Annotated in this window: 54 protein-coding genes and 1 pseudogene (2 of these 55 running past the window's edge); 25 read left to right on the top strand and 30 right to left on the bottom strand. The window is 70.4% G+C overall.

Annotated features, from left to right (window positions below; translation table 11 throughout):
• On the top strand, nt 1–772 hold the 3' portion of the coding sequence (locus OG589_RS43210) for a tyrosine-type recombinase/integrase (RefSeq protein WP_405144725.1). 371 nt of this gene lie to the left of the window's left edge; only the last 772 of its 1,143 coding nucleotides appear in the window; the start codon falls outside the window, past its left edge; the stop codon is at nt 770–772.
• A gap of 74 nt (nt 773–846) precedes the next feature.
• Here the strand turns inward: OG589_RS43210 and OG589_RS43205 are convergent, their stop codons facing one another.
• The 3 genes from OG589_RS43205 to OG589_RS43195 all read right to left on the bottom strand — a co-directional run bounded on the left by OG589_RS43205 (nt 847) and on the right by OG589_RS43195 (nt 3,559).
• Nucleotides 847–2,064 (bottom strand): NADP-dependent isocitrate dehydrogenase, encoded by a 1,218-nt coding sequence (locus OG589_RS43205; protein ID WP_405144723.1) that lies wholly within the window; start codon nt 2,062–2,064, stop codon nt 847–849.
• 102 nt (nt 2,065–2,166) lie between these two features.
• The gene (locus OG589_RS43200) at nt 2,167–2,451 is read right to left on the bottom strand and encodes a DUF3017 domain-containing protein (protein ID WP_405144721.1); all 285 of its coding nucleotides are present in this window, start codon (nt 2,449–2,451) and stop codon (nt 2,167–2,169) included.
• On the bottom strand, nt 2,438–3,559 hold the full coding sequence (locus tag OG589_RS43195) for a citrate/2-methylcitrate synthase (RefSeq protein ID WP_405144720.1): 1,122 nt from the start codon (nt 3,557–3,559) through the stop codon (nt 2,438–2,440). Before OG589_RS43195 ends, OG589_RS43200 begins: the two co-directional genes overlap by 14 nt.
• A 182-nt stretch (nt 3,560–3,741) precedes the next feature.
• Between OG589_RS43195 and OG589_RS43190 the strand changes: the two genes are divergently transcribed.
• Together OG589_RS43190 and OG589_RS43185 are read left to right on the top strand one after the other, a co-directional pair.
• Nucleotides 3,742–4,389, top strand: a complete 648-nt coding sequence (locus tag OG589_RS43190) for an FHA domain-containing protein (protein WP_358549119.1) — start codon at nt 3,742–3,744, stop codon at nt 4,387–4,389.
• A gap of 155 nt (nt 4,390–4,544) precedes the next feature.
• Nucleotides 4,545–5,150, top strand: coding sequence for a Uma2 family endonuclease (locus OG589_RS43185; protein WP_405144718.1), 606 nt, complete (start codon nt 4,545–4,547; stop codon nt 5,148–5,150).
• A 69-nt stretch (nt 5,151–5,219) separates the two neighbouring features.
• Here the strand turns inward: OG589_RS43185 and OG589_RS43180 are convergent, their stop codons facing one another.
• Nucleotides 5,220–5,630 (bottom strand): sensor histidine kinase, encoded by a 411-nt coding sequence (locus OG589_RS43180; RefSeq protein ID WP_405144717.1) that lies wholly within the window; start codon nt 5,628–5,630, stop codon nt 5,220–5,222.
• Nucleotides 5,631–6,001: 371 nt separating this feature from the next.
• On the opposite strand from OG589_RS43180, the gene OG589_RS43175 reads away from it, so the two are divergent.
• Nucleotides 6,002–8,818, top strand: a complete 2,817-nt coding sequence (locus OG589_RS43175; protein WP_405144716.1) for an ATP-binding protein — start codon at nt 6,002–6,004, stop codon at nt 8,816–8,818.
• Between the two features lie 99 nt (nt 8,819–8,917).
• Here the strand turns inward: OG589_RS43175 and OG589_RS43170 are convergent, their stop codons facing one another.
• The 6 genes from OG589_RS43170 to OG589_RS43145 form a co-directional block, all read right to left on the bottom strand.
• Nucleotides 8,918–11,146 (bottom strand): M4 family metallopeptidase, encoded by a 2,229-nt coding sequence (locus OG589_RS43170; protein WP_405144714.1) that lies wholly within the window; start codon nt 11,144–11,146, stop codon nt 8,918–8,920.
• Between the two features lie 385 nt (nt 11,147–11,531).
• Nucleotides 11,532–11,693, bottom strand: a complete 162-nt coding sequence (locus OG589_RS43165) for a hypothetical protein (protein ID WP_405144713.1) — start codon at nt 11,691–11,693, stop codon at nt 11,532–11,534.
• 5 nt (nt 11,694–11,698) lie between these two features.
• Entirely contained in the window at nt 11,699–11,878 is a 180-nt protein-coding gene (locus OG589_RS43160; protein ID WP_405144712.1) for a hypothetical protein, read from the bottom strand.
• Between the two features lie 94 nt (nt 11,879–11,972).
• Nucleotides 11,973–13,019, bottom strand: a complete 1,047-nt coding sequence (locus OG589_RS43155; RefSeq protein ID WP_405144711.1) for an ABC transporter substrate-binding protein — start codon at nt 13,017–13,019, stop codon at nt 11,973–11,975.
• Nucleotides 13,020–13,036: 17 nt separating this feature from the next.
• Nucleotides 13,037–13,909: an ABC transporter permease gene (locus OG589_RS43150; RefSeq protein ID WP_405144709.1), complete on the bottom strand. Its 873-nt coding sequence runs from the start codon at nt 13,907–13,909 to the stop codon at nt 13,037–13,039.
• A complete protein-coding gene (locus tag OG589_RS43145; RefSeq protein ID WP_405144707.1) occupies nt 13,899–14,744 on the bottom strand; it encodes an ABC transporter ATP-binding protein in 846 nt (281 codons plus the stop codon). Before OG589_RS43145 ends, OG589_RS43150 begins: the two co-directional genes overlap by 11 nt.
• Nucleotides 14,745–15,045: 301 nt before the next feature.
• Here OG589_RS43145 and OG589_RS43140 point away from each other — a divergent pair, with 301 nt between their 5' ends.
• Together OG589_RS43140 and OG589_RS43135 are read left to right on the top strand one after the other, a co-directional pair.
• Nucleotides 15,046–16,650 carry an ATP-binding protein gene (locus tag OG589_RS43140; RefSeq protein WP_405144705.1) on the top strand — a complete coding sequence of 535 codons (1,605 nt, stop codon included), beginning with the start codon at nt 15,046–15,048 and terminating at the stop codon, nt 16,648–16,650.
• The gene (locus OG589_RS43135; RefSeq protein WP_405144704.1) at nt 16,647–17,330 is read left to right on the top strand and encodes a response regulator; all 684 of its coding nucleotides are present in this window, start codon (nt 16,647–16,649) and stop codon (nt 17,328–17,330) included. The genes OG589_RS43140 and OG589_RS43135 overlap by 4 nt, the downstream gene beginning before the upstream one ends.
• Here OG589_RS43135 and OG589_RS43130 read toward each other — a convergent pair.
• The 6 genes from OG589_RS43130 to purN form a co-directional block, all read right to left on the bottom strand.
• Nucleotides 17,327–18,178, bottom strand: a complete 852-nt coding sequence (locus tag OG589_RS43130; protein ID WP_405144703.1) for a bifunctional methylenetetrahydrofolate dehydrogenase/methenyltetrahydrofolate cyclohydrolase — start codon at nt 18,176–18,178, stop codon at nt 17,327–17,329. The genes OG589_RS43135 and OG589_RS43130 overlap by 4 nt on opposite strands.
• Before the next feature lie 66 nt (nt 18,179–18,244).
• Nucleotides 18,245–18,973, bottom strand: coding sequence for a DUF899 domain-containing protein (locus OG589_RS43125; protein ID WP_405144702.1), 729 nt, complete (start codon nt 18,971–18,973; stop codon nt 18,245–18,247).
• A gap of 187 nt (nt 18,974–19,160) precedes the next feature.
• Nucleotides 19,161–20,360, bottom strand: coding sequence for a CU044_5270 family protein (locus OG589_RS43120; protein WP_405144700.1), 1,200 nt, complete (start codon nt 20,358–20,360; stop codon nt 19,161–19,163).
• Nucleotides 20,357–20,884 (bottom strand): RNA polymerase sigma factor, encoded by a 528-nt coding sequence (locus tag OG589_RS43115; RefSeq protein WP_405144699.1) that lies wholly within the window; start codon nt 20,882–20,884, stop codon nt 20,357–20,359. The genes OG589_RS43120 and OG589_RS43115 overlap by 4 nt, the downstream gene beginning before the upstream one ends.
• Nucleotides 20,885–21,037: 153 nt before the next feature.
• Nucleotides 21,038–22,588, bottom strand: coding sequence for a bifunctional phosphoribosylaminoimidazolecarboxamide formyltransferase/IMP cyclohydrolase (gene purH, locus OG589_RS43110; RefSeq protein WP_405144698.1), 1,551 nt, complete (start codon nt 22,586–22,588; stop codon nt 21,038–21,040).
• Nucleotides 22,585–23,298 (bottom strand): phosphoribosylglycinamide formyltransferase, encoded by a 714-nt coding sequence (gene purN / locus OG589_RS43105; protein ID WP_405152237.1) that lies wholly within the window; start codon nt 23,296–23,298, stop codon nt 22,585–22,587. Before purN ends, purH begins: the two co-directional genes overlap by 4 nt.
• An 82-nt stretch (nt 23,299–23,380) precedes the next feature.
• Between purN and OG589_RS43100 the strand changes: the two genes are divergently transcribed.
• Nucleotides 23,381–23,788 (top strand): hypothetical protein, encoded by a 408-nt coding sequence (locus tag OG589_RS43100; RefSeq protein ID WP_405144697.1) that lies wholly within the window; start codon nt 23,381–23,383, stop codon nt 23,786–23,788.
• 149 nt (nt 23,789–23,937) lie between these two features.
• Nucleotides 23,938–24,234: a UBP-type zinc finger domain-containing protein gene (locus OG589_RS43095; RefSeq protein ID WP_405144696.1), complete on the top strand. Its 297-nt coding sequence runs from the start codon at nt 23,938–23,940 to the stop codon at nt 24,232–24,234.
• 33 nt (nt 24,235–24,267) lie between these two features.
• Here the strand turns inward: OG589_RS43095 and OG589_RS43090 are convergent, their stop codons facing one another.
• From OG589_RS43090 to OG589_RS43070, 5 genes are all read right to left on the bottom strand, one after another.
• Complete coding sequence (locus OG589_RS43090; protein ID WP_405144695.1) at nt 24,268–25,992, bottom strand: DUF6350 family protein; 1,725 nt, start codon at nt 25,990–25,992, stop codon at nt 24,268–24,270.
• 165 nt (nt 25,993–26,157) lie between these two features.
• Nucleotides 26,158–27,045, bottom strand: coding sequence for a succinate--CoA ligase subunit alpha (gene sucD / locus OG589_RS43085; RefSeq protein ID WP_405144694.1), 888 nt, complete (start codon nt 27,043–27,045; stop codon nt 26,158–26,160).
• Entirely contained in the window at nt 27,045–28,223 is a 1,179-nt protein-coding gene (gene sucC, locus OG589_RS43080; RefSeq protein WP_405144693.1) for an ADP-forming succinate--CoA ligase subunit beta, read from the bottom strand. The genes sucD and sucC overlap by 1 nt, the downstream gene beginning before the upstream one ends.
• 291 nt (nt 28,224–28,514) lie before the next feature.
• On the bottom strand, nt 28,515–28,781 hold the full coding sequence (locus OG589_RS43075) for a zinc ribbon domain-containing protein (protein WP_405144691.1): 267 nt from the start codon (nt 28,779–28,781) through the stop codon (nt 28,515–28,517).
• Nucleotides 28,778–29,212 carry a MarR family winged helix-turn-helix transcriptional regulator gene (locus OG589_RS43070; protein WP_405144690.1) on the bottom strand — a complete coding sequence of 145 codons (435 nt, stop codon included), beginning with the start codon at nt 29,210–29,212 and terminating at the stop codon, nt 28,778–28,780. The genes OG589_RS43075 and OG589_RS43070 overlap by 4 nt, the downstream gene beginning before the upstream one ends.
• A 162-nt stretch (nt 29,213–29,374) precedes the next feature.
• Here OG589_RS43070 and OG589_RS43065 point away from each other — a divergent pair, with 162 nt between their 5' ends.
• From OG589_RS43065 to OG589_RS43055, 3 genes are read left to right on the top strand one after another with little or no spacing between them, the layout of a single operon-like run.
• A complete protein-coding gene (locus OG589_RS43065) occupies nt 29,375–30,256 on the top strand; it encodes a hypothetical protein (protein ID WP_405144689.1) in 882 nt (293 codons plus the stop codon).
• Nucleotides 30,257–30,295: 39 nt separating this feature from the next.
• Nucleotides 30,296–31,183: a hypothetical protein gene (locus OG589_RS43060; RefSeq protein WP_405144687.1), complete on the top strand. Its 888-nt coding sequence runs from the start codon at nt 30,296–30,298 to the stop codon at nt 31,181–31,183.
• A gap of 22 nt (nt 31,184–31,205) precedes the next feature.
• Nucleotides 31,206–32,093: a hypothetical protein gene (locus tag OG589_RS43055; protein ID WP_405144685.1), complete on the top strand. Its 888-nt coding sequence runs from the start codon at nt 31,206–31,208 to the stop codon at nt 32,091–32,093.
• A 63-nt stretch (nt 32,094–32,156) separates the two neighbouring features.
• On the opposite strand, the gene pcrA is transcribed toward OG589_RS43055, so the two are convergent.
• The gene (pcrA, locus tag OG589_RS43050; protein ID WP_405152236.1) at nt 32,157–34,397 is read right to left on the bottom strand and encodes a DNA helicase PcrA; all 2,241 of its coding nucleotides are present in this window, start codon (nt 34,395–34,397) and stop codon (nt 32,157–32,159) included.
• Nucleotides 34,398–34,563: 166 nt separating this feature from the next.
• Here pcrA and OG589_RS43045 point away from each other — a divergent pair, with 166 nt between their 5' ends.
• A complete protein-coding gene (locus tag OG589_RS43045; protein ID WP_405152235.1) occupies nt 34,564–35,292 on the top strand; it encodes a PIG-L deacetylase family protein in 729 nt (242 codons plus the stop codon).
• On the opposite strand, the gene OG589_RS43040 is transcribed toward OG589_RS43045, so the two are convergent.
• From OG589_RS43040 to OG589_RS43020, 5 genes are all read right to left on the bottom strand, one after another.
• The gene (locus tag OG589_RS43040) at nt 35,256–36,062 is read right to left on the bottom strand and encodes a CPBP family intramembrane glutamic endopeptidase (RefSeq protein ID WP_405144683.1); all 807 of its coding nucleotides are present in this window, start codon (nt 36,060–36,062) and stop codon (nt 35,256–35,258) included. The two genes, OG589_RS43045 and OG589_RS43040, sit on opposite strands and share 37 nt — an antisense overlap.
• Nucleotides 36,059–36,325 (bottom strand): WhiB family transcriptional regulator, encoded by a 267-nt coding sequence (locus OG589_RS43035; RefSeq protein ID WP_405144682.1) that lies wholly within the window; start codon nt 36,323–36,325, stop codon nt 36,059–36,061. The genes OG589_RS43040 and OG589_RS43035 overlap by 4 nt, the downstream gene beginning before the upstream one ends.
• 110 nt (nt 36,326–36,435) lie before the next feature.
• A complete protein-coding gene (locus tag OG589_RS43030; protein ID WP_405144681.1) occupies nt 36,436–37,122 on the bottom strand; it encodes a neutral zinc metallopeptidase in 687 nt (228 codons plus the stop codon).
• Nucleotides 37,123–37,168: 46 nt separating this feature from the next.
• Nucleotides 37,169–37,801, bottom strand: coding sequence for a response regulator (locus OG589_RS43025; protein WP_405144680.1), 633 nt, complete (start codon nt 37,799–37,801; stop codon nt 37,169–37,171).
• A gap of 37 nt (nt 37,802–37,838) precedes the next feature.
• Nucleotides 37,839–39,026 (bottom strand): PspC domain-containing protein, encoded by a 1,188-nt coding sequence (locus OG589_RS43020; RefSeq protein WP_405144678.1) that lies wholly within the window; start codon nt 39,024–39,026, stop codon nt 37,839–37,841.
• Nucleotides 39,027–39,213: 187 nt separating this feature from the next.
• On the opposite strand from OG589_RS43020, the gene OG589_RS43015 reads away from it, so the two are divergent.
• The 10 genes from OG589_RS43015 to OG589_RS42970 all read left to right on the top strand — a co-directional run bounded on the left by OG589_RS43015 (nt 39,214) and on the right by OG589_RS42970 (nt 49,386).
• Complete coding sequence (locus tag OG589_RS43015; RefSeq protein WP_405144676.1) at nt 39,214–40,722, top strand: PspC domain-containing protein; 1,509 nt, start codon at nt 39,214–39,216, stop codon at nt 40,720–40,722.
• A complete protein-coding gene (locus OG589_RS43010; protein WP_405144674.1) occupies nt 40,712–40,888 on the top strand; it encodes a hypothetical protein in 177 nt (58 codons plus the stop codon). Before OG589_RS43015 ends, OG589_RS43010 begins: the two co-directional genes overlap by 11 nt.
• Before the next feature lie 41 nt (nt 40,889–40,929).
• Nucleotides 40,930–41,526 carry a CGNR zinc finger domain-containing protein gene (locus OG589_RS43005; protein WP_405144673.1) on the top strand — a complete coding sequence of 199 codons (597 nt, stop codon included), beginning with the start codon at nt 40,930–40,932 and terminating at the stop codon, nt 41,524–41,526.
• Between the two features lie 110 nt (nt 41,527–41,636).
• Entirely contained in the window at nt 41,637–42,080 is a 444-nt protein-coding gene (locus OG589_RS43000; RefSeq protein ID WP_405144671.1) for a VOC family protein, read from the top strand.
• On the top strand, nt 42,080–42,973 hold the full coding sequence (locus tag OG589_RS42995; RefSeq protein WP_405144669.1) for a pyridoxamine 5'-phosphate oxidase family protein: 894 nt from the start codon (nt 42,080–42,082) through the stop codon (nt 42,971–42,973). The genes OG589_RS43000 and OG589_RS42995 overlap by 1 nt, the downstream gene beginning before the upstream one ends.
• Nucleotides 42,970–43,422, top strand: a complete 453-nt coding sequence (locus OG589_RS42990) for a nuclear transport factor 2 family protein (protein ID WP_405144668.1) — start codon at nt 42,970–42,972, stop codon at nt 43,420–43,422. The genes OG589_RS42995 and OG589_RS42990 overlap by 4 nt, the downstream gene beginning before the upstream one ends.
• 208 nt (nt 43,423–43,630) lie before the next feature.
• Nucleotides 43,631–44,122 carry a (2Fe-2S)-binding protein gene (locus tag OG589_RS42985; RefSeq protein ID WP_405144667.1) on the top strand — a complete coding sequence of 164 codons (492 nt, stop codon included), beginning with the start codon at nt 43,631–43,633 and terminating at the stop codon, nt 44,120–44,122.
• Nucleotides 44,123–44,172: 50 nt separating this feature from the next.
• Entirely contained in the window at nt 44,173–46,524 is a 2,352-nt protein-coding gene (locus tag OG589_RS42980; RefSeq protein WP_405152234.1) for a xanthine dehydrogenase family protein molybdopterin-binding subunit, read from the top strand.
• 34 nt (nt 46,525–46,558) lie between these two features.
• Nucleotides 46,559–47,542, top strand: a complete 984-nt coding sequence (locus OG589_RS42975; RefSeq protein WP_405144666.1) for an FAD binding domain-containing protein — start codon at nt 46,559–46,561, stop codon at nt 47,540–47,542.
• An 89-nt stretch (nt 47,543–47,631) separates the two neighbouring features.
• On the top strand, nt 47,632–49,386 hold the full coding sequence (locus tag OG589_RS42970) for a glycoside hydrolase family 15 protein (RefSeq protein ID WP_405144664.1): 1,755 nt from the start codon (nt 47,632–47,634) through the stop codon (nt 49,384–49,386).
• Nucleotides 49,387–49,494: 108 nt separating this feature from the next.
• Here OG589_RS42970 and OG589_RS42965 read toward each other — a convergent pair.
• Nucleotides 49,495–50,220, bottom strand: a pseudogene (locus OG589_RS42965) (amidohydrolase family protein); the annotation flags it as partial.
• Nucleotides 50,221–50,571: 351 nt separating this feature from the next.
• Between OG589_RS42965 and OG589_RS42960 the strand changes: the two are divergent.
• The 3 genes from OG589_RS42960 (at nt 50,572) to OG589_RS42950 (ending at nt 55,391) form a co-directional block, all read left to right on the top strand.
• Nucleotides 50,572–51,462 carry an SRPBCC domain-containing protein gene (locus tag OG589_RS42960; protein WP_405144662.1) on the top strand — a complete coding sequence of 297 codons (891 nt, stop codon included), beginning with the start codon at nt 50,572–50,574 and terminating at the stop codon, nt 51,460–51,462.
• Between the two features lie 171 nt (nt 51,463–51,633).
• On the top strand, nt 51,634–54,318 hold the full coding sequence (locus OG589_RS42955; RefSeq protein WP_405144661.1) for a CDP-glycerol glycerophosphotransferase family protein: 2,685 nt from the start codon (nt 51,634–51,636) through the stop codon (nt 54,316–54,318).
• Nucleotides 54,315–55,391, top strand: a complete 1,077-nt coding sequence (locus tag OG589_RS42950) for a glycosyltransferase (protein ID WP_405144659.1) — start codon at nt 54,315–54,317, stop codon at nt 55,389–55,391. The genes OG589_RS42955 and OG589_RS42950 overlap by 4 nt, the downstream gene beginning before the upstream one ends.
• A gap of 17 nt (nt 55,392–55,408) precedes the next feature.
• On the opposite strand, the gene OG589_RS42945 is transcribed toward OG589_RS42950, so the two are convergent.
• Both OG589_RS42945 and OG589_RS42940 read right to left on the bottom strand, forming a co-directional pair.
• Entirely contained in the window at nt 55,409–56,452 is a 1,044-nt protein-coding gene (locus OG589_RS42945; RefSeq protein ID WP_405144658.1) for a sulfotransferase family protein, read from the bottom strand.
• Nucleotides 56,453–56,454: 2 nt separating this feature from the next.
• Nucleotides 56,455–56,536, bottom strand: the 3' end of a protein-coding gene (locus OG589_RS42940; protein ID WP_405144657.1) for a CDP-alcohol phosphatidyltransferase family protein. It continues 1,181 nt past the right edge of the window; the window shows 82 of its 1,263 coding nt (coding positions 1,182–1,263); its start codon lies off the right edge, out of view; the stop codon is at nt 56,455–56,457.

The raw sequence follows: 56,536 nt of genomic DNA, 5'->3' as shown, positions 1-56,536 counted from the left end.
TGCCGTATTGAGCGCAGCCGTGGACGATGGCCACCTCGCACGCAACCCGTGCTCCGCGCGCTCAGTGAAAGCGCCGGCTGTCGAGACGAAACGCATCGCGCCCTGGGCCGCTGAGCGAGTCTTCGCGGTCCGGGCCGCCCTGCCCGAGCGGTTTCAGGCCATGGTGGATCTCGGCGCCGGTTGTGGGCTGCGTCAGGGTGAGATCTTCGCTGTGGACGCGGATGAACTCGACTTCGAGTCAGACACGCTGCATGTCGTGCAGCAGCTCAAGTACAGCGAGTACAGGCTTGTCTTTGCCCCTCCCAAGGGCGGCAAGCTTCGGGACGTTCCTCTCTCGGGGCCCGTCGCCGACGTGATCCAGGCGCGCATGAAGCGCTTCCCACCGGTAGAGATCACTCTTCCATGGGGGACACCGAAAGGACCGTTGGTCACCAGACGACTGATCTTCACGCAGGAAAGCGGCGAGGTGGTACGGCGTCCGAGCTTCAACAACGTCCATTGGAAGACCGCGCTTGTAGCGGCAGGCGTCATCCGGGAGCGCAGACGTGGTGAGCCTCACGCCGCCGCTCGGGAGCACGGCATGCATGCTTTGCGCCACTTTTACGCGTCGGTGCTCCTGGATGCCGGCGAGAACATCAAGGCCCTGAGCGAGTACCTCGGGCACCACGATCCGGGTTTCACCCTGCGCACCTACACCCACCTCATGCCGAGCAGCCAGGAGCGGACTCGGAAGGCCATCGCCGCTGTTTTCGGGTCCGGCTCAACGGCTTGACGGCCCACAGACGGCCCAGAGAGGCGAACTGGCCTCTACCTGACGGCAAAGCCGCAGGTAGAGGCCAGATTCAACTAGACGCCCATCTTCTTCTTGAGGTTCTCGTCCAGGGCCGCCAGGAAGTCCTGGGTGGTCAGCCACTTGGCGTCGCCGCCGACGATCAGGGCGAGGTCCTTGGTCATCTGGCCGCCCTCGACGGTCTCGATGCAGACCTTCTCCAGCGTCTCGGCGAACGCGGTCACCTCGGGCTGGTTGTCGAGCTTGCCGCGGTGGGCGAGGCCCCGGGTCCACGCGAAGATCGAGGCGATCGGGTTGGTGGAGGTCGGGTTGCCCTTCTGGTGCTCGCGGTAGTGGCGCGTGACCGTGCCGTGCGCGGCCTCCGCCTCGACCGTGCGGCCGTCGGGGGACATGAGCACCGAGGTCATCAGGCCGAGCGAGCCGAAGCCCTGAGCGACCGTGTCGGACTGCACGTCGCCGTCGTAGTTCTTGCACGCCCAGACGTAGCCGCCCTCCCACTTCATGGCCGCGGCGACCATGTCGTCGATGAGACGGTGCTCATAGGTGATGCCGGCGGCCTCGAAGTCGGCCTTGAACTCGCTCTCGAAGATCTCGGCGAAGAGGTCCTTGAACCGGCCGTCGTAGGCCTTCAGGATGGTGTTCTTGGTCGACAGGTAGACCGGGTACTTGCGGGCGAGGCCGTAGCGCATGGAGGCGCGCGCGAAGTCGCGGATCGACTCGTCGACGTTGTACATCGCCATGGCGACGCCGCTGCCGGGGAAGTCGTACACGTCGATCTCGATGGGCTCCGAGCCGTCCTTCGGGGTGAAGGTCAGGGTCAGCGTGCCCTCGCCCGGCACCTTGATGTCGGTGGCGCGGTACTGGTCGCCGAAGGCGTGACGGCCGATCACGATGGGCTTGGTCCATCCCGGGACCAGCCTCGGCACGTTCGACATGATGATCGGCTCACGGAAGACGACGCCACCGAGGATGTTGCGGATCGTCCCGTTCGGGGACCGCCACATCTTCTTGAGGCCGAACTCCTCCACCCGGGCCTCGTCGGGGGTGATGGTGGCGCACTTCACACCGACGCCGTGCTCCTTGATGGCGTTGGCGGCGTCGATCGTCACCTGGTCGTCGGTCGCGTCACGGTGCTCGATCCCCAAGTCGTAGTACCTGAGGTCGACGTCGAGGTAGGGCAGGATCAGCTGGTCCTTGATGAACTTCCAGATGATCCGGGTCATCTCGTCGCCGTCGAGTTCGACGACGGGACCCGCTACCTTGATCTTGGGCATGCTTGGGGTTCCCCTTCTTGCAACTTCTTACGACTAGGCTGACCAAACGGTCGTTTTGCGAACGCAATGGCGGGCTGAGGCTACCGGACCGGGCATGGGGGGTTACTGCCTACCCATGAGCCATTGCACGGCGACGCTGAGGGCGACCACGGCCATGACGCCACCGAGCACTCCGTACGTGACGGCGTCGGAGCGCCTGTCACGCACGGCGAGCATGCTCTCGCGGTCGCCGTGCACCAGCAGTCGCAGCACGGCGCCGAAGAGCACCGAGCAGGCGACGATCAATGAGCCCGCCCACGCGGGCAGGCCCATCGCGATCGCGCCGAGGCCGACGGCCGCACCCGCCAGGATCAGCAGGTACGGCCCCCATGCCCTACCGTTCGTCAATCGGTGTCCACTTCTGGTCGCGCTCCCCGATGTACTCGCTGTCCGGGCGGATCAGCCGGTTGTCGGCGTGCTGCTCGATCACGTGGGCGGTCCAGCCGGACATCCTGCTGACGGAGAAGACCGGGGTGAACAGGTCCGTCGGAATGCCGAGGTAGTGGTAGACCGTCGCGGCGTAGAAGTCGACGTTCGGGTACAGCCCCTTCTCCGCGAAGACGACCTCCTCCATCTCCTTTGACATCCGATAGTAGGTGTCGTCCCCGCTTGCCTCGGCCAACTCGCGCGACATCTTGCGCAGGTGAGTCGCGCGCGGGTCCTCGGTCTTGTAGACCCGGTGGCCGAAGCCCATGATCTTCTCGCCGCTCGCGAGCTTGTCGCGTACGGCCTGCGCCACGCCGTCCGCGGGGATGCTCTCCAGGGTGCGCATGACCTGCTCGTTCGCGCCGCCGTGCAGCGGGCCCTTCAGGGTGCCGATCGCGGCCACGATCGCCGAGTGCATGTCCGACAGCGTCGCCGCGCACACGCGGGCGGCGAAGGTCGAGGCGTTCATCGTGTGGTCGGCGTGGAGCACGAGGCACTCGTCGAAGAAGTCGACCTCGGTGCGCTCGGGCATCCGGCCCGTGATCTGCATCAGGAAGTTCGCCGCGACGCTGAGGGACGGGTCGGGGTCGCGCGGGGTGCCGCCGGTGCGCGCGGCGTGGTAGCGCGCGACCAGGATCGGCTGCTGGGCCGTCAGTCGCGCGGCCTTGCGCCGGTTGGCGCCGGACTCGTTGGAGTCCTTGTCCGCGTCCTCGGCGCCGGCCAGGGAGACCAGGCTCCTGAGCGCCTCCATGGGCGCCTGTTTCTCCGCGATCTCGGCGATGTTGGCTTCGACGAGGGCGCCGAGGGCGCGGCCTCGGACCAGTTCCGCTCCGTAGTCGGCCAGCTGCTGACGCGTGGGGAGCGTGCCATGCTGAAGCAGGTGCGCGGTCTCTTCGAAGCTCGTGCGGCCGGCTAGATCGTGGATGTCGTAGCCGCGGTAGAAGAGGCGACCGGCTTTGCCGTCGATGTCGCTCAGCGCTGTAGACGCGGCGACGACATCGGCGAGGCCTTTGGTGGGGTTGTCCGCCATGTGTTATTTCCTCCGCTTATCTTCGTCCGAAGTCTACCTGTGAGCAGGTAAAACCGGCCGAGGAGGTCCAGACCAATTTCTGCAGTGATTCTCGTTATGGCAAAGGCGATTCCCCAACCCCTCGTTTGGGTAAGCCGGAGCTGTAGCGGAAGTAACGGCGGGCTACCTGGGGAGGAACTGCCGTGGAGGGGCCGTTCATACGCGTCGAGGACACCGGTGAGGTGGTCCCGTTGCGCCCCGAGATCACGACGATCGGCCGAGGCCGAGGCGTCGACGTAAGGCTGGCTGATCCAAGCGTGTCACGACTGCACGCCGAGTTCATCCGCCGTGGACCCTACCTGTATGTCGTTGACCTGGGCCTGTCCCGCAACGGCACACGGGTGAACGGCAGGCCGATCGCCCGGAGGGTGCTTGACGACGGCGACGTCGTCTCCTTCGGAGCGGCTCGCTGTCGGGTCGGCGGGGTGCCAAGGGAGGATTTCGCCCCGGAAGTCGAGTTGCGCCGCGCGGCGGCGCCGGAGCTGACCAGGCGAGAGGTCGACGTGCTGACCTCCCTGTGCCGCCCGGCGCTGTCCGACGAGGCGTTCGTGGCGCCCGCGACGGCGCGCGAGATAGCCGACGACCTGGTCGTGACGGAGGCGGCCGTCAAGCAGCACCTGTTGCGGCTCTACCAGAAGTTCCGCATTCCGGAGGGCATCAACCGGCGCACAAGGCTGGCCAACGAGGTCGTCGCCCTCGGCCTGGTCCGCCCCACACCGGTGGTCCCCCCGCAGCGCACCTCGGGGCCGGGCGAGTCCCCGCCCCAGGCGGCCAACCGCCGCGCCTCGTAGTCCCTTGCAGGCCGGCACGTCTGGGCCACGCGAGATCGCGTGGCCCAGACTCTTTGTGGCCACAACACCCTCAGGCGGTGGTGCCGGGGCGTTCCGTTCCAGGAGTAGGGGGCAAACTCACTGGAGAGACCGGGTGCAATTGCTAGCGTGAAGCCATGACAGTCGAGGTCCGGAGCCAAAAGATGACAGACCCGCAGCTTCCCGGCTGGATGGTCCCGCCACCGGAGGGTTTCACCGCCGAGGACCTCGATCACCTTCCGGATTTGCCTGCACACACAGAGTTGATAGATGGAAGCTTGGTCTTCGTGAGCCCCCAGAAAGACTTCCACTCTGTGATCATCGATCTGCTCGTCAACGCTCTGCGCCGGTTCACTCCGCGAGAGTTCCGAGTGCGCAGGGAGATGAGCGTCGTACTCGGCCCTCGACAGCGTCCCGAGCCTGATGTGGCGATCCTCCGAGCCGAAGCCCTCGTCGGGCCTGACGCCACCGCGTACCAGGCGAAAGACGTACTCCTCATAGTCGAGGTCGTCAGCCCCGATTCCGAGACACGTGATCGGGAGCGGAAGCCGCAGCTCTACGCCGCCGCGAAGATCGAGCACTTCTGGAGGGTCGAGCAGAACGGCGGTAAGGCGACCGTGTACGTCTACGAGCTCGACCCGGCCACCAAGGCCTACGCCCTCATGGGGATTCACCACGACAAGTTGCAGCTCAAGGTCCCGTTCGAGGTCGACATCGACCTGACGGAGATCGAGAGCCTCTGAGGCCGCGCATCGGTGGGTTCTGATCACCGGGGCCGGAACGCGGCATCGCGGTCCGCGGGCGTAGCCGGTCTAGCTCGGGATGACTCCGGTGATCGTGGTGCCGCCCCGGAGCGTGCTGTTGATGGTCAGCGTGCCGCCCACCTCGGCGAAGTTCGCGCGCATGGCGGTCTGCCCCCGCCCGTCCAACCGGCCGGGACGATCCGCGTACCCGATGCCGTCGTCGCTGACCGTCATCCGCAGACCGCCCGCACCAAGCGTGACCGCGATCGAGACATGCTCGGCACGACTGTGCCGCTCGACGTTGGACAGCGCCTCGACAACGGTCGCGTACACCGCCTCAGCAAGATCGGCCGGCACGGCCTCACCGGGCATCGCCCACACCTCGGCCACGATGCCCGACCGCTCACTCCAGCCGTGAAGATACTCCTCCAGGGACTGGGCGAGGCCCTCACCTTCACGAACGCGAACTTCCTCCGCCATCTCGCCGTCCCCCTGATCCGCGCCGCCTGAGCCGCCGCGCAATCGTTCCTCCACCTGGGGGTGAACCTAGACGCCGGGACCGGTGTGGGAGATCAGCCTGGATGGTGAGGGGCGGTCCGCCGCCATGATGAGAGACCCGCCATCCGACCGCCCGAGGCCACGCCTTCTCATCTGGTTCTGAGGTCACCTGGCTCGGGACGACTCCGGTGATCGTGGTGCCGTCGGAGCCGGTACGGGCCGGGTGGCGTGCGACCGAGTGGGTGGGTTGACCCCATACGCAACACGGCTGTAACGCTCAAGGGTTGACCTTGGGCGGGGGTACGTGGATAACTGTCCCGGGGGGTCCCGCAATCCGTACCCTGGAGCTGTGGATGAGCATCGTGCCCTCGCCCGCACTTGTCGGACGCGCCTCTGAGCTGCGGGCTCTGATCGACGCGATGACCCGTCCACCGGCGGTGGTGCTGGTGGAGGGCGAAGCGGGCATAGGAAAGACCCGGCTCGTCCGCGCCGCGCTCGGCCGCCTCCCGTCCGGCGACCGGGCCGTCCTGCTCGGCTACTGCCACCAGATCCGCGAGCCCTTCCCGTACGGCCCGGTGTTCGAGGCGCTGCGGGACATCAGGGGACGTCTCCCGGCGGCCCAGGCGCTGAACCCCGTCACCGGCGCGCTCCGGGGCTACCTTCCCGAGCTGGCCGACGCGCTGCCGCCCTCACCGCAGCCCCTTGAGGATCCACGCGCGGAACGGCACCGGGTGTTCCGCGCGATACGCGCGCTGCTCGCGGCCGTCGGGCCGGCCGTGCTCGTCATCGAGGACCTGCACTGGGCCGACGACGGCACCCGCGACCTGCTGCGTTTCCTGAGCGGCCAGCCGCCCGAGGGGCTGGCGATCGTGGCGACCTACCGGCGGGAGAACCTCGGCACGGCCGGGTCGCCCCTGGGCCTGGCCTACCGGCACCAGCCGGACACGACCAACGTGGTCGTGCCGCTGGCACCACTCGACGTCTCCGACGTGGGAAGCCTGGCCGGCGCACTGCTGGACCGATCCGATCTGTCCTCCGGGTTCGTCGCCCGCCTGCACGACCGCACGGCGGGCATCCCGTTCGTCGTGGAGGAGGTGGTCAGGTCCCTGCACGACGCGGAGGAGCCCGACGCGCTCGACCGCGCCGGGGTGCCCCTGCTGCTGCGCGAGGCCATGGCCGAGCGGATGGCAGGCCTGTCAGCGGCGGCGGTGGGCGCGGTGCAGGCGGCCGCGGTGCTGCGGCTCCCCGCGGGCGAGCAGCTGATCACCGCCGTCGGCGGCCATTCCGCCGGGCTGGGCGAGGCGCTGCGTGCCGGGGTGCTGCACGAGCATCCCGGCGGCCGGTACGGCTTCCGCCACGCGCTAGCCCAGCAGGCCGTGTACGACGCCATCCCGGGGCCCGACCGCAGATCGGCGCACGATCGGGCGATGCGGGCGCTGGAAGCGGTGGACTCCCCGCCTCAGGTGCAGCTCGCGTTCCACGCCAGGCAGGCCGGGCACACCGACGCCTGGCTGCGGCACGGCACGTCCGCCGCCCAGCGGGCCGCCTCCCTCGGCGACACCGCCCTGGCCGTCGAGATCATCGAGGGCATGCTCGACGATCCCGGCCTGCCGGCGCCCGACCGGGGACCGCTCGCGCTGATGCTGAGCAGGTTCGCGGCCACGGGGCTCTCCCACCAGCGGGTGGTACGGCTCCTGCGCCACGTCCTGCGCGACGACTTCCTCTCCCCCGACGCGCGTGGCGAGGCGCGGCTCAACCTCGGCGTCGTACTGTCCAACCAGGCGGGCGACACCGCCGCGGGAAGGCCCGAGATCAGGGCCGCCCTCGCCGAGCTGAGCGACCGGCCGACGCTGGCCGCGCGGGGCTGGGCCAGCCTCGCGCTGCCGGGCTGGGGCACCGAGTCGCTGGCGCAGCACGAGGAGTGGATGGCCCGCGCCGAGGCCCTCGTCGCCACCGCCGACAACCCCGAGCTGGCGGCGGCGGTCCAGGCCAACCGGGCCTCGTTCGAGATGACGATCGGCTCCCCCGACGCCTTCGCCGTGGCGGCCAAGCTGCCGGTCGCCGACCCGCGCACGGCGGTCCGGCGGGAGGCCGCGCGGGCGTACGCGAACCTGCATGACTCGGCGACCAGCCTGGGGCTTTACGCCGCGGCCGAGAAGTTCGCCGAGGAGGGCAGGCAGCTCGCCGTGGAGAGCGGCGCGCAGTACCCCGCCTATCTCCTGGACGTCTCGACGATCCGCAGGGACTGGCTGACCGGGCGGTGGGACGGGCTCCGCGACCGGGCGGCGTCCCTCGGAGAGCTGGCCACCGAGACCCCGCTGATCGCGGTGGACGTCTGGCTGGTGCTGGGGATGCTCGCCCTGGCGACGGGCGAGTGGGACGAGGCCATCAAGCACTTCCACGGCGCGGGCCTGGACGCGCCGGATGCCCGGTACGTCCCGATCGTGACGGCCGCCGCCGGAGGGCTGATCGATCTGCACCTCGCGCGAGGCGCCCTGGACAGCGCGGTCGCGGAGGCCGAGCGGGCGGTCGCCCGGCTGCGCCGCAAGGGCGTGTGGGTGTGGGGCGCGTACCTGGTCCCGTCCGCCGTCACCGCGCTGGCCTGGGACGGGCGTCTGAAGGCGGCGGCCGATCTGGTCGCCGAGTACGCCGCCGGCATCGCGGGCCGCATCGCGCCCACCGCGCACGCCGCCCTCGACCTCGCGCGGGGCGCGCTGGCCGCCGCCGAGCGGCGGCACGCCGAGGCGATCGGGTTCTTCGCCCGTGCCCGCGAGGCGTACGCCGCGCTGCCCCAGCCGTACGCTGCGGCGCGGGCGGGCGAGGGCGAGGCCCGCACGCGGCTCGCCCTCGGCGACGCCGGCGCGGCGGCGGGCTTCACCGAGCTGGCGGAGCGGTTCGGCCGGCTCGGCGCCACCCACGACGCCGCCCGGTGCAGGCGGGTGCTGCGGGACATCGGCGTGGAGTTCCAGTTACCGCGCGGCCGGAAGGCGGACGCGGGCGTGCTGTCACAGCGTGAGAGGGAGGTGGCCAGGCTCGTGGCCCTCGGGCGTACCAACCGCGAGATCGCCGACGTGCTGTTCCTGTCGACGCGGACGGTCGAGAGCCACGTCGCCACCGTCCTGCGCAAGCTCGGCGTGCGGTCGCGTACCCAGGTCGCCCCGCCCGCCTGAACCTCTTCGCCCGTACGGGGCAAGGACGCCGTACGCCCGGACAACGGCGAACCCCCGGGACCAAGGGGTGGTGGTCCCGGGGGTTCGTCCAGCCGTCGCTCAGACCGTGATGGTCCACGAGTCGAGGAAGCCGGTGTCCAAGGTGTACTGGTCGGTGACCTCAAGGGTCCACGTGCCCGCCGCCGTCTGGGTGACCGGGACCGAGTAGGCCCGGGTACCGAAGGACGTGCAGCTGGAGCCGCCACTGGACTTGACCGTGTAGAGGGTGCCGCTCGGGCCCTTGAGCCTGATCCGGAGGTCCTCGGCGCAGGTGTGGGAGATGGTCACACTGAGCTTGACCGGGGAGACGGCGTTACCGGTCGCGGTCGAGGTGATCGGGCTGTTGATCGTCGAGAGGTCGTTGATCGTGTAGTCGGTGCCGTTGGTGAACGAGCGCCCGCCGGAGGTGCCCGACACGGTCAGCGTGTACGCCGCCGTGTGGGTGGCGCCCGAGCCGGTGCCCGTCACCGTGATCGTGTAGGTGCCCGAAGGCGTCGACGTGCTGGTGCTGATGGTGAGGGTGGCGGAGCCGCCCGAGGTCACCGAGGTGGGGCTGAAGCTCGCGGTCGCTCCCGAGGGCAGCCCGGAGGCGCTGAGGGAGACGGTCTGCGCGCTACCCGCGGTGGTCGTCGTGCCGACCGTGGCGGTGGTCGCGGAGCCCGGAGCCACCGTGCCCGCTGTGGGGCTCAGCGACAGGGAGAAGTCGTTGCTGGAGGAGCTGCAGGAGGCCTCGCCCGACTGCACCGGGACGCTGACCGCGTTCCAGGCCGCCTTGACGGCCGCGCACTCGGGGCTGCTGGCGCCGTAGAGCTCGACCGCCGCCGCCAGGGACGCCGTGCGGATGTTGGCGTACTTCCAGGTGGAGGTCTTCCGCTGGAGGGCGCCCATGTAGATCTTGCCGGCCTTCTGGATGGTGATGCCGGTCACCGAGGAGGGGCCGCCGGAGCAGATCGGGCTGCTCGGCTTGCCGCCACCGGGCGCGGAGCCCTCGGCGAGCAGGTAGAACCAGTGGTTCAGCGGACCGGCGGCGGAGTGCACCTCGGTGCTCGGGATCGAGGTCGACCAGCAGTTGGGGTCCCCTGCGAGGGACGGGTTGTACATGTAGCGGATCGGCCCCTGGCCGACGAGGTTGACCTCCTCGCCCACCTGGTAGTCCGGCGGGTCGTTCGGGTTGTTGGCGTAGGCCTCGGTCAGCGACCCGAAGATGTCGCCCGTGGCCTCGTTGATGCCGCCGTTCTCGTTGCCGGAGCCGGCGCCGCCCGGGGTGGTCTGGAAGATGGCGTGGCCGAACTCGTGGGCCACCACGTCGATCGGCGTGGCCTGGCGGGCGTTGTCCTGCGAGTGCCCGAAGTTCGTGTAGCTGCCGTTCCAGTACGCGTTGACGTCGGCCAGGCCCACGCGGGTCGGGAAGCCGCCGCCGCTGCCGTTGATGCCGCTGCGGCCGAGCCAGGAACCCAGCATGTCCCACTCGCGCTGGACGCCGTAGAGGGCGTCCACGCAGGCGGTCTCCAGGTTCGTGCCGCTGCCGTTGCCCCAGGCGTCGTCGGTGCCGGTGTACGCCGTGCCGGCCTGGCCGCCACAGCGCAGGCCGCTGCGGGTGGAGTCGGTCATCGAGTACGAGGTGCCTGAGCCGCTCGTGTTGATGGTGACCGTGCCGTAGTAGTAGCCGTTGCCGGTGCCCGCCCTGACGTCGTCGTAGGAGTCGGCGATCTCGCCGGTGCTCGCGTCGACGAACACGTGCTGGATGCTCGGCTTGCCGGCGGAGATGCCGGAGACCTTCGCCTCCCACGCGAGACGCGGCTTGCTGCCCCAGGTCAGGACGACCAGGCGCGGGGCGGCGCTGTCGTCGGTCCGGTCCAGCTTGCTCTTCGCCGTCTCGGTGGCGGCCTCGGCGGTCACCGTCGGCGTGGTCGCCACGCCCTGGGTGGTGGCCCCGGTGGCCGACGCGGTGTCGCGCACGCGCCCGTTGGCGTCGGTGATCACGACCGCGTCGCCGCCGACCACGGGCAGGCCCTTGTAGGCGCGCTCGTAGGTGACGTAGTACATGCCCGCGCCCGCCGTCACGGCGGTGCGCTTGTACGTCTCGTTCGGGCTGACGCGCAGCCTGTCCAGCCCGCTCGCGACGGCCTGGTCGGCGGCCGCCGCGGCACGCTGCGACGGGTCGGCGGCGAGGGACTGCACCTTGCCGTCGCTGCCGGGGGGCGGCTTGGCCGCGGCCGCGGTGGCGGGGACCACCACGCCTGCCATTGCCAGGGCAGCGGTCGCTGCGAGTAGTGCCTTGCGCCTCATGGGCGTCTTTTCCTTTCTCTGCCTCCCACGCCGCGTCGCGCGTTGTTCGCGGGCAGCGGCGGTCGCGCCGCCGAGAGTCGCCCGGCAGCGGACACGGTGGGATTAGGGGGGTGATGAGAGAAACGAATGGTGCTTCTCGACCGTTGTGGCGCCGAGACGGGCGGCCACTTCATCCGGCGATGATGTCGCCTACGGCGGGAAGCGGCGGCTATGGCGGGAGGTCGGGAGAGGTCACTTCGCGGCGCTCCTTTGTGTGCGGACCGGACGAACCGGTCTGACGTGACGCTAGGTCCGCAGTCAGGAGTTGAACATCCGTAGTGGCATCCGTATATGTACGTAAAAAAGGCGATGAATCAGGACTCGCGCCTCGAAGACGCGGTGGGACTCAGCCGGTCTTGACGGCCCTGACGTACCGGGCGATGTAGGTGAGCAGGTCGACGGTGTCCTTCTCGCCCTCCACGTCCGGCGAGGAGGGCACGTCCTCCTCGCCCATGGTCCCGCCGGGCCGGAAGCCGCGCGTGGTGTCGTCGTTCGCTTCGTGGGACACCGCCGTCACCCGCGGACTCGCGGAAGGTCGCAGACCTCATCGGCCATCGTGCGAGCGTCCTTGGCCTCGTACAGCAGGAAGCCCGCCGGCGGCCGGGTCGTGGCCGAAGCCGCCACGGCCCGGCCGCCGCCGAGTCCCGCCATCGTGGCGGCTCGCGCCGCCACCATCACCATCCGGCGCGTCATCGGCTCCCCCATCAACTGGCTGTTGTCAGGTTGGACGGAGCCTCCGCCGATTTTGTTTAGATATTTCTGGGCATCTTCCTGGCCATCCGGTGGGTCAGCCGGTCTTGGCCGCCTTGACGAACTCCGTGGTGTACGTCTTGGACAGGTCGATGGTGTCCTTCTTGCCCTTCACGTTCGGCGAGAAGGAGCTGAGCACCTCGAGCACGTTCTTGGCGCCCTCCTCGTCCATGACCCCGTCGGGGCGGAAGATGCTCTTGGTGTCGTTGATCGCCTTGGTGTAGAGCGCGGGGTCTCCACCGGCGTACTCCTTGGGCATCTTGGCGGCGATGTCCTCGGCGGAGTGCTCGTTGATGTACTTCAGGGTCTTCACGAAGGCGTTGGCGAGCTTCTGCACGGTCTGCTTGTTGTTCTGGACCCAGGCGCAGTCCATGTACAGCGAGCTGGCGGGGTACAGGCCGCCGAGCGCCGCCCTCGTGCCCTCCTCCGTGCGCATGTCGATGATGACCTTGCCCTTGCCCGACGAGGTGAGCTGGGCGGCGGTGGGGTCGGTGGTCATGCCCGCGTCGATGCCGCCGTTCTCGATGGCGGCGATGAAGGTCGGGCCCGCGCCCGCCTTCACCCGCGTGACGTCCTCGGTCGCGAGCCCGCTCTTCACGGCCAGCGCCTGGGTCAGGAAGTCGGTGGAGGAGCCGGGGCTCGTGATGCCGAGCCGCTTGCCCTTGAAGTCCGCCGGAGTCTTGATCTTGTCCGCCTGGGCGGTGGAGACGACCTCGACCTCTCCTGGCACGTCGGCGAACTGCACGACGCTCTGGATGCACTTGCCCTTGGTCTGCAGGTCGATCGTGTGGTCGTAGAACCCGACGACGCCCTGGACGTCGCCGCTGATCAGGACGTTCTCGGCCTGCGCGCCCGACGGCTCGGTGAGCAGCTGGACGTCGACGCCCTCCTGCTTGAAGTAGCCGAGCTGCTCGGTCAGCTTGGGGGGCAGGTAGATGACCTTGTCGATGCCGCCGATCATGATCTTGACCTGGGGGGCGCCGTCGGCGGTGGTGGCGGTACGGGAGTCGCCGCAGCCGGTGGCGGCGACGGCCACCGCCAGGCCGGCGGCGGCGGTGACGAGGAGACGGGAGGTGGCTTTCATCGGGGGAGTGGCTCCGATCAGATCTGTGCGGTGGCGATGGACGGCGGACGCCAGGCGAGGAGCCGGCGTTCGAGGAGGGTGAGCAGCCACTCGGCGAGCAGTGCCATGACCGTGATGATGATCATTCCGGCGTAGATCCCGGCCGAGTCGAAGGTGCCCTGGGCGTGGTTGATCAGCAGGCCGAGGCCCTTGTCGGCGCCGGTGTACTCGCCGACGATCGCGCCGATCAGCGCGAACCCGAAGGCCACGTGCAGGCTGGCGAGGATCCACGAGGTGGCGCTCGGCAGGACGATCGTGGTGAGGATCTGCCGGGGGCCGGCGCCCAGGATGCGGGCGTTGTCGATGAGGGTCTTGTCCACCTCGCGCGCGCCCTGGAAGGCGTTGAAGAAGACGGCGAAGAAGACGAGGACCACGGCGGTGGCGACCTTGGAGGACATGCCGAGGCCGAACCAGATCACGAAGAGCGACGCGAGCACGATGCGCGGGATCGCGTTCGCGGCCTTGATGAACGGCGCGCAGACCTCGGCGAGGAAGCGGCCCCTGCCGAGCAGGACGCCGAGCACCACCCCGGCGAGCGAGCCGATCACGAACCCGATGACCGCCTCCTCCAGGGTCACCGCCATCTGCTCCCAGATCGACCCGAACGCCGTGCCGGAGGTGAACCAGTCGACGATCCGGCCCCAGATGGCGCTCGGCTTGGAGTAGTAGAACGGATCGAGGAAGGTGCTGGCGGACAGCTCCCAGCTGCCCAGCCACAGCACGATCAGCAGCACCCGCGTGGCGGTGATCTTGGGGGCGCGCACCCAGCCGGGGCGGCGCGGCCCGGCACCCCGCCGCTCCGCGACGGCGGCCGGCGCGGCGGCGACGGGGGTCTGGACGTCAGGCGACACGGCCGGCTCCTCGGGTACGGGTGATCTCGACCTCTTCGCGTAGCGAGTCCCAGACCTCGCGGTAGACGGCGAGGAACGACTCCTCCAGCCGGATCTCCTCGACGCGGCGCGGGCGTTCGAGATTCACGGGGATGACGTTCTTGGTCGTGGCGGGGGCGGCGGTCATGACGACGACCGTGTCCGCCAGGGCGATCGCCTCGGTCAGGTCGTGGGTGACGAAGACCACGGCGGCCCCCGTACCGGACCACAGGTCGAGCAGCAGGTCCTGCATGTGCTCGCGCGTCTGCACGTCGAGGGCGCTGAACGGCTCGTCCATGAGCAGGATCGACGGCTCGTTGATCAGCGTCTGGGCCAGGGCGACCCGCTTGCGCATGCCGCCGGAGAGCTGGTGCGGGTAGTACCGCTCGAAGCCCGCGAGCCCGACCTTCGCGACCCACTCCGTGGCCTGCTCGCGCGCCTCCTTCTTCGCCACGCCCCGGTAGCGGGGACCGGCGGCGACGTTGTCGAGCACGGACCGCCATGGGAGGACCGCGTCCTGCTGGAACATGTAGCCCAGCCCGTCCGGGATGCCGGTCACGGCCCTGCCCTGGACGAGCACCTCGCCCGCGCTGGCGGGCGCGAGGCCCGAGATCATCGAGAGGCTGGTGGACTTCCCGCAGCCGGTGGGCCCGACGACGCTCACGAACTCGCCGCTCCGCACGGTCAGGGTCATGTCCCGGGCGGCGGTGTAGTCGCGGCCGTCGCGGGTCGGGAAGCGCTTGGTGACGCCGCGCAGTTCGATCGCGGGGTTGGACGCCGGGGTGGTGGCCTCCGCTGAGGGGCCCGGGCTGGTCATGGCGTTCGACTCCTTCCGGATTCGCGTAGGTGGTCAGATCGGTGATCGAGCGCCCGAGCGGGAACCGGCTCAGAACTGGACGCGGTGACGGACGCCGCGGTAACGAGCAGGGTCCGTCGCGTGACATACCTCGGAAACATCGGCCTGATAATCAGTAGGGGGTAGGGCGTTCCACGGAACGTAGGGCGGTGTGACCGGCCTCACTAGGCTTGTGCCAGTTGAATGAGCAATGCGCGTAGTTCGCGTTTTGCGCATTTAGCTCAGGCCTCCATACGCCTTGCACGCAGGTATCGTGCTTGCCATGTCCTGGCCCGGTAAGAGGCCCCGTCTGCGCTTCGCGACACAGGCCCTGCTCGTCCAGGTCGCCGTGCTTCTGCTGATCTTGGGGAGCGGCTTCGCGCTGGTGGCCTACCTGCTCCACGCGGAGCTGGAGAAGCAGTACGAGGAGCGAGCGCTCGCCGTCGCGCGCTCGGTCGCGGCGGACGCCCAGATAGTCCAGGAGGTCGCGGCCCACGACCGCTCGGGCGACGTCCAGCGGCGCGCCGAGGCCGCGCGGCGCCGTACGGGCGTACTGTTCGTGGTCGTCGCCGACGATCACGGCATCCGCTACTCCCACCCCGACACCAGCCGCCTCGGTAAGCGGGTCAGCACCGAGCCCGAGGCCCTGAGCGGCCACGAGATCGTCACCTTCGAGCGCGGCACGCTGGGGTTGTCGGCCCGGGGCAAGGTCCCCCTGCTCAACGGCACGGGCCGCGTGATCGGCCAGGTGAGCGTCGGCATCGCGGCGGGCGAGGTGTCCCGGCGCATCGGCGACCTGATGCGCCCCGCCGCCGGGTTCACCGGCCTCGCCCTCGCGCTCGGCGTCGCGGCCGCCGCCGGGCTCGCCCGCCGCCTCAAGCGCCAGACGCTCGGGCTGGAGCCGACCGACCTCGCCGACCTGCTCCGCGAGCGCGAGGCCGTGCTGCACGGCATCGACGAGGGCGTGCTGGCCGCCGACCCCGCGGGACGCATCACCATCTGCAACGACGCGGCGGCCCGGCTCATCGGCGGCCGGCCCGTGCAGGGCTCCCTGGTCGCGGACGCAGGCCTGCCGCCCGGCCTGCGCACCCTGCTGGCCGGGCGCACCAGCGCGCGGGGCGTGCTGGTGGCCACCGAGGAGCGCATGCTCGTCGTCACCGCCGCGCCCGTACGCCGCAGCGACCGCGACCTCGGCCACGTGCTCACCATGCGCGACCGCACCGACCTGGACGCGATGGCCCGCGAGCTGGACGTGGTGCGGGCGCTGTCCGACGCCCTGCGGGCCCAGGCCCACGAGTACACCAACCGCCTGCACACGGTGTCCGGCCTGCTCAGCCTGGGTCACCGCGACGAGGCGATCGCCTACCTGCGGGAGCTGGCCGAGGACCCCCTGGCCACCGAGTACGGCGACGCCGGGCGGCTGCGCGACCCGTACATCCGGGGGCTGCTCGCCGCCAAGACGGCCGTGGCCTCCGAGCGGGGGGTCGACCTGCGCCTGAGCGCCGACTCGTTCGTCCCCGCCCAGCTCAGGGCGCCGCTGGACGTCGTCACGATCCTCGGCAACCTCGTCGACAACGCCACGGCCGCCGCCCAGGCCGGGTCGCGGCGTCCCGCCTGGGTGGAGGTGTCCCTGCTCGCCGAAGCCGACATCCTGCACATGGTCGTGGTCGACAGCGGCGACGGCGTGCCGCCGGAGGCCGTGGACCGGCTGTTCGACCAGGACTTCACCACCGCCGCCGACGACGCCCGGCCGCACGGCGTCGGCCTCGCGCTCGCCCGGCGGCTGACCCGCCGCCACTGCGGCGAGCTGTCCCTCACCCGCGCCTCGGGCGCCGACTGCGGGGCGGTCTTCGTGACCCGGCTCCCCGGCGCCGTCCACCCGCCATGATCCGCGTTCTGGTCGTCGACGACGACTTCCGGGTGGCGGATCTGCACGCGCGCTACGTGGGGCGGGTGCCGGGGTTCGAGGTCGCCGGCGTCGCCCGCACCGCCGCGGAGGCCGTCGAGCTGGCCGAGCGCCTGCGCCCCCACCTGGCGCTCCTGGACCAGTACCTCCCGGACGCCTCTGGCACCTCCATCGCCCCGCGCCTCGGATGCGACGTCATCATGCTGACCGCCGCCGCCGAGCGGGCCGTCGTACGCGAGGCGCTGCGCCGGGGGGTCGTGAACTACCTGGTCAAGCCGTTCTCCGAGGCCGAGCTTGCCGAGCGGCTGCGCGCGTACGCGCGGTTCCACGGGCAGCTCGGCGGCGACCACGCCCTCGACCAGTCGGAGATCGACCGCGCCGTACGGGTGCTGCACGAGGGCGACCGCGTGGAGGCGGCGATCCGCAAGGGACGTTCGAGCCAGACGGCGCGGCTGGTCATCGACGCCGTGCGCGACGCGGGCGAGCCCGTGACCGCCACGGACGTCGCCTCCCAGCTCGGCCTCTCACGCGCCACGGCCCAGCGCTACCTCTCGGACCTCGCGGCCGACGGCCGGATCACCGTCGCCCTGCGCTACGGCACCACCGGCCGCCCCGAGCACCTCTACCGCTGGCCCACCTCGCCCCCCGGGACGAGGAGCTAGCGGGCGCGGCGTTCGGCGGCCTCGACGACGTTGGTGAGGAGCATCGCGCGGGTCATCGGGCCGACGCCGCCGGGGTTCGGGGCGACGAAGCCGGCGACCTCGCGCACGCCCGGGGCGACGTCGCCCGCGAGCTTGCCGTCGACGCGGGAGACGCCGACATCGAGGACGGCGGCGCCGGGCTTCACCATCTCGGGGGTGATCAGCCCGGGGACGCCAGCGGCGGCCACGACGATGTCGGCCTCGCGCACCCGGGAGGGAAGGTCGTGGGTGCCGGTGTGGCACAGGGTCACGGTGGCGTTCTCGGTGCGGCGGGTGAGCAGCAGGCCGAGCGGGCGGCCCACAGTGATGCCACGGCCGATGACGGTGACGTCGGCGCCCTTGATCTGCACCCCGTACTCCTGGAGCAGCACCACGATGCCGCGCGGCGTGCACGGCAGCGGGGCGTCGACCATGTGGACGAGGCGGCCGAGGTTGATCGGATGCAGGCCGTCGGCGTCCTTGGCCGGGTCCATGCGCTCGATCAGCGACTGGGTGTCGAGGTGGCGGGGCAGCGGGAGCTGCACGATGTAGCCGGTGCAGGCGGGATCGGCGTTGAGCTCGTCGATCGCCGCCTCGACCTCGGCCTGGGTGGCCGTCTCGGGAAGATCCTTGCGGATCGAGGCGATGCCGACCTCCGCGCAGTCGCGGTGCTTGCCCGCGACGTAGATCTGGCTGCCCGGGTCGTCGCCGACCAGGATCGTGCCGAGACCCGGAGTGATGCCCTGGGCGGCGAGCCGGCTCACCCGCTCGGCCAGATCGCCCTTGATCTTCGCCGCGGTGGCCTTGCCGTCGAGAATCTGCGCGCTCACAACTCGCCATCCTCCCATGCCGCCCCCTCAGATCGCGCTCTGAGGGGGCAGGGCACGGGCCCGGGCTCAGTGATGGTGGCAGGCGGCGGCCGGCTCGTCGTACTGGTCGTGGTGGGGGAACTCGTTGACGTACTTCTGCCGGCCGAGCGGCGTCAGGTCGAGGTAGTTGTAGGTGTTGAGCAGGACCTCGGGCCCGCGCCCGTACGTCGAGTAGGTGTGGAAGACGCGGTCGCCGTCCCTGAGGAAGACGCTCAGGGCGTGCCCGTCCCCCTGCGTGAAGAACTGCATGCCCTTGCTCTCAAGGGCGGCCTTGTCCATGTAGTTGTACTCCACCGGAGCCACGGACTCGTCGTTGCTCGCGTGGAAGTCGTAGTTGAAGTCGCTGCCCTCGGAGGAGTACCACGGCACGGTCCAGCCCATGCGCTTCCTGAACCGCTCGATGCTCGCCAGCGGCGCCCGGGAGACCAGCGCCAGCGAGGTGTCGCAGCTGTGCAGGTGCCGCAGGTCGCCGGCGTTGTCGACGAGGAACGAGCAGCTCGTGCACCCCTGGTCGGTGTCGTGCATCCACATGAAGTGGTAGACCATGAGCTGGCGGCGTCCGTCGAACAGGTCGAGCAGGCTCGCTTCGCCGTCCGGCCCCGTGAGCACGTACTCCTTGTCGATCTCGACCATGGGCAGCGCGCGGCGCTCGGCGTTGAGGGCGTCGCGGGCGCGGGTCGCCTCCTTCTCCTTCACGAGCAGCGCTTCGCGGGCCTTCCGCCATTCGTCGCGTGACGTGATCGTCGGCAGTTCCACGGGTTCTCCTTCGGACGTGAGTCGAACGGCACCATCTGCACGGGTAGACCCGGCGGCGAGCGGAAAGTCGTCGCCGCCACGGTCTTAAGGTAGACCGGCCGTCACACGCCGTAGGGGTACCCCTGAAACGGACGCCCCCGGGCCATGTCCGCGGACAGGCACGGGGGCGGCACCGCGAACTACGGCTTCACTGGGGCCCTTGTCCGCTCCGGCTTCTCGGGACCCTCGGCGACTGCGGCTTCTCCGGGGCCTTGTCGGTCCAGGAGGCCTCCGTCGTGGCCTCCCACCAGATCGGCGTGCCCGGCTCGGCCCAGGCGTACCCGCCGGTCGGCCGCACCGCCACGATCTGGTCGGTCAGCAGGATGCCGGTCTCCGGGTCGATGACGAGCTGCCGCTCGAACCCGCCGCCCGACCAGTTCTCGGGGCGCGCGATGCCCTGCCCGGTGCGGCCGAGCGTGTCGGTCACCTCGCCCAGCGACCGCACGCCGTCCAGCCCGGCGAGCACCTTGTACGCGGCGGCACGGACGGCGGGCTTCACCGGCATGTCACGCAGCAGCCCCGAGGTCACCTGGTAGAGCCAGGAGTCCGCGTCCTGCGGGTCGTCCGACTCGGTGCCGTGGCCCGCGTAGCCCTGGAGCAGCCGCTGCTTCAGGGCCGCCGCCGTGGTGGGCAGCGCCTGAAGGTCGGCCACCGACACGTTCTTGCCCGCCAGTTCGAAGACCTTGTCCCCGATGTTGATCGGGTTGCCGAACGGCCTGCCGGGCGTGGAGTCCAGCTCCATCCGCCCGAGGGCGTTCTTGTCGTCCGCCTTCGGCTTGGGGACCTCCACCGACCACTTCGTCGGCGAGCCGTCGCGCGCCCAGGCGTCCTCCGCCCCCTTGGCGGGCCTGGTGCCGAGGTTGCGGTCCACGAACCAGCTCTCCCCCTCAGGCGACCTGGCGATCCACAGGCGGTGAGAGGTCGTGGAGTGCACCAGGTAGCGAGCTCGGGTGCCCGCTTCGTTGGCGACCCCGATCACGCTGTCGACGTACCAGTACGCTCCGGTCGTCGCGGGCGCCCTGAGCGACGAGTCTGCCGCGGCGAGCAGGATCTGCTTGGCGGAGAGCCGGACGACCGGAGCCGCGCTCGTGGCGGCCGGGGCGGCCTCCGCGCGGGAGGGGGCGCGCGGCGTCGTGCCACCGGTTCCGGAGACCGCGACGGCCACGGCCGTGACGGTGGCCGCGCCGGCCAGGGCCAGGCCTCCCCGCACCGGCTTGGCGATCGTACGGGCGCGCACGGTCCTGGCCTGTGCCATGGCGTACGAGAGCTCGGCGGCCCTGGTGCCCTCGTCCACGGGGGTGTCGAGATGCGCGGGGCGCGCGGCCCGCAGCTGGTCCATCGGGTTCATGACCACTCCTCACTGAGGTTCCGCACCCGGGACCGGGACACCGTGACCGGCGACGCCTCCATGGCGCGCACCAGCCGCCTGCGCGCACGGTGCAGCCGCACGCGGAAGGCCGCGGGAGAGCAGCCGACGACGCGGGCGGCGTCGCGCGGGCTGAGGCCCTGCCAGGCGACCAGGATCAGGACCTCGCGGTCGTCCTCGGGCAGCGAGGCGAGCGCCGTGACGACGGCCATGCGCTCGGCCACCTGCTCGGCGTGGTCGCCCTCGGTCCAGGCCCGCAGCTCGCTCGCGAGCGACTCGCGTTTGATCTCCGCGCGGATGTTGTCCCGCAGCACGTTGCGGGCCACGCCGAGCAGCCACGGCAGCGCCGGGTCCGGCACGTCGTCGAACCTGCGCCAGGCGATCGCGAACGTCTCGCTCACCACCTCGTCGGCGACCTGCCGGCCCGCTCGGCTGACCACATAAGCCCACACGCGCTGCCGGCATTCGTCGTACATGCTGGTGAACCGCCGAGACTCGTCCGTCACCGCCCGCCCCCTTTGTCCCAGGTGTTTGTCTTCTGACACTGGGAAGTGGACGCAGAGCCCCCCTTGTTACCGAGCTGTCCAAGATTGTTCCAAGGGGCGGGAGATCCGCGCCCCCTGGAGCGGCCGGTCACGCGCCTTTCGTCAGTGGAATCATCAGTGGAAGAAGTGGCGGGTGCCGGTGAAGTAGAGGGTGATGCCGGCCTTGGAGGCGGCCTCGATGACCTCCTCGTCGCGGATCGACCCACCGGGCTCGACGACCGCCTTCACCCCGGCGTCGATGAGCACCTGGAGCCCGTCGGCGAAGGGGAAGAACGCGTCGGAGGCCGCCACGGCCCCCCGCGCGCGGTCGCCGGCGCGCGACACGGCCAGGTGGGCCGAGTCGACGCGGTTGACCTGGCCCATGCCCACGCCCACCGTGGCGCCGTCGTGCGCGAGAAGGATCGCGTTGGACTTCACCGAGCGGCAGGACTTCCACGCGAACGCCAGGTCCGCGAGGGTCTCGGGCGAGGCCGCGTCGCCCGCCCTGAGCTCCCAGGTGGACGGGTCGTCGCCGGGGGCGTCCACCCTGTCGACGGTCTGCACGAGCAGCCCGCCGTCGATGCGGCGGAACTCGGCGGGGTTGGACGGGCCGGCGGGGCAGCGCAGCAGCCGGATGTTCTTCTTCTTGGTCAGCACGGCCAGCGCCTCGGGGGCGAACGAGGGCGCCACGACCACCTCGGTGAAGATCGGGGCGATCTGCTCGGCCAGCTCCCCGGTCACCTCGCCGTTGACCGCGATCACGCCGCCGTACGCCGAAACCGGGTCGCACTCGTGCGCCTTGCGGTGGGCCTCGGCCACGTCGGCGCCGACCGCGAGCCCGCACGGGTTGGCGTGCTTGATGATCGCGACGGCGGGCTCGGAGAAGTCCCACGCGGCCCGCCAGGCGGCGTCCGCGTCGACGTAGTTGTTGTAGGACATCTCCTTGCCGTGCAGCTGCTCGGCGTTCGCGAGGCCGTCCTGGCCGCCGGAGTACAGCGCGGCGCCCTGGTGGGGGTTCTCGCCGTACCTGAGCACGGCCCTGCGCTTCCAGGCCGCGCCCATGAAGGACGGCCAGGCGGCCTCCTCCTCGTCCGTCGCGTAGACGCCGGCGAACCACGAGGCCACGGCCGTGTCGTACGACGCGGTGGTCGCGTAGGCCTGGGCGGCGAGGCGGCGGCGCTGGGGCTCGGTGAAGCCGCCCTCCTCGATCGCCCTCAGCACGTCGCCGTACCCGCGCGGGTCCACGACCACGGCGACCGTGCCGTGGTTCTTGGCCGCCGCCCTGATCATGGCGGGCCCGCCGATGTCGATCTGCTCCACGCACTCGGGCGCGGACGCCCCGGAGGCCACCGTCTCCTGGAAGGGATACAGGTTGACCACGACCAGCTCGAACGGCTCGATCTCCAGCTCTTCGAGCTGCTTGACGTGGGAGGGGTTCGAGCCGTCGGCCAGCAGGCCCGCGTGCACCCTCGGGTGCAGGGTCTTGACCCGGCCGCCGAGGCACTCGGGAAAGCCGGTCAGCGACTCGACCGGGGTGACCGGCACGCCGAACGAGGCGATCTTCGACGCCGTGCCCCCCGTGGACACGATCTCGACGCCCGCGGCGTCCAGGGCCCGGGCGAGCTCCTCCAGCCCGGACTTGTCATAAACCGTGATCAGCGCGCGCCGGATGGCGATGCGGGTCACTTCGTGCTCCTCCCTGTTTCCGGGACGTCCAGGACTCCTGGACCGGCCGGAGATTGCGACTGGCTCAGAGAAACCGGCTCGGCCGGAGCTCCCGGCACCGGGCCGGGATCCGGGCCCAGGCGGACGTGACGTCCCGTCACGGTCCAGCCTTCCCGGGCCATGCGGCCCACCACCTCGACGAGCAGGCGTCGTTCGACGGTCTTGATGCGCTCGTGGAGCGCGTCCTCGTCGTCGCCGTCACGCACGGCCACCGCCTCCTGGGCGATGACCGGGCCGGTGTCCACGCCCGCGTCGACGAGGTGGACCGTGCACCCGGTCACGCGCACCCCGTACGCGAGGGCCTCGGCGACCGCGTGCGCGCCCGGGAACGACGGCAGCAGGGCAGGATGGGTGTTGACGACCGGGAAGGCGTTGAGCACCTCGGGGCCGAGGATCTTCATGAATCCCGCCGAGACGACGAGGTCGGGATCGTGGGAGGCGATCTCCGTACGGAGGGCCTGGTCCCAGGCCGCTCGCGACGGGTGGTCGGCCAGCTTGACGACGAAGGCCGGGAGGCCCGCGCGGCGCGCGCGGGCGAGACCCTCGATGCCGTCGCGGTCGGCGCCGACGGCCACGACGCGGGCGCCGTATGCGTCAGCAGCGGCGGCATCCATCAGGGCCTGTAGGTTGGTCCCCGAACCGGAGACGAGGACAACGAGCCGAGCCGACAGGGCTGCACTCCTTCGGGGCGACGTTGACGGGTACGGCTGTCAGCGTATCGGCCCGCCCGCTCCATGACGCAGAGGAGGTCAGGTGCTACCACCCGCGGAGGCTTCGGGGGTCGAGGTCGGGCGCCGGGCGCTGCTGATTTCCATAGGCGCGCTGGCGTTGACACTGCTGGTCCCCGTGATGGGCCTGGCTCTGGGCGTGTTCTCGATCATCGTGTGCTTCCGGGCGTGGCGGACGCAGTCCGCGAAGCGCCTGCCCGTGGTCATGCCCATAGTCGGGTCACTGATCTCGATCGTCTCGATCGTCATGGCGGCGTCGGTGACGTGGTTCCAGATGTACTTCAGCGCCGAGCTCACCGCCTACACCGAGTGCATGAAGGGCGCGGGCACGGCGACCTCCCAGCAGGCGTGCGTGAACGGGCTCGAACAGGCGATGGAGCGCAGGCTCCCGTTCATCCCAAAGGGCAGTCTGCGGCTTCCCTTCGCTCCATAAATCGTCGGATCGGGCGGCTGTCGTGACGGCCGCTTCGGCCTTTAGATGGAGATATTCCGATAATGAGCCTCGGCGTCCCGCCGGGGAGGGAGACCGCTCCAGGTCGGCCACGCGACCCGTGCGATGCCCGTGAAGCTCAAGGAGAACCCGTGAACGTCTGCACGCACCTCGGCCTCATCCGCGACGTCGAGCCGCACACCCCCCTCGGCTGCGAGGAGTGCCTTGCGACGGGGTCGCGGTGGGTCCACCTGCGCACCTGCCTGACCTGCGGGCACGTCGGCTGCTGCGACTCCTCGCCCAACCGGCACGCGTCCCGGCACTACGCCACCATCGGGCATCCGATCGCCGAGTCGTTCGAGCCCGGCGAGGACTGGGCGTGGTGCTACCCGGACGAGATCCTTTTCGAGCCGTCTCCCAGCGGCGAGGGATCACGCTCCCACGTTTAGCACGCCCCGGGACGGCGGACACCGCGGCCACCGTCAGGGATCACGGTCCCACGCGTACGGATCGACGTAGATGATGTGACCGCCGCGGTCGTCGGACTCGTCCACGATGTCGCGGCGCGGCGGGCGGGGCTCCTCGCGCTTCCCGTCGGCCCGGCCCTTCGCGGCGGCGGGCCTCGTTCCCGCCGGCCCCTTCTTGGCCGGGCCCTTCCCCGTGGCGGGGCCCTTGCCCGCGGGGGTCTTCCCGGGGACGGGCTCGAAGGTCTCGGCGGCGGCGGAGGCGTGCTCGTCGGCCCAGTCGGCGCGGATCACCGGGATGGGCTGGGTGTCGGCCTCGGTGGCGTCCATCCAGTGGCCGGGAAGCCGTCCGGTGGCGGGCGGCGTGGACAGCTTGACCTTGCTCGCCACCTTGACGATGGCGTCCCCGGCCTTGCGAACCGGGGCCGGGGCGGGCACGTGGGCGCCGTGGAACACCAGCCACCAGTTGGCCAGCCCGGCGGAGATGCCGGCGGCGACACCGACCTCCAGGGCGACCGACAGCGCGACCTCCCAGGCGGAGGGCCCCACGGCCGACAGGCGCGCCCCGCCGAGCGGGCCGCCCGCGAGCGCCGCGAGCATCCCGGCCGACAGGCCGGTGGCGAGCCCGCAGACGAACCCCCAGAGCGGCGCGGACTCGAAGTGCGGGGTCGGCGCGATGCGCGCGACGACCACCCCCGCGACCGCCCCTGCCAGGAAGGGGATCGCGAGCACCCCCATGATCCATGGAGAGGTGACCCCCGAGTCGGGCAGCCCGCCGAGGATCGGCAGGGACGGCACGGTGCCGAGCTGGACGCCGGTGGGCGCGACGAGGGTGCCGGTGCCGAGGGCGAACCCCGGCCCGCTGATGTACGCCACACCCCAGATCACGAAGTTGATGAGGTAGAGCGCCTCCACGAGCAGCAGGAGCAGCCCGCCGATGAACCCCGGCGCCAGCAGCTCCGACAGCCGCTGGATCTGCCCGAAGTTCATGACGACGGCCACGAGCACGAGCACGAGCCCGGCGGCGAGCATCGTTGAGAGGGCGACGGCCGTGCCGACGACCACCGACCTCGCGCGCTCGGGAAGCAGCCGGAGCATCGAGCGCCAGGGGCCGATGGTGCGCGCGGTCGCCAGCGACCCGGCGACGAACGCCAGCACGAGGTGGCTCAGCAGGGCCTCCCCCACGAACGGCTGCGTCACGTTGTTCTGGGCGACCAGCGCGATCACCCCGGCGAGCAGGGCGTACGGCGCGGCCAGCGAGATGCCCGCCTGCGCGATCAGCACGAGCTGGGCGCGGCGCCGGGCGTTGGCCAGGTCCTTGGTGCTTCCCTTCGGCAGCCGGGCGGGCAGCCGGAGCCGCAGGTCGGCGTCCCGCGCCATCCAGATCGCCGCGCGGTACAGCAGGGCGGCGGGCAGCACCATCAGGCCGAGGGGCAGCAGGCCGACCCGCCCGCCGGGGATGGCGAACCCGGCATGGTGCGCGGCCAGCCACACCTGGCAGGCCGCCCTGAACACCCCGGGAAGCCCCTGACCGAAGGCCCCTCGGGGCGCGGCGATCCACCCGATGAGGGTGAGCGTGGTCAGGACGGCGAGGCCGACGCCCAGCGTGCAGGCGGCGGCGAGCATGCCGGAGACGGGCAGCGGACGGCGGGCCTCGTCGTCGTCACTCCCGCTCCCGGCGAGCGGGATGCGGCTGAGCACGGTGCGGGGGGCCGCCCGGAGCTGGTCGAGAAGGGCCGTCACAGTAGTCGATGTTCTCAGCATGTACGCCCCTGGCGTGCCTACCACGCCCGCGTGTCGCCCCCTTTGTCCCCAGACCGATCAAGCGTCCGTTCTCCGGATCGTGAGCGGACGCGAAGAACGCCCGGTCACCGACCGGGCGTTCTTCGCGTAACTGGGAATGAGACGTCAGCGGGAGCGCATGACCTCGCGCATGAGGCGGGCGGTCTCGCTGGGGGTCTTGCCGACGCGGACGCCGACCTTCTCCAGGGCTTCCTTCTTGGCCTGGGCGGTGCCCGCGGAACCGGAGACGATGGCCCCGGCGTGACCCATGGTCTTGCCCTCCGGGGCGGTGAACCCCGCCACGTAGGCCACGACCGGCTTGGTCACGTGCTCCTCGATGTAGGCCGCCGCGCGCTCCTCGGCGTCCCCGCCGATCTCGCCGATCATCACGATCGCCTCGGTGCCGGGGTCGGCCTGGAAGGCCTCCAGCGCGTCGATGTGCGTCGTGCCGATCACCGGGTCGCCCCCGATGCCCACCGCCGTGGAGAACCCGATGTCCCGCAGCTCGTACATCAGCTGGTAGGTCAGCGTGCCCGACTTGCTCACCAGGCCGATGCGGCCCGCCGAGGTGATGTCGGCCGGGATGATGCCGGCGTTGGAGGCGCCGGGCGAGGCGATGCCGGGGCAGTTCGGCCCGATGATGCGGGTCTTGGCGCCCTTGGAGATCGCGTAGGCCCAGAACTCGGTGCTGTCGTGGACCGGCACGCCCTCGGTGATGACGACGGCGAGCGGGATCTCGGCGTCGATCGCCTCGATGACGGCGGACTTGGTGCCCGCCGGCGGGACGAAGATCACGGTGACGTCGGCGCCCGTGGCGGCCATGGCCTCGGCCACGGTCGCGAAGACCGGGAGCTCGACGCCGTCGAAGTCAACGGTCGTGCCGGCCTTGCGGGGGTTCGTACCGCCGACGACCTTGGCACCGGCCTTGAGCATGCGACGGGTGTGCTTCGACCCCTCGGACCCCGTGATGCCCTGGACGATGATCTTGCTGTTCTCGGTCAGCCAGATTGCCATTACGCACCTACCGCAGCGAGCTCGGCGGCGCGCTTGGCCGCTTCGTCCATCGTGTCGACGAGTTCGACGCGGGCCAGTGCCGCGTCGGACAGGATCTGCCGCCCGAGGGTGGCGTTGTTGCCGTCCAGCCGGACGACGAGGGGGTGGGTCACGGTCTCGCCCCGGTCGTCGAGCAGCTTGAAGGCCGAGACGATGCCGTTCGCGACCGCGTCACACGAGGTGATGCCGCCGAAGACGTTCACGAACACCGACTTGACGCTCGGGTCGGAAAGGACGATCTCCAGGCCGTTGGCCATGACCTCCGCCGAGGCGCCGCCGCCGATGTCGAGGAAGTTGGCCGGCTTCTGCCCGCCGAACTGCTCGCCCGCGTAGGCGACGACGTCGAGGGTCGACATGACCAGGCCCGCGCCGTTGCCGATGATGCCGACGGAACCGTCGAGCTTGACGTAGTTGAGGTCCTTCTCCTTGGCCCTGGCCTCGAGCGGGTCCTCCGCGGCCTTGTCGGCGTAGGAGCCGTGCTCGGCCTGGCGGAAGGAGGCGTTGTCGTCGAGGGTGACCTTGCCGTCGAGCGCCTTCACCTGACCGTCCTGGGTCAGGATCATGGGGTTCACCTCGACCAGCGTGGCGTCCTCGTCGACGAAGACGGCCCAGATCTTCTCGATGATGTCGGCGGCGCCGTCGAGGGCCGCCTCGGGCAGGCCACCCGCCTGCGCGATCGCACGGGCCCGGTCGCGGTCGACGCCGGTCAGCGGGGAGACCGGGATCTGGGCGACCTTGTCGGGCGACGTGTGCGCGACCTCTTCGATCTCCATGCCGCCCGCGGCGGAGCAGATGGCGAGGAAGGTGCGGTTCGCGCGGTCGAGCAGGAAGGAGAAGTAGTACTCCTCCGCGATCGCGCTGGCCTCCTCGACGAGGACCTTGTGGACCGTGTGACCCTTGATGTCCATGCCGAGGATGTCGGTGGCCTTCTGCTCGGCGTCAGCGGCGTCGGAGGCGACCTTGACGCCTCCGGCCTTGCCTCTGCCCCCGGTCTTGACCTGGGCCTTGACGACAACGCGACCGGTCAGCTGCTCCGCTGCCGCGCGTGCCTCCTCCACGGTGTGCGCGACGACGCCGCGCGGCACCGGGATGCCATATTCCGCGAAGAGCTCCTTCGCCTGATGTTCGAACAGGTCCACGAGGGTCCGTCCTTGCTTGTCCGGCTGACTTCTTCTCTACGTTGAGGACCAGACCTCGGGGCACCCGCGATCTGCCGGAAGCCTGGCCTCAGAAGCCTAGCCGCCACCGGGACCTGGAACGCTCGCCGGGGGGCCTTTAACCCGTGGCAGTGGGTAATGAGATACGGCAAATTTCCACAAATTTCACAAAAGACCGTCCTGACCCGCTTTTGTCATGACCGGTCCCACTTACTCCCGAGCCGGCGTCGGGTCGCCCCCACTCCGGCCGGGGATGTCACTTCGCTTTCGCCTCTATCGCGCCTCTTCGCGAAGCGCCGGATGGTCGCGCCAGGCGGGCAGCGTGCGCATGTACGCCTTGGTGGCCGTCTCCGCCTCAGCGCGCGACTGGCCGGTGCGCTGGGTCTGCCACTGCACCATCCGCTTGAACCGCTCCTCGAACGGCTGCAGGGCCCCCTCGGGCGCGCAGTGCGCGCACCAGGTGCCGTCCGGGTGGCCGGGCGCGTGGTCCTCGGCGGTCGCCATCGGCATCCCGCAGCTCTCGCAGGTCTCGACGCTCATCTTTCTTCCTCTCCGAGAAGGGCCCGCAGTCCCTCCACGAGCCCTCGCCTTTCCTGTTCTGTCATCCGCCTCACCGCCCGCGCCAGCGCGTCGTCCTCCAGGACTCTCGGACGCACGGCCGCCGCGGCCGTACGGCCCTCGTCGGTCACCCAGACGAAGACGCGGCGCCGGTCGCGCTCGTCCCTGATGCGGGCGACCAGCCCGCGCTCCTCGACCCGGTCGACGAGCTCGGTGGTCGCGGCCCTGGACAGGCGCAGGTGCTCGGCCAGCTCTCCCACGGTGAGCGGGCCCGAGGCGGTCAGGTGCCCGAGGACGGCGTGCATCCGGGCGGTCAGCCCCGATCCGGCCACGGGCCGGGCCGACGCCTTGAACCGCCGATAGATCGCCGGATACAGCCGGGCGATCTCCGCGGCCGCCTCTTTCTCCTCCATGGCCCCCATAAAGTTCGTACCTTGATATTTCGTACACGAACCTTAATTCGCCCAGAAGCCATCTGTCCAGTACGAGTCGTGATTTTCCCGTGATCTTGACTCGCGAGAATGCTCGGACCCTCGACGACGGGGAGAGGGTCTTACAACGGGAGGAACCCCCCAATGAGGCGATTGATCGCCCTAGCCGCGACCGCTCTGGTGGCACCCGCGCTGGCGATGGCCGCGCCGTCCACCGCGCACGCGGCCCCCACCACCGCGAAGGCGGCCCCCAAGAACGCCGTCGAAGCCCTGCGGCTGCAGTTCGCGAAGAAGACCACCGTCCGCATGGACGAGGACACGCGCATGAAGCTCGACGGCAAGGACCTGTTCCGGTACCGCCAGGTGGGCGTCCTGCGCTTCGGGAAGTCGGGTGTCGACGCCTACGACACCAAGACCGTCTCGAACTTCGGCGGCGAGGGCGGCGACTCCACCGTCCGCATGATCGTCGTCGACGGCAAGGCCTACCTGAAGAGCCCGCTGTACGACGACCTCCTGCCCGCCGGCCGGACCTGGGTGCGCACCAGCGCCCCCTCGGGCGGGAACAGCACCAGCAGCCTGATCGACGTCCTCCAGCCCAAGGTGCTGAAGGCCGTCCTCGGGAGCACGAAGGCCAAGGGGAACGGCGGCAAGGTCGGCGGCGCCAGGACCACCCTGCTCCGCGGCTCCATCACGCTGGCCCAGCTCGCCAAGGTCTCGCCGACGGTCGCCGACCTCGCCAAGTCGCTCAAGACCAAGAAGACCGTCACGCTGCCCTGGAAGATGTGGGTCGGAGGCGACCAGCTTCCCCGCCGGTTCCAGACCGTCTTCCCGCTGTCCACCAGCCCGCTCGTCGGCGACATCTCCATCACCACCGACGCCCGCTTCACCTCCTGGGGCGGCAAGGTCGCCATCAAGGCGCCCCCGGCCGACCTCGTCGTCGACGAGAAGGACCTCGAAGGCGACCTTCCTGAGACGACCCCCGACTTCACCACCACCATCACCGGCATGGCCACGCGGGAGCGCTGAGCACTCGCCCCCAGCCATCCAGCAGAGGAAGAATTGTCCATGAGGCGATTGATCGCCACACTCACCGGAGTCGCCGCGGCCGTGCTGATCGCTCCGGCGACCGCTACCACCGCGAACGCGCAGGCCAAGGCCGCCACTCCTCTCGACGCGCTCACCCAGCGGCTCGTCAAGGACCATGGCATCAAAGTGACCAGCCGCTACACCCTCGGGTGGAAAGGCAAGACGGAACTCGACTGGCGAGAGAGCGGCAGCGTCCAGCTCGGCCCAGCCGGGATCGTCGCGTCGGACACGACGGGCAGGTACGTCCGGTACCCCGACCGCAAGCAGGCCAAGGAGATGGCGAAGCCAGGCCGCGCCCTCGCCCTCCAGAACGCCACCTACGTTTCAGGCCCGTACTACGAATCCTGCCTGCCCGAGGGGAAGACCTGGATCCGGTACACGGGCAAGCATGCCCTCGTACCCGGCCCATCGACCTTGGTGGACATCCTCGACCGCCGGTCGTACAAGGCCCTGCTCGCCACCACCTCGGTCAAGCGTCCCGGCGGAAAGGTGGACGGAACGGCGACCACGCTGTACACCGGCTCCATCGCCTACGGCACGGTGTACAAGCTTTCCCCGGTGCTCCAGAAGATGCCAGGCTGGAAGCCGAACGCCGCCCTGGCGAAGGTCAAGGTGGGCTGGAAGCTGTGGCTCGGGAAGGATCTGCTCGCCCGTCGCCTCATCACCACGTTCGAGCTGAAGGCGGGCCGCGACTTCTCATCATGGAAGAACGTCGTGGACACCAAGTACTCGTCGTGGGGGGCGAAGGTCTCTCTGACGGCACCTTCCGCCAGCGAGGTGGTCGACGAGAACGACCTCGGCACCGACCTTCCGGACAGCCGTGATCTCACCACGATGGTCCCGAGCATGGCCTCGCCCGAGCGCTGATCGCCCCACAGGACGGAAGCTCATGATCAAACGATGGGGCGCCCGGCTCACCGGAGTGGTCGCGGCGGCACTGATCGCGCCGGCGCTGGCCACCGCCGCCAACGCCCAGGCCAAGCCCACCGACCCCGTTGACGCACTGCACAAGCAGTTCGTCGCGGGCCACGGGGTCAAGGTCAGCCACCACTCCGCGTTGCTGAGGGCCGGCAAGCCCCTGATGGAGGGGTTCACGACCGGGAAGCTCGGGTTCGCACGCTCCGGCATCGTCTCCTCGGACCTCACCAGCAGGTATCACCTGAGCGGTGCGGAGTTCGAAGGGCTCGAAGATCTGCAGACGCCGGTCCGGCAGATCGGTGTAGGCGGCAAGACCTATGCCAGCGGGGAGACCTACAAGCCCTACCTCCCCGTGGGCATGAGCTGGGTGCGGTATGCCGGGACGCCGTTCACCACGCAGACGGGTCTCGCGCCCGACATCGACCTCGCCGAGCATCGGACCTACCAGGGGTTGCTGGCCACCACCAACGTGAAGAAGCCCGGCGGCACCATCGACGGGACCGCGACCACGGTCTACGCCGGCACGATCACGGCGGCCAGGCTGCGCGAGCTGTCCCCCGCGACGAAGAAGCGTCTTGGCGGCCTCTCGGAGACCGCCACCAAGGTCGACTGGAAGCTCTGGCTGGGACGCGACCTGCTTCCCCGCAGGTTCTCCGTCACCCGCGTCGATCACGACAAGGAGTTCGGCGAAGTCAAGCAGGTGACCACGTCGAACTACTCCTCGTGGAGGGCGAAGGTCGTCATCACGGCTCCGCCCGCCTGGGAGGTCGTCGACGCGAAGGACCTTCCCAAGGAGCCCTTCACCCTGCCGGACCCGACGTTCGCGGTTCTCCCGGACGCGGCCGGCGACACGCCATAGGCGGCAGGACCGCTGACGACCAAGGCCCGGTGACCGAAGTCACCGGGCCTTTCGTGTCGGCCCTCAGAGCTTTTCGAGGGGGGCGTAGGCGAGGAGGAGGGTCTTCTCGCCGCCGGAGCCGAAGTCGATCTTGACCTTGGTCTTCTCGGCCATGCCGTCGACGGTCACCACGGTGCCGAGCCCGAAGGTGTCGTGGGAGACGCGGTCGCCCGGGCTGAGGTTCGGGATCACCCGACCGCCGGCCTTCTTGGGGGCGGGAGCCGTGCGGCTCTGGCGCGAGGTCGCGGCGCTCCAGGCGCTCTTCTCGGGGTCGCTGCGCCAGTCGAGCAGGTCGGACGGCACCTCGGCGAGGAACCTGGACGCGGGGTTGAACGCGGGAGACCCCCACGAGCTGCGGACTGCGGCACGCGAGACGTAGAGCCGCTGCTGGGCCCGGGTGATGCCGACATAGGCCAGGCGGCGCTCCTCCTCCAGCTCACGCGGCTCGCCGAGGGACCGCATGTGGGGGAAGACGCCGTCCTCCAGGCCGGTGAGGAACACCACGGGGAACTCCAGCCCCTTCGCGGTGTGCAGGGTCATCAGCGTGACGACGCCCTGGTGGTCCTCGCCCTCGGGGATCTGGTCGGCGTCGGCCACCAGCGAGACCTGCTCCAGGAAGTCTACGAGCGTGCCCTCGGGGTTGGCCTCCTCGAACTCCTGGGCCACGGAGATGAGCTCGTTGAGGTTCTCCAGCCTGCTCTCGTCCTGCGGGTCGCCCGAGGTCTCCAGCTCGGTGCGGTAGCCCGTGCTGGACAGGACCTCCTCGGCCAGCTCGGAGATCGGCAGCTCCTTGCTCCGCAGGTCGTCGAGCAGCGCGACGAACTCCCTGATCGCGTTGAGGGAACGGGTGGCCAGGCCGGGGGCCTCGTCCGCCCGCCGGAGTGCCTCCCAGAAGCCGACGCGCTCACGGCCCGCGAACGCCTCGACCATCGCCTCCGCCCGGTCGCCGATGCCGCGCTTGGGAACGTTGAGCACGCGCCGCAGCGACACCATGTCGGTGGGGTTCGCGAGCACCCGGAGGTAGGCCAGCAGGTCGCGGACCTCCCTGCGCTCGTAGAACCGCACGCCGCCGACCACCTTGTACGGCAGGCCGGTGCGGATGAAGATCTCCTCGAACACACGGGAGGCGGCGTTGGTGCGGTAGAAGACCGCGACCTGGCCGGGCGTCACGTCGTCCTCGTCGGAGAGCCGGTCGACCTCCTGGGCGACGAACATGGCCTCGTCGTGCTCGTTGTCGGCGACATACCCGATGATCTTGGGCCCGGCGCCCTGGTCGGACCAGAGGTTCTTGGGCTTGCGGCTCTCGTTGCGCGAGATCACGGCGTTGGCGGCCGACAGGATCGTCTGGGTGGAGCGGTAGTTCTGCTCGAGGAGGATCGTGCGGGCGTCCGGATAGTCGCGCTCGAACTCCAGGATGTTGCGGATCGACGCGCCGCGGAAGGCGTAGATCGACTGGTCGGCGTCGCCGACCACGCACAGCTCGGCGGGGTCGACGGAACCCCGGATCAGGTCACCGTCGGCGGTGCGCACCTCTGGCCGGCCCACGAGCTCTCTGACCAGGATGTACTGCGCGTGGTTGGTGTCCTGGTACTCGTCGACCATGACGTGGCGGAACCGGCGGCGGTAGTGCTCGGCCACCTCGGGGAAGAGCTGGAAGAGCGTGACCGTGAGCATGATGATGTCGTCGAAGTCCATCGCGCCGGCCTCGGTGAGCCTGCGCTGGTAGCCGCGGTAGGCCTCGGCGAGCGTGCGCTCCAGATGCGTCTGCGCCTTCTCGGCGGCCGTCTCGTAGTCGATCAGCTCGTTCTTGAGGTTGCTGACCTGCGCGGAGAACGAGCGCGGGGGGTAACGCTTGGGGTCGAGGTCGAGCTCGCGGCAGACCATCGCCATCAGCCGCTGGGAGTCGGCCTGGTCGTAGATGGAGAAGCTGGAGGTGAACCCCAGCCGCTTGGCCTCCCTGCGCAGGATGCGGACGCAGGCGCTGTGGAAGGTCATCACCCACATGGCCTTGGACCTCGGGCCGATGAGCTTGTCGACCCGCTCCTTCATCTCTCTGGCGGCCTTGTTGGTGAAGGTGATCGCGAGGATCTCCTGCGGCTGCACGTCGCGCTCGGAGAGCAGGTAGGCGATGCGGTGGGTGAGCACACGTGTCTTCCCCGAGCCGGCACCCGCGACGATCAGGAGCGGGCTGCCCGCGTGGACGACGGCGTCACGCTGCTGCGGGTTGAGCCCGTCGAGCAGCGGATGATCAACGGTGGGGTTCATGGCTCGGGTCGACACGCCCCTAGATTATGGCCGCCCACCGACACTGGCAGCCTGTTCGGGCACCGCCCCCGCCGCCGGACGGCCCGACCGGCCGGGCATTGGGCACTCAAGCTGGAAATATCGAGAGATGGTCAATTGTTCACCGCCCTGTGAACCGAGGAGGACGATCGTGACCGCACTTGACGACGACGACATCAGCACGATTCTCGTGGTGACCGCTCACCCTGACGACGTGGACTTCGGGGCGGCGGGCACGGTCGCGACGTTCACCGACAAGGGTATCCACGTCGTGTACTGCATCGTGACCGACGGCGACGCCGGTGGGTTCGACCGCGCCCTGGACAACGGCGGCATGGCCGCGCTGCGGCGGGCCGAGCAGACCGAGGCCGCCAGGCGGGTCGGGGTGAAGGACCTGCGTTTCCTCGGCTATGCCGACGGCACCGTGGAACCGACGCTCGGCCTGCGCCGCGACATCGCCCGGGTGATCCGCCAGGTCCGTCCCGACCGGGTCATCACCTCCTCGCCCGAGCGCAACTACGCCCGCATCGGGCCGAGCCATCCCGACCACCGGGCGGTCGGCGGCGCGACGCTGGACGCGGTCTACCCCGACGCGCGCAACCCGTACGCGTTCCCCGAGCTCCTCGTAGAGGAGGGCCTGGAGGCATGGACGGCCCGCGAGGTGTGGCTGACGGGCGGCCCGACGCCGAACCACTACGTGGACATCACCTCGGCCGTGGACCGCAAGATCGCGGCCCTGCGGGCGCACGAGAGCCAGGTCGCCCACCTGGACACGCTGGAGGACTTCGTCAAGGGCTGGCTCTCGGCCACCGCCCAGGCCGCCGGGCTTCCCGAGGGCAGCTACGCCGAGGGCTTCCAGGTCGTCCCGACCGCCTGAGGGCTCCGGCCGCTCAACCGGTCCAGATGCCTCGCGGCCCTGGCGGCGAGGAACCCGAGCGAGTTCGTGGCCAGGTGGAACAGGGACGGCGCCGGCAGCCCCCCGCGCCGCCGTAGCTCGTGGAAGAACACCCCCGCGAGCCCCGTGGACACGACGGACCCCACGACGAGCCGGGCCGCGCCGTCACCGCGAGAGCCCCCGTCGGCGAGGCCGCCGAGCGCGGGGTTGGCAGCCGCCATGTCCATGGCCGGGAGGATGTGCCAGAGCCCGAAGAGGGCCGAGGATCCCGCGACGGCCACCCCCGCACCGTACGAGCGGCGCAGCACTGCGGGCAGCACTCCCCTGAACCCGACCTCCTCCAGCAGGACCGTGCCCAGCGGGACCTGGACCAGGATCTCCTCCGCGAGGCGGGCGCGCGACAGCCCGAGCGCCCGCTCGTCGCGGAAGAAACGCCGGGTGCGGGGCAGCAGGACGCCGCCGGTGTACACCGCGGCCACGGCGCCCGCGAGCGCCGCTCCGATCTTCACGCCCCTGGCGCCGCCCTCGAACCCGATCTCGGCCCAGGACAGGCCCGACCGCCGGGCCAGGACGACCAGCGTGCCCGCCGCGAGGGCCGAGGTCACCGGCGCGAGCCGCCGGGCGACGCGGTTGTTCAGCACGTTGGCCACCACGAGCACGCCCACGGCGGCGGGCAGGAGGCGCGGATCGTCACGCGCCGGAAGCTGATCAGCCGTACCCAAGGCCGTGACGCGCCGGGAAGCCCGTGTCATGAGGCGGCGCGCTGTCTCCAGCCACGGGGGAAGCGCAGGCGGCGGCGCTCGGCCGTGGTGAGGCCGCCCCAGATGCCCTCGGACTCCCCCGCGCGCACGGCATAGGCGCGGCACTCGGCGATCACCGGGCACGTGGCGCAGATGGCCTTCGCCCGCGCCTCCTGATCGGGGAACGGGGCGTCGGGGAAGAACAGCTCGGGATCGGCCCCCCGGCAGGATCCCCGGGCCGCCCAGCCGGCCCCGCGGACGAATTCAGTAGCCATGACCACCTCCCTGGCCTGCGTCTGCACCGCCAGGCTACGGGCCGCCCCGGGACGGCACATCCATCTGACGGCGTATCCGGGAACCTCGCCGGTCCGCATCTCGGCGTATGTCAGCATGCGTCGACGCCGCTGTTGTAACCGGTGGCGAACGCCTGCTGGCGCTGGACCGGGGTGCCGTGGGCGTCCTCCCGCCACCACGCCTCGCTCGGGTCGCCCGCCGCCGCGAGATTGGTGAGCAGCTCGGCCTCGTCGCCGCTCTCGGCCTCCAGCATCTTGGCGTCGATCATGCCCCTCAGCGCGCCGCCCGCGTAGCAGTCGGCCTGGAGCTCGCGCTGGATGCTCAGGCTGAAGTCGCGCATGAGCTGCGCCTGGATGGCATGGCCCAGCTCGTGGGGGATGATGACGTACACCGCCCCGTCGCCCATCTTGTCGTAGAGCGAGCGCATCCACGCCTCGTCGTACGCGACGAAGTGCCCGACCGGGCAGTAGAAGGCGTTGCCCGGCACGGCGGGCTGGCCGCCGCAGGCGGGACCGTTCTCCCCGGAGTACGCCATGAACCCCTGCAGAGGACGGTAGATCCTGCCCGAGGCCTCGAACCTCCGCTGCCAGTAGCGCTCGGTGAAGGTGCGCGCGAGCTGGACGTCCTCCTCGAACGTCTGCCCGAGGGCCAGGGGCGACCTGGACGCCTTGGACGAGGGGCTCGGCGCGGAGATCTGGTCCTTCCCCGAGCCCAGGGACGAGCAGCCCGCCGCGAGCACGGCTGCGAGTAAGAGCGGCAGAAGCGCGCGAGTGGTCACCCGGCCAATCTTGGCCGACCCGTCACGCTCCTGCCCGGGCATTGGTCTACACGAGACGCCGGGCGGTGGCCCAGCGGGACAGCTCGTGACGGTTGGAGAGCTGGAGTTTACGCAGGACGGAGGAGACGTGGGTCTCGACCGTCTTCACCGAGATGAAGAGCTCCTTCGCGATCTCCTTGTACGCGTAACCCCGCGCGATCAGCCGCAGCACCTCGCGCTCGCGCGTGGTCAGGGAGTCGAGCTCGGGATCGATGGAGGGCGCCTCTGTGGAGGCGAAGGCGTCCAGCACGAACCCGGCCAGGCGGGGAGAGAACACCGCGTCGCCCTCCGACACCCGGACGATCGCGTCGGTGAGCTCACGTCCGCTGATCGTCTTGGTGACGTACCCGCGGGCGCCGCCGCGGATGACGCCGATCACGTCCTCGGCCGCGTCGGAGACCGAGAGCGCAAGGAAGCGGACGGAGGACCCCGAGCCGAGCACCCGGCGCAGCACCTCCTGGCCGCCGCCCCCGGGCATGTGGACGTCGAGCAGGATCACGTCGGGCTTGAGCGCCTCGATGGCCGAGACCGCGGACTCGACGTCCTCGGCCTCCCCGACCACCTCGATCTGGGGGCCCAGCTCCGCGCGCACCCCGGACCGGAAGAGCCGGTGGTCGTCCACGATCAGTACCTTGACCATACTCACGGCTCCCTCGAACACCGGGTCAGATCGTGGATCACGACTGCTCCCGCTTCATCGTCAGCATTACTTCGGTTCCCTCGCCAGGCCCGGTCTTGATCCGCGCGCTGCCGCCATGGCGCTCCATACGGCCGATGATCGACTGTCGGATGCCCATACGGTCGTCGGGAACGTCCTCCATATTGAAACCCTTGCCGCGGTCCCTGACGAACACGGTGATCTCGCCCGCCTCCACCTCCGCGTAGACGGAGATCACCGGCGCCTCGGCGTACTTCGCCGCGTTGACCATGGCCTGCCGCGCCGCGTGCAGCATGGCGCGGAGCCCGTCGTCCAGGTCGCAGTCGCCCACGCAGACGATCTCGATGGGCACGCCGTGCTCGTCCTCGATCTCGGCGGCGACCCGGCGCACGGCGGCGGCGAGGGACACATCGGCGTCCGCCTTGGGCTGGTAGAGCCAGTTGCGCAGCTCGCGCTCCTGCGACCGGGCCAGCCGCGTGACCTCGAAGGGGTCGCCCGCGTTGCGCTGGATGAGCGTGAGCGTGTGCAGCACCGAGTCGTGGACGTGCGCGGCCATCTCGGCGCGCTCCTCCTGCCGGATGCGCTCGCGGCGCTCCCTCTGGAGCTCCTTCCACAGGCCGGTGAGCCAGGGGGCCGCGATCAGCGCGATGCCGCCGACCACGACGGCGGTGAACACCAGCCCCGGGCCGGCGTCGGCGAGCTTGCCCTGGGCGGCCAGGAACCCGATCGCGCCGATGACCACGAGAAGCAGGCCGAGGGCGGTGCGGATCCACGACCGCCGCACCTGCCGCACCGCGTCGGTCATCCAGCGCTGGCGGCGACCGGGCTCGGCCTGCTGCCAAAGGATCAGGGTGCCGATGCCGCCCACGGCGATCGACCAGGTGCCGATGCCTCCGGTGGACGCGCCCGTGAGCCAGCCGAAGGCCGTGAGGGCCATGCCGAGCACGCCGTACGCGGCCACCTGGCCCCAGTCGCGGCCGGGCGGCTCCCCTTCGTACTGCTCGCGCGGCGTGAACATCCACAGCGCGGCGTACGCGAGCAGGCCCAGCCCGTCGAGCACGCTGAGCAGCACGAAGGCCAGCCGCAGCACGACAGGGTCGAGCCGGAGCTGGGCGGCGGCGCCTTGGGCGACGCCCGCGACGAGCCGGCCTCGCATCGGCCGGACCATGCGCGGGTACGCCTCGGGAATGGTGGGGGTCTCAGACATCTCTGGAGCATCGTCACACGTGAAAGGGGCATCGTGCATCAGGGCGCTCCCTGACTCCTGCCCTGAGGGGTCCGGGACGAGTCAGGGGTCTCCCGGATGGTGAGCGGGACCTGTTCGCGGCCACGATGGAGCCATGACCGAAGCAGGCAGTCCCGACACGACGCTGGAGCCAGGTAGCTTCCCATCTGTGGATGAGGAGCGTGTGCTCAAGCGTACTGACGAGGGGCGCATGCTCACGGGGGTGTGCGCCGGGCTCGGCCGCTACACGGGGATGGATCCGGTCATCTTCCGCGTGGGCTTCGCCGCCCTGGTCGTGGGGTCCGGCATCGGCATCATGCTGTACGTCGCGGCGTTCCTGCTGATGAGGAGCCCGAACGGCGGCCCGGGGTACGCCGAGCAGTGGAGCCGCAGGGTCTTCGACACCGAGACCGTGATGGCGTTGCTGGCTGCGGTCTTCGCGTTGGGCCTGATCATCAACCTGGCGGCCGACGGCATCAGCACCGCGACGGTCGTCGTGGGCACGCTGCTGGCGGTCGCCCTGCTGGCGGCGCACGCACGCGGCGTCGATCTGCTGGCCCTGGCCAGGAGCCTGCCTGAGCGTCTCAGGGGAAAGCGCGGCACCCGGCCGGTCCCCGAGCACTGGGCGAACGCTCCTGTGGGGGGCCGTCCGTTCTCATCGGCTCCGGACGCGCCTTTCACCTCGTCCTTCGCCGCGCCTCCGCCCGCCCCACCCGCCGACGCGGTCCCTGGCGCCGGCGCGGGGCCGGGCATGGGGCAGGAGTACCGCCGGCTGTCCGACCTGGCCAAGGACGCGCAGGACGCTCCGCCCAGGATGGAAGACGCCCCCATGGCACCGCCTCCCCCGGCGGCGCCGCCGGCTCCTGTCGTACCGGAGAGTGCGGTCCCACCAGTTTCGTCGCGATACGGGCCTGTCCGGTTGGGTTCGGGGGGCTTCGACTCCTCGGGTGAGCCGTTCGCCCCGCGCGGTCCCTACAGCCGGTACGCGCCGCCCCAGCCGTACGAGCCGCACGACTGGGGTTACGGCAGAGGCGGCGCCGGCCTGGCAAGGCCTGACCGCCCGAAGCGGCCGAAGTCCTTCATCGGCGCGCTCACGATGCTCGTCGCGCTCGTGGTCGGAGGGATCATGGTGGCCACCCAGTCGTCCTCCAGCACGTTCAACCTGCCGGTGGTCGGTGGGGTCGTACTCATCACGATCGGCGCCGGGCTGCTGATCGCGACCTGGTTCGGCCGGGGCGCCGGCCTGGTGGCGACCGGCACGATCATGTCTCTTCTCCTGGTGGCGGGGTCGACGGTGAACGGTATTCCGAAGAAGATCGGCAGCTACACGTGGGAGCCGGTCGACAGCTCGCAGGCCGTGCGCTCGTACTCGGTGGGCATCGGCGACGGCACCCTCGACCTGCGCGAGACCAAGCTCGTGCCCGGGTCGCGCACCCGGTTCGACGCCTCGGTGTCCATCGGGGAGATCAAGATCATCGTGCCCCGCACCGCCCGCGTGGAGGTGTTCGGCTACACGAGGCTGGGGGACGTGAAGATCGAGCACACGGTGCAGGGCGGCGCGGACGTCCACCACGACAAGGTGCTCGAACCCGACGTGACCCCGTCCGGCACCGTGCCGGTCATCGAGCTGCACGTCAAGGCCGGCATCGGCGACGTGGAGGTGCACCGTGCGGCATAGGACCGACTGGCTGTCGCTGCTCGCGGGCCTGCTGTTCATCGGCATCGGCATCCGCTACCTGACCCCGCCCACGCCCGACACGCTGGTCATGGCGCTGATCCTCGTCTTCGGGCTCGGCTTCGCCGGGTTCGTGGGCATCATCGCCAAAGCGGTGCGCAAGCGCTGACCCTAACGGAACACAGGCTGCGGGCACGTTAGGATGGACGGATGTCCGAGCCCCTGGTCCTGCTGTTCACCCAGACGATCCGGGCGAGCCGGCTGAACCGCGGCGAGATCTCGGACTTTCTCGCCGACACGGACGGCCTGACCGCGTGGGTCAGGGACCACGCCGGCGAGCTCGGAGTCGACCCCGCCCGCTTCACCGCGAGCGACTCCCTGCGCGACGAGGTGGTCGAGCTCCGGCAGGCCGTACGGGCGCTGTTCGCCAGGGCCGTGGCACCCGGGCCGCCCAGCTCCGCCGACCATGCGCGGCTCCCGAAGTTCACCGAGGCGCTCGCCACGGTGAACGCGGCGGCGATGGCCGTGCCGCTGGCCCGGCGCCTCGAATGGCCGGAGGACTCCGGCCCCGTCGCGACAACCGTGCCCGCCGCCCCGGCGAGCGAGTCCGTACGGCTGCGCGCGGCGCTGGCCACGGCGGCGATCGAGTTCCTCGCGAGCCCCGACCGGCACAGGCTCAGGTCGTGCCCGGCGCCCCGCTGCGTGCTGTATTTCGTCAAGGACCACGCCCGCCAGGAATGGTGCTCGGTCAGCTGCGGCAACCGCGCCAGGGCCGCCCGCCACTACCGCCAGCACCGCGACGACTGACCAGTTCTAACGGATTGATTCATCGCCATCCGTTAGGTTACGCTCGCCTTGATGTCCTAACGGAACCACACCAGTGATTCCGTTACAAGTCTCGGGCGAAGGGCGACCACATGGCTTTCCAGATCGGGCATGTCGGACTCAATGTGACCGACCTCGACAGGGCCAAGCAGTTCTACCAGCGCGTCTTCGGCTTCGACCTCAACTTCGAGTCCACGGAGGGCGACCGGCGGTACGCCTCCCTCGGCTACGACGGCACGTCAGTGCTGACCCTCTGGCAGCAGAGCGAGGGCCGCTTCGCGACCGGCCTTCCCGGCCTGCACCACGTCGCCTTCCAGGCGCCCGACATGGACGCCGTGCGCCGCGCGGAGGCCACGCTCCGGGAGATCGGCGTGGAGTTCGCCTACGAGGGGGTCGTCCCGCACGCCAAGGGAAGGCAGTCCGGCGGCGTCTTCTTCCAGGACCCGGACGGCATCCGCGTGGAGATCTTCGCCCCAACCGGCGCCGAAGCGCTGACGGCCCCCGTGGAGGACGCCCCGACCTGCGGGTTCTTCTGATGGAGCACGCCGGCGAGCTGCTGCTGCAGCGCCAGGCCGGCATCACCAAGCCTCTGGGCTCGGCCCGGGCGCGCCCCGAGATCCCGCCCGCGGCGGCGGCCTTCCTCCGGGCCCAGCGCATGCTGGTCATCGGAAGCCCCGACGGCCGGGGGCGGGTCTGGGCGGGCACGCTCACCGGGCCCGAGGGGTTCGCCGACCCGGTGGGCGAGCGGCTGATCGAGATCGGCGCGCTGCCCGCCGGTCCCCTCGCCGGGCTGTTCGAGGAGGACCACGACATCGGGATCCTGGGCATCGAGCCCGCGACCCGGCGGCGCATGCGGGCGAACGGCCGGGCGCGCCGCGAAGGAGACCGCCTGGTCGTGCGCACCGAGCAGGTCTACTCCAATTGCCCCAAGTACCTCCAGAAGCGCGAGCCGGCCCCCTCCGCGACCCTGGCGAAGGGGACTGTCACCGTCGGGGACAGGCTCACCCAAGCCCAGCGGCGCTGGATCGGCACGGCCGACACCTTCTTCGTCGCCACCCACGTGGACGGGCTGGGCAGCGACGTCTCCCACCGGGGAGGCAACCCCGGGTTCGTCCGGGTGGCAGGCGACCGGCGGCTCTCGTGGCCCGAGTACCCCGGCAACCTCATGTTCATGACCCTTGGGAACCTGCGGCTCAGCGCCGCCTGCGGGCTGCTCTTCCTCGACTGGGAGAGCGGGCACGGGCTGCACCTCACCGGCCGGGCGGCCATCGCGGGCGACGGGGTCGCCTTCGATGTGGACGAGGTCGTGGAGGTGCCGGGGGAAGTGCCGCTGACCTGGAGGTTCGTCGAGTTCTCACCGCTCAACCCAGAGGTTTCGTTCCCCGCCGAGGCCGGTATCGATCAAGTCCTAGGGGAGGACCGCCGATGACATCTCTGACACCGCCGTTCACGGACGAGACCGCGCCGATGAAGGTCCAGGCGGCCGAGGACGCCTGGAACACCCGCGACCCGCACCACGTGGCCCTCGCCTACACTCCCGACTCGGCCTGGCGCAACCGCTCCGAGTTCGTGACCGGGCGCGACGAGATCACCGAGTTCCTCACCCGCAAGTGGTCCAGGGAGCTCGGCTACGCGCTGCGCAAGGAGCTGTGGGCGTTCACCGGCGACCGCATCGCCGTGCGCTTCCAGTACGAGTGCCACGACGCGAGCGGGCAGTGGTGGCGCAGCTACGGCAACGAGCTGTGGGAGTTCGACGAGCACGGCCTGATGCGCCGCCGCGAGGCCAGCATCAACGACCTGCCGATCGACGAGAAGGACCGCCGGATCTTCGGCCCCCGCCCTCCCGAGGAGCACGGCCGGCCGTTCCCCCTCGCCTGAGGGCGCCCGAGAGGGTTTTACCGGCACGGGGGTTGACCCGGGATATCAGGAGCGTACTTTCGCATTTGTCGGTTCTCACCATCCACTCCACTCATCCGTTGGTGCGCAGGCCACTCCCACCGTCACTCTGCCGAAGGTCACCTCCATCGAGGTTCGCACTGGTCAGCGCACGGCAATAGATCAACCGGCCTGCGTGCCTGGAGGGCAAATGACCCGGATCTCCGTCACCGTCGACGGCGTCACGTACGAGGAGGAGGTGGAGCCACGCCTGCTCCTCGTCCACCTCCTGCGTGACCGGCTGGGAAAGACCGGCACGCCGATCGGCTGCGACACGAGCAACTGCGGCGCCTGCACCGTCATGCTGGACGGCAGGACCGTGAAGAGCTGCTCCGTCCTCGCCGTCCAGGCGGACGAGGGCGACGTCCTCACCGTCGAGGGCCTGTCCTCCGGCGGCCGGTGGCACCCCATGCAGCAGGCCTTCCACGAGGAGCACGCGCTCCAGTGCGGCTACTGCACCCCGGGCATGATCATGGCGGCCATCGACCTGCTGAAGGACGACCCCGACCCCTCCGACGAGGCGATCCGCGAGGGGCTGGAGGGCAACCTCTGCCGGTGTACCGGCTACTGCAACATCGTCCGGGCCGTACGGCGGGGCGCGCAGAGCATGAGCGGCCAGGAAGAAGCGGTGAGCGGCCGATGACCGAGGAACTCGACGCCGGATTCGTGGCGCGGCGGATCGCCGAGGGCGACATGCTCAGCGAGCCCGCCCCCGGCAGGCACGAGGTCGGCGCGGCCCGCCGGCGCAAGGAGGACGCGCGGCTGGTCACCGGGCGCACCCAGTGGACCGACAACATCCAGCTCCCCGGCATGCTGTACGTGGCGTTCCTGCGCAGCCCGATGGCGCACGCCCGCGTCACCCGGGTGGACACCTCCGCCGCCCGGAGCAGGCCCGGGGTCGTCGCGGCGTTCAGCGGCCGTGATCTCGCGGGCGAGCAGGGCAGCCTGCCGTGCGCATGGCCCGTCACCGAGGACATCGTCATCCCCGACCACCCGCCGATGGCGGTGGACGAGGTGCGGTACGCGGGCGAGGCCGTGGCCTGCGTCGTCGCGACCGACCGGTACAAGGCGACCGACGCGCTGGAGGCCATCGAGATCGACTACGAGCCCCTGCCCGCCGTCCTCGACATGACCGAGGCCCTGAAGGAGGACGGCCCCAAGGTCCACGAGGAGGGCAACCGGGCGTTCGTCTGGAAGTTCGCGCAGGGCGACATCGACGCGACCTTCCGCGACGCACCCGTGATCGTCGAGCGCACGTTCGTCCAGCAGCGGCTCATCCCCTCGGCGATGGAGCCGAGAGCGGTGGTCGCGCAGACCGACGGCGACTCCTTCACCCTGCACTCGTCCACGCAGATCCCGCACATCCTGCGGATCATGCTGGCGCAGGTCACCGGGATCCCCGAGCACAAGCTGCGCGTGGTCGCGCCCGACGTGGGCGGCGGGTTCGGCTCCAAGCTGCAGGTCACCGCCGAGGAGGTGCTGCTGCTCCTGCTGACCAGGCGGCTCGGCAAGCCGGTCAAGTGGACCGAGTCGCGGTCGGAGGGCAACCTGACCGTCCACCACGGCCGCGACCAGCTCCAGCGCATCTCCGTGGCCGCCGACGCCGAGGGCCGCCTCAGGGGCCTGCGGGTGGACCTCCTGGCCGACATGGGCGCCTACCTGATGCTGATCACTCCCGGCATCCCGATCCTCGGCGCGTTCATGTACAACGGCATCTACAAGATGGACGCCTACGACTTCACCTGCACGGGCGTGTTCACCACCAAGATGCCGACCGACGCCTACCGAGGCGCGGGCCGTCCCGAGGCGACGTTCGCCATCGAGCGGATCATGGACGAGCTGGCCGCCGAGCTGTCCTTGGACCCCATCGAGGTACGGCGGCGCAACTGGATCGCCCACGAGGAGTTCCCGTACACCACGATCGCCGGCCTGACCTACGACTCGGGGAACTACGAGGCCGCGACGGACAAGGCGCTGTCCCTGTTCGGGTACGACAAGCTGCGGGCCGAGCAGGCGGACCGGCGCGACCGGGGCGACACCGTCCAGCTCGGCATCGGTGTCTCCACCTTCACCGAGATGTGCGGCCTCGCGCCCAGCCGGGTGCTCGGCTCGCTCAGCTACGGCGCGGGCGGGTGGGAGCACGCGTCCGTGCGCATGCTGCCGACCGGCAAGGTGGAGGTCGTGACCGGCACCAGCCCGCACGGGCAGGGCCACGAGACGGCCTGGAGCCAGATCGTGGCCGACGCCCTCAGCGTGCCCTTCGAGGACGTCTCGGTCCTGCACGGCGACACCTCGATCTCCCACAAGGGCATGGACACCTACGGCTCCCGCTCGCTGGTGGTCGGCGGCGTCGCCGTGCTCCAGGCCTGCGACAAGGTCAGGGAGAAGGCCAAGGTCATCGCCGCCCACCTGCTGGAGGCGTCCGCCGACGACATCGAGTTCGCCGGGGGCTCGTTCAAGGTGCGCGGCACCGGCTCGGGCAGGACCATCCAGGAGGTGGCGCTGGCGACGTTCGCCGCCCACGACCTCCCCGACGGCGTCGAGGCGAGCCTGGACTCCGACGCCACCTACGACCCTGACAACTTCTCGTTCCCGCACGGCACTCACCTGTGCGCGGTCGAGGTCGACACCGAGACCGGGGCCACCAAGATCAGGTCGTACGTCGCGGTGGACGACGTGGGCAACGTGGTCAATCCGCTGATCGTGGAGGGGCAGGTCCACGGCGGCCTGGCCCAGGGCATCGCCCAGGCGCTGTTCGAGGAGGCCGTCTACGACACCGAGGGCAACCTGCTCACGACGACGATGGCGGACTACCTGCTGCCGTCGGCGTCCGACCTGCCCGACTTCGTCACCGACAGGACCGAGACGGCCGCCACCTCCAACCCGCTCGGCGTCAAGGGGGTCGGCGAGGCGGGGACGATCGCCTCGACGCCCGCCGTGGTCAACGCGATCGTCGACGCGCTCCGCCCGTACGGGGTGAACGACGTGCGAATGCCCTGCAGTCCAGAACGGGTATGGCGAGCTGTGCAGGGAGCCACCTCATGATCCCCGCTTCCTTCGACCGCGTGGGGGGCACCTCATGATCCCCGCTTCCTTCGACTACGTCCGCCCGTCGTCGCTCGGTGAGGCCGTGGAGGTGCTCGCGGACGCCGGAGACGAGGCCAAGGTGCTCTCCGGAGGGCAGTCGCTGCTGCCGCTGCTCCGGCTGCGACTGGCCTATCCGAGCCTGCTCGTCGACGTCGGGCGGCTGGACGAGCTGCGCGGCATCCGCGACGAGGACGGCCACGTCCGCATCGGGGCCGCCACCACGCACGACGAGGTGGTCCGCTCGCCGCTCGTCAACGCCGAGTGCCCGCTCGTGGCGCTGACCACCGCGACCGTCGCCGACCCGGCCGTACGGCACCGGGGCACGTTCGGCGGCTCGCTGGCCCACGCCGACCCGGCCGGTGACCTGCCGGCCGTGGCCGTCGCGCTGGACATGGAGTTCGTGATCCACTCCACGTCCGGGGAGCGGGTCGTGGCGGCGCGGGACTTCTTCGTCGACTACCTGGAGACGGCTCTCGAACCGGGCGAGATCCTCACCGCGATCCGGGTGCCCAAGCTGGGTGAGGGCTGGGGCTTCCACTACGAGAAGTTCCACCGCACCGCCCAGGCCTGGGCGATCGTCGGCGTCGCGGCGGCCGTACGGGTCTCCGGCGGGACGGACGGCGACCCCCGCCGCATCGAGGAGGCCCGCGTGGGCCTGACCAACATGGGCTCCACGCCCATACGCGCCACTCAGGTCGAGTCGGCGGTCGCCGGCGCCGAGCTGAACGGCTCCCACGGCCTGTACGGCTCCGTGGCCAACGGCTCGGCCGGTGCGAACGGCTCGGGGAAGGTCAACGGCTCCGGCTCAGGGGCGCACGGGGGCCCGAGCGGCGGGGACGCCGTGAGCGAGGCCGCCGCCAAGGCCGACCAGGGCACCTCACCCTCCGGCGACCTCCACGCCGCCCCGGACTACCGCAGGCACCTGGCCCGAGTCCTCACCCGCCGCGCCCTCATCTCAGCCGCCGCGACCGTCTAGATGCCTCTCCTACCGCATCTGGTCCTGATCGGAGGTACGTCCCTCACCCCGCACTGAACGAAGAGCACCCTGCGGGTAGCGTGTTCCACATGCGGATCGAGGACTACGCCCTCATCGGGGACACGCAGTCAGCCGCCCTCGTCGGTCGCGACGGATCGATCGACTGGCTCTGCCTCCCTCGGTTCGACTCCCCCGCATGCTTCGCCAAGATCCTCGGCGACGAGTCCAACGGGTTCTGGCGGCTGGCCCCCGCCGGGCACGAGGTGGCCACGCGACGCGCGTACGCCAACGACACGCTGATCCTCGAGACCGTATGGGAGACCTCCACGGGGACCGTCAGGGTCATCGATTTCATGCCTCCCCGGCACGGCAACCCCGACCTGGTCCGGATCGTGGAGGGCGTGTCCGGAACGGTGGACATGACCGTAGAGATCAGCATCCGGTTTGACTACGGCAGGATCGTCCCTTGGGTCCGCCGCTTCGACGGCCACCTCCACGCCATCGGCGGGCCCGACTCGGTCTGGATCCACGCTCCCCTTCACCTGGAGGGCAGCGACTACCGGCACACCGGCACCTTCACGATCGCCGCAGGGCAACGCCAGGCGTTCGCGTTCACGTGGCACCCCTCGCACCAGCCGGAACCCGACGGCATCGATCCCAGCGAGCAGCTCACCGAGACCAGGCTGTTCTGGGAGGAATGGGTCTCCCACTGCCGGCTCACGGGCCCCTGGCGCGCCGCCGTGGTCCGCTCCCTCATCACGCTCAAGGCGCTCACCTACAGCCCGACCGGCGGCATCGTGGCGGCTCCCACCACGTCGCTGCCCGAGCATCTCGGCGGGGTCCGCAACTGGGACTACAGATATTGCTGGCTGCGCGACGCCGCGATGACACTCGACATCCTCACCGACTCCGGATACATCACGGAGGCGGGTGCCTGGCGTGACTGGCTGCTCCGCGCCATCGCGGGCCGCCCGGAGGACCTCCAGGTCATGTACGGCGTGGCAGGCGAGAGGCGCCTCCCAGAGCAGACGCTCGACTGGCTTCCCGGCTACGAAGGCTCCCGGCCGGTGCGGATCGGCAACGGCGCGGCCAGCCAGCTCCAGCTCGACGTCTACGGCGAGGTGCTCAGCTGCCTCTACCAGGTCCGCAAGCATGGGCTGGCACCCCACGACTACGCCTGGTCCACTGTCCGCCAGCTGATGGACTTCCTCGAGCGCAGCTGGGACCAGCCCGACGAGGGCCTGTGGGAAGTCCGCGGCCCGCGGCGCCACTTCGTCCATTCCAAGGTCATGGCGTGGGTGGCGGCCGACCGGAACATACGGGTGGTCGAAGAGCTCGGCCGCACCGGTCCCGTCGAGCGCTGGCGGGCCATGCGGGGCCGGATCCACACCGAGGTCTGCGACAAGGGCTTCGACCCCGAGCGCGGCACGTTCACCCAGTCGTACGGCTCTCGCGAGCTCGACGCGTCGCTGCTCCTCATTCCGATCGTCGGCTTCCTGCCGCCGGAGGACCCCCGGGTCATCGGCACGATCGACGCGATCAAACGCGAGCTGATGACCGACGGCCTCGTGCTGCGCTATTCGATCTCCGAGAGCAACGACGTCGACGGGCTTCCCGGACCCGAAGGCGCCTTCCTCGCCTGCAGCTTCTGGCTGGCCGAGGCGCTCACCCTCGTCGGCCGCAAGGACGAGGCGATGGAGCTGTTCGAGCGGCTGCTGGCCCTCACCAACGACGTGGGCCTGCTCGCGGAGGAGTATGACCCCGTCCAGGCGCGCCAGCTGGGCAACTTCCCTCAGGCGTTCACCCACGTCCACCTGATCCGTACGGCTCAGGCACTCAGCTAGTGTGATGCGCCGGAAACTTCAGGGGTAGGTCACACCCCTGTCGGCATGTCGCATCCTGGCCCTTCCGCCGTGGAGATCGCGTTGTCCGCGGCTACTCGCTGATCTCGGTCAGAGGCCGAAGAGGCGTTTTGCGTTGTCCCTGCCGATCTTGGCGCGGTCGTTGTGGCTGAGTGGGCACGTGGTGAACCAGTCGACGGCCTCGTTCATCGACTCGTAGGGGTAGTCCACCGAAAACATCACCCGGTCGGTGCCGATGGCGCTGATGGTGTTGTCCAGGCTGCGGGTGTGGAAGTGCCCGCTGGTGGTGACCAGGAAGTTGTCGTTGAAGTACTCGCTGACCCGCCGTTGCGCGGTCCCGAGTCCGGTGCCCTCGCGTTGCTTGTACAGCCGATGTTCCAGGCGTGGTAGCAGGAACGGCAATCCCTCGCCGAGGTGTCCCAGAATGATGTTCAGGTCCGGGTGTGTGTCGAACAGGCCTGAGAGCATCAATCGCACCGCATGAGTGGCCGTCTCGTACCCGAACCCCCAGGCGGAGCCCACCAGCGACTCGTAACCCTCGTACAGGCGGCGTTGGCTTGGCAACGGTTCGCGCGGGTGCAAGTAGAGCGGAACGTCGAGTTCGGCGACCTTCGTCCAGAACGGGGCGTTGTCCGGGTGGTCGAGGTACCGGCCGGTGTCCTGGTCACCGATGTTGGTGTAGCCGTTCACCAGTGCGCCCTTCGCGCCGAGCTCGCGCACCGCCCGCTCGAGTTCGTCCGCCGCGGCCTGCGGGTCCTGCAGCGCAACCGTGGCGAAGAACTCCCTCTGCCGAAGGAACTTCCTCCGATCTGCCGTGACACGATCTTTATTTCTGCCGAACTGTCATACTTCGACCTGCCGAACCCTTGACCCCTACCGATCCACCATGCGCGTCGGCGTGTACGACCTGGGCGCTGGGGTGCCCGATCTCAAGCACATGCCACGGGAAGAGCGTACAGACGGCGTGTTGGACGAGGTGCTCCGGAGGATGCGTGAGGTGGAGGAACCCCTGAATCTCGATGAACCCCTGTAAGGGATTCGCATGACCCTGGCGTGAGGGGTACGAGAGTAGAAAGGGCACCTCGAATGGTCATAATGTCGCAAGAGCGACAAGGGCCGTCCTGCCGTCCGATCGGCGGGCCGTCACCCTGGAAGAGGAGCGGGTCGATGACGATGCGATTCGAGCACGAGTTCACGGTTCCCGTGCCGATCGAGCAGGCGTGGTCGGTGCTTCTCGATGTCGAGCGGGTCGCTCCCTGCCTGCCGGGCGCGACCCTCGACACCGTGGACGGCGACACCCTGACCGGCCGGATGAAGGTCAAGGTGGGTCCTATCACGGTTACCTACCGGGGCAAGGCGTCCTTCGAGTCGGTCGACAAGGACGCCCACGTGCTCAGCATCAAGGCCTCGGGCAAGGAGGCGCGCGGCACGGGCACCGCCAACGCGGTCGTCAGCGCGGCGCTGACCGGCGAAGGCGCACAGACCAAGGTCACCGTCGAGACCTCGTTCAACGTGACCGGCCGGCCCGCGCAGTTCGGGCGCGGGGTGATGGCGGAGGTCGGGGCCAAGCTCATCGACCGGTTCGCCGCCAACCTCGCCACGCTGCTGCGCGAGACCCCCGAGGAACTGTCCGCCACCGCCGTGTCCGAGGGTGCCGTCCCTCCCCTGTCGGCGGAGCCCGCGCCCACCCCGTTCAACCAGGCCGCCGCCAGCCCGCTGGGCGAGCCGCTGGAGGCGGTACAGCACGTAGAGGCCGCGCAGGTGGACCAGCCCGCGCAGGCAGATCAACCCGCGCAGACCACGGCGGCCGGGCAACCGGAACGGCATCTCACCGCGGTGCCGGACTCGTACGACGCCCCTTACGCCGAGGAGGCCGCCGGGCGGGAGGCGCACCCGGCGGGGACGGCGCGCACGTCCAGGACCGCCGACGAGGAGGCGCTCGACCTGCTGGAGATCGCCGGCCTCCCGCTGCTCAAGCGGGTCGCTCCGGTGGTCGCCGCTCTCGCCCTGGTGATCCTCATCGGCTGGCTGGTACGGCGCGTGGTGACGCGCCGATAGCCCCGCGGGGGCGTTCGGCGATAGGTGATTCAGCCGGTGATACCACCCTCCCGCATGGCGATAAGCGCAAAAGTCGGGCAAGAAGAGGTCAGCACTCCCCCGAGACGGGCGGCATGACCAACTGCCTGGGCATACCCGAGTCAGCGTCAATGCCGACTCAGGGGATGAAGCATGCAGCCGGATGTCAGCGTTGTGCTCATCACGTTCAACGATTCCGCCCGGCTGTCGCGCGCCGTCACCTCCGTACTGAACCAGTCACTCCACAACCTCGAAGTGATCGTCGTGGACGACGCGAGCACCGACGACACCGTCCGCGTGCTCGCGCAGATCGGCGACCCGCGCGTCAGGTACATCCGCAGGGAGACCAACAGCGGCGGGTGCGGGGCGCCGCGCAACACCGGGCTGGACGCGGCCCGCGCTCCGCACATCATGTTCCTCGACAGCGACGACGAGCTGACCAGGCACGCCTGTAAGAGCCTGCTCTACGAGGTGGAGCGGACGGGCGTGGACTTCGCCTCCGGGCAGATCTCGCGCCTGTTCGAGTCCACCGGCCGCACCCAGCGGTACTACCCGTCGCTGTACCGGCCGCGCAGGGTGGTCGAGGGCATCCGCAGCGAGCCCCGCCTGTTCCTCGACGGCTTCGCGACCAACAAGCTCTACCGCACCGCCTTCCTGCGCGAACACGGCCTGCGCTTCGCGGAGAACATCCACTACGAGGACCACGTGTTCACGGCCGCCCTGTTCTGCGCGGCCCGGCGTTTCGCCATCGTGCCGTGGGTCGTGTACCACTGGCACCGCGCGGTCGACGAGACCTCCATCTCGCTCTCGCTCCACGAGATGGACAACGTCCGGCACCGGGTGCGGGCCGCGCAGATCAGCGACGCGATCCTGCGGGACAACGGCTGCTCGGATCTCGTCGGCGACAGGCAGCAGCGCTTCCTCGTGCAGGACCTGCGCGTCTACCTCAACAAGCTGCCGCACCACACCACGGTCTGGATCAAGGAGTTCGCGTCGGTGGTGCGCCCGTACCTCGACGAGCTTGAGCCCGGCGTGCTGGGCAGGGCCGAACCGATGACCCGGGTGTGCTGCCATCTCATCCGCACCGACCGGCCCGAGGACCTGGTGGTGGCCGCCCGGTCGCTGACCGGTCCGAAGGCCGCGCCGCGCCATGCCATGCGGGTCGACGGCCGGACGTACTGGGGGACGCGCGCCGACCCAGGCCTGGAGATCACCGGGTTGCGCCTGGCCGAACTGCCGTTCACCGCGTCCAGGATCCGGCACGAGATCGCCGAGATGTCGTGCGAGGGGACGGTCGTGTCGCTGACCGTGCGCACCTACGATCCGTTCGCGGTGCTCCGCCGCTGGAAGACCGTGGCCGACCTGAACGTCAAGGGCATGAGCGTACGGCTGGCGCCGCAACGGCAGGCGGACGGCAGCTACCTCACGCTGGTGGAGATGGACCTGGCCGAGGCGAGGCTCGGCAGGCTGGGGTTCGACGGCCGGCGGGACGTGCGCATCGCGTTCACCCGTTCCGACGGTCACAGGACGAGCGACCGGCTGCTGGTCGATCCCACCACGGCCCCGCTGGTCCTCACGGCGGGCCGGCACGAGGTCACGGTCGGCCCCGAGGGCGACAGCGCGTTCCTGCGCGTCTCCTGGAAGCCCGCGGGCCCGCTTCGCCGGGCGGCGCGGCTGCGCGCGCTGCGCACCATGGCCGGCCGCGCCGACCTCAAGCTGTGGGTGTACCGGCGCCTGATCCACCTGGTCCCGCGCCGTCGCGACCTGGCGCTGTTCGAGTCCGACATCGGCGCGGCCTGCACGGGCAACCCCAAGTACATCCACGAGGAGATACGGCGGCGCGGGCTGCCGCTGGAGGTGTGCTGGTCGGTACGCGGAGACCGTACGCACTTCCCGGACGACGTGCCCCTCGTGCGGCGGATGAGCTGGCGGTACATCTGGGTGATGGCCCGCGCGGGCTACTGGGTGGACACGCACGGCTTCCCGCTGGACTTCCCCAAGCCGAAGGGGACGCGCTACCTGCAGACCTGGCACGGGCAGACGCTCAAGACGGTCGGGTTCGACTCCCCCGACCTGCGCGGCGACTTCCCCGGCCCCCGCGAGCAGTGGCGATCCGCCGTGTCGCGGTGGGACGCGCTGGTGTCCCCGGGCCCGGAGTTCGAGCGGGTCTTCGTCCCGTCCAACGAGTACACCGGGACCGTGCTCGGCTTCGGCTCGCCGCGCTGTGACGTGCTGGTCAACGGCGACCCGACCGCCGGGCCCCGCGTGCGCGAGGCGCTGGAGATCCCCGAGGACCGCAAGATCCTGCTGTACGCGCCCACGTACCGGGACCTGTCGAAGCGGAGCGGCACGTCGGTGCGGGTGGACCTCGAAGCGCTGGCCGGGGCGCTCGCCGACGAGTGGGTCGTGGTGCTCCGCACCCATCCGGCCGAGCGGTTCAAGGTGCCCGAGCGGACGCGCCACTTCGTACGGCCCGCCGGGTCGTACCCCGAGGTGAACGACCTCATGCTGGCCTCGGACGCGCTGCTCAGCGACTACTCGTCGATCATCTGCGACTACGCCTGCACCGGTCGGCCGATCCTGCTGTACGCCGACGACTACGAGGAGTACGTGCGGGTGGAGCGCGGCCTGAACTACGACCTGCGCGAGATCGCCCCCGGGCCGGTGCTGGCGACCACCGCCGAGCTGGTCGCGGCGCTGCGCGGGCTCCCGGCGGTCACGGCGGAGTACGCCGAGCGGTACGCGGACTTCGCCGGCCTGTTCTGCTCCGAGGAGACCGGCAAGGCCGCACCCCGGGTGGTGGACGCCTTCTTCCGCGGCTTCGGAACCCGTCCGTGAACACGGTCGTTTTCGCCTGCATGGACGCCGACACGCTCGGCGGCATCCAGCAGGTGACCCACACGGTCGCCCAGGGCCTCGCCCTGCGCGGCCACGAGGTGCACGTGGTCGGCCTGCACGAGGCGCCCGACCCGTTCCGGTACGTCGAGCGGCCCCTGTACGAGCACCACGTGGTGCAGAGGCGCCCCCTCGGCGAGGGACGGCGGTGGGTGGCGCGCAGGCGCGTCTCGCGGCTGCTCTCCTCGCTCGGCCCGGGGTACGCGGTGCTGACCTCCCCCGGCGTGGTGTCGTGGATCGCCGACCTGCTGCCGCCCCGGCTGCGCGCCATCGGGCAGTACCACGGCTCGTTCGACCACGCGCGCGGGACCACGCACTTCGCGTCCGTACGCCGGGACTACGGGGACCTCTGCCAGGCCGTCTTCCTCAGCCCCGACGACGCCTGGCGGTTCGCCGAGGAGGCGCTGCTGCCGAACACCGCCGACCTGCCCAACCCGCTGCGGGCGTGGCCGGAGAAGACGTCCTTCCTGGACGTGCCGCGGGTGCTGGGGATCGGCCGCCTGGCCGCGGTCAAGCGTTTCGACCGGCTGATCACGGCCTTCGCCCGCGCCGCCCGTACCCAGTCCCAGTGGGAGCTGCACCTGATCGGCGACGGGCCCGAGCTGTCCCGCCTGCGCTCGCACGCCGCCTCGGTCGGGGTCGCCGGGCGCGTGGTGCTCCGTGGCAGGGTCCCGGCCTCGGAGATGGGCCAGGAGTACCTCAACGGCTCGATCCTCGGGCTCTCCAGCGAGCACGAGGGGTTCCCGCTGGTCGTGGGCGAGGCCGCCTCGTACGGGATGCCCACGGTCGCCTTCGACGTCTCGGGGGGCGTGCGGTCCCTGGTGCTGGACGGCACCACCGGCGTGCTGGTGCCGCCCGCGGACGTGGACGCGTTCACCGGCGCGCTGAGCGGGCTGATGGCCGACCCGGCCAGGCGGCGGCGGCTCGGAGCGGCGGGCCGGGTCCACGCGGAGTCGTTCCGGCTCGACAGGGTTCTGGACCGCTGGGAGGACCTGTTCGCCCGGACCCGCCGCTGATCCTTCGCTCAGGGGTGCTATCCCCTGATGAGCTCCTGCGAGGAGCCGCGCGGCCGGGGGATGCGCGCGAGCGAGAGCTGCCCGGAGGTCAGCATCGCGGGCAGGGGGCCTGGCTCGCGCAGGCGGTTGACCCGGTCACGGCCCTGCTGCTTGTACCGGGACAGCCTGCGCCGGGCGACCGTCTTGCGGTAGGTCAGCAGATGCCGCGCGGAGGCCTTGGAGACGCCCGGCTCGTAGCCGTGCGCGCGGAGGCGGCTTCCCAGCACCTGGTCGCAGAGCGCGATCTCCCAGGGTTCGAGCCGGGTCGCCCAGCCTCCCACCCGCGCCCTGGTGACCTCCCTGTGCGTGTTGTCGTGCCACACCTTGTGCGCGGGCACGGCCATGTCCGCGATCTTGTGTGGGTCGCACATCGCGGGATCGAACTCCTCGCCGATGAACCCGCACAGCCTGGCGAGCTCCGTCTCGGGATCGGCGGTCAGGTCCTCGTAGCGCATCTCGTAGTAGCTGTCGGCCGGCAGCCGCTTGGCGTAATCCCGCCCGTGGTCGACGGACTCCGACCAGTTGGCGATCGCGTGGAAGACGTCGAGCCTGAACCAGGGCATCTCCTTCAGCGAGGCCACGCAGTCGCGCCCGTCCCTGATCAGGTGGACGAACTGCGCGTCGGGAAAGAGCCGGAGCAGGGCGTCGACGTGCTTGACGTAGCAGGGCCGCTTGTCCCCCCACCGCGGCTTGCCGAACCGCTCGGCGTACGCCCGGAAGGCCTCGCCCATCACCGACCCCAGCGACCCGGGGCCCTCGACGGCCCTGCGCACGTACGACGTGCGGTCGACGCCCAGCTCGCGGAACTTGGTGGCCTTGTCGGTGGCGATCCACTCGGCCAGCCTGCGCCGGTTCTCGGCGTCGCGCATGTCCCCGTGAAGGCGGCGGCGGAAGTACGTCGAGAGCAGGAAACGGGTCTCCGGCGGCACCGCGATGCGCTCGTGCGAGTGCAGCATGAGCTGCAGCATCGTCGTGCCGGAACGCGGGCATCCGATGACGAAGATCGGCCTGTCGGGACTCATGACTACACCCCCGTGAAGAATGGGTCGGTCCGCACGTGCTGCTGGTCGTCGTGATCCGGCCCCATGGGGCCGCCTCGCCCCGCG

The sequence above is a fragment of the Sphaerisporangium sp. NBC_01403 genome, from assembly GCF_045040145.1.
GTDB classification, from domain to species: Bacteria; Actinomycetota; Actinomycetes; order Streptosporangiales; family Streptosporangiaceae; genus Sphaerisporangium; species Sphaerisporangium viridialbum.
This window is presented reverse-complemented; position numbering and strand designations above follow the sequence as displayed.

Bases quoted from the DNA above. Each gene is read 5' to 3' on its own strand.
- OG589_RS43065 (WP_405144689.1), top strand. From the start codon at position 29,375: ATGAGGCGATTGATCGCCCTAGCCGCGACCGCTCTGGTGGCACCCGCG.
- OG589_RS43180 (WP_405144717.1), bottom strand. From the start codon at position 5,630: ATGGCGGAGGAAGTTCGCGTTCGTGAAGGTGAGGGCCTCGCCCAGTCC.
- OG589_RS42995 (WP_405144669.1), top strand. From the start codon at position 42,080: ATGGAGCACGCCGGCGAGCTGCTGCTGCAGCGCCAGGCCGGCATCACC.
- OG589_RS43060 (WP_405144687.1), top strand. From the start codon at position 30,296: ATGAGGCGATTGATCGCCACACTCACCGGAGTCGCCGCGGCCGTGCTG.
- sucD (WP_405144694.1), bottom strand. From the start codon at position 27,045: ATGGCAATCTGGCTGACCGAGAACAGCAAGATCATCGTCCAGGGCATC.
- OG589_RS43175 (WP_405144716.1), top strand. From the start codon at position 6,002: ATGAGCATCGTGCCCTCGCCCGCACTTGTCGGACGCGCCTCTGAGCTG.
- OG589_RS43020 (WP_405144678.1), bottom strand. From the start codon at position 39,026: ATGTCTGAGACCCCCACCATTCCCGAGGCGTACCCGCGCATGGTCCGG.
- OG589_RS43155 (WP_405144711.1), bottom strand. From the start codon at position 13,019: ATGAAAGCCACCTCCCGTCTCCTCGTCACCGCCGCCGCCGGCCTGGCG.
- OG589_RS42960 (WP_405144662.1), top strand. From the start codon at position 50,572: ATGACGATGCGATTCGAGCACGAGTTCACGGTTCCCGTGCCGATCGAG.
- pcrA (WP_405152236.1), bottom strand. From the start codon at position 34,397: ATGAACCCCACCGTTGATCATCCGCTGCTCGACGGGCTCAACCCGCAG.
- OG589_RS43035 (WP_405144682.1), bottom strand. From the start codon at position 36,325: ATGGCTACTGAATTCGTCCGCGGGGCCGGCTGGGCGGCCCGGGGATCC.
- OG589_RS43185 (WP_405144718.1), top strand. From the start codon at position 4,545: ATGACAGTCGAGGTCCGGAGCCAAAAGATGACAGACCCGCAGCTTCCC.
- OG589_RS43005 (WP_405144673.1), top strand. From the start codon at position 40,930: ATGTCCGAGCCCCTGGTCCTGCTGTTCACCCAGACGATCCGGGCGAGC.
- OG589_RS43140 (WP_405144705.1), top strand. From the start codon at position 15,046: ATGTCCTGGCCCGGTAAGAGGCCCCGTCTGCGCTTCGCGACACAGGCC.
- OG589_RS42990 (WP_405144668.1), top strand. From the start codon at position 42,970: ATGACATCTCTGACACCGCCGTTCACGGACGAGACCGCGCCGATGAAG.
- OG589_RS43025 (WP_405144680.1), bottom strand. From the start codon at position 37,801: ATGGTCAAGGTACTGATCGTGGACGACCACCGGCTCTTCCGGTCCGGG.
- OG589_RS42970 (WP_405144664.1), top strand. From the start codon at position 47,632: ATGCGGATCGAGGACTACGCCCTCATCGGGGACACGCAGTCAGCCGCC.
- OG589_RS43000 (WP_405144671.1), top strand. From the start codon at position 41,637: ATGGCTTTCCAGATCGGGCATGTCGGACTCAATGTGACCGACCTCGAC.
- OG589_RS43055 (WP_405144685.1), top strand. From the start codon at position 31,206: ATGATCAAACGATGGGGCGCCCGGCTCACCGGAGTGGTCGCGGCGGCA.
- OG589_RS42955 (WP_405144661.1), top strand. From the start codon at position 51,634: ATGCAGCCGGATGTCAGCGTTGTGCTCATCACGTTCAACGATTCCGCC.
- OG589_RS42975 (WP_405144666.1), top strand. From the start codon at position 46,559: ATGATCCCCGCTTCCTTCGACTACGTCCGCCCGTCGTCGCTCGGTGAG.
- OG589_RS43195 (WP_405144720.1), bottom strand. From the start codon at position 3,559: ATGGCGGACAACCCCACCAAAGGCCTCGCCGATGTCGTCGCCGCGTCT.
- OG589_RS43040 (WP_405144683.1), bottom strand. From the start codon at position 36,062: ATGACACGGGCTTCCCGGCGCGTCACGGCCTTGGGTACGGCTGATCAG.
- OG589_RS43120 (WP_405144700.1), bottom strand. From the start codon at position 20,360: ATGAACCCGATGGACCAGCTGCGGGCCGCGCGCCCCGCGCATCTCGAC.
- OG589_RS42985 (WP_405144667.1), top strand. From the start codon at position 43,631: ATGACCCGGATCTCCGTCACCGTCGACGGCGTCACGTACGAGGAGGAG.
- OG589_RS43205 (WP_405144723.1), bottom strand. From the start codon at position 2,064: ATGCCCAAGATCAAGGTAGCGGGTCCCGTCGTCGAACTCGACGGCGAC.
- OG589_RS43070 (WP_405144690.1), bottom strand. From the start codon at position 29,212: ATGGAGGAGAAAGAGGCGGCCGCGGAGATCGCCCGGCTGTATCCGGCG.
- OG589_RS42980 (WP_405152234.1), top strand. From the start codon at position 44,173: ATGCTCAGCGAGCCCGCCCCCGGCAGGCACGAGGTCGGCGCGGCCCGC.
- OG589_RS43170 (WP_405144714.1), bottom strand. From the start codon at position 11,146: ATGAGGCGCAAGGCACTACTCGCAGCGACCGCTGCCCTGGCAATGGCA.
- OG589_RS43160 (WP_405144712.1), bottom strand. From the start codon at position 11,878: ATGACGCGCCGGATGGTGATGGTGGCGGCGCGAGCCGCCACGATGGCG.
- OG589_RS43075 (WP_405144691.1), bottom strand. From the start codon at position 28,781: ATGAGCGTCGAGACCTGCGAGAGCTGCGGGATGCCGATGGCGACCGCC.
- OG589_RS42945 (WP_405144658.1), bottom strand. From the start codon at position 56,452: ATGAGTCCCGACAGGCCGATCTTCGTCATCGGATGCCCGCGTTCCGGC.
- OG589_RS43145 (WP_405144707.1), bottom strand. From the start codon at position 14,744: ATGACCAGCCCGGGCCCCTCAGCGGAGGCCACCACCCCGGCGTCCAAC.
- OG589_RS43135 (WP_405144704.1), top strand. From the start codon at position 16,647: ATGATCCGCGTTCTGGTCGTCGACGACGACTTCCGGGTGGCGGATCTG.